The organism is Pantoea sp. SoEX (assembly GCF_009829945.1).
Taxonomy (GTDB): domain Bacteria; phylum Pseudomonadota; class Gammaproteobacteria; order Enterobacterales; family Enterobacteriaceae; genus Pantoea_C.
Genome location: NZ_SZZT01000001.1, coordinates 230,686 through 288,356, shown reverse-complemented (window position 1 = coordinate 288,356; position 57,671 = coordinate 230,686). Strand labels below are relative to the sequence as shown.

Genomic DNA, 57,671 nt, shown 5'->3' with positions numbered 1-57,671 from the left:
CCATAATTACGTCCATAATCAAAAGAGCCTAAAGGAAACTTAATACCTAAAAAACCTAAAGTTGCTTTGCTACCTGATTCTACAGTTCCTTCAGCTGCATCTAAAGGAACATCATATTGTAATTGTCCGTAACCAATAATTTTATCATTTAGTAATGTTTCACCTTTAAATCCAAAATCAGCTCGACTTTTATCTATTCCTGTACTATCTTCACCTTTCGGAAAATTAAAAATAAAATCATCAATACAGTAATCAAAAGAAGTATTATTTGAAGCATTTAAATCAAAATGATGTGATCCATTTATCTCACCATATAAATCTAATTTTGTATTGTTTTTATTATAAATTTCTACTGCGTTTGTTACACCATTAATCAAAATAGTCAGCATAGCTGCTATAAGAATTTTTTGCCTAACCATTATTTATTAGCCTCATTAGGGTCATTCAGCATAATTATTATTGTTATTTTTATTAATATCAATAATTTACTAAAATTAATAATTTTAATAATTAATTTTTCTGAAAGAATTTATCCCTCCTTATTTATCTTAATTAATTTTAATAAAAATGATTTATTATATAGTAATCACTTTGATTCTATACAAAAATCAAATTTCCAACTTATTTTTTTATTGCTATATCTTTTTAAAAATTTGCGTTACGTGATGTACGAGGAAATGGTACTACATCTCTAATATTTTGCACTCCAGTAATAAAAGAAATTAAACGTTCAAATCCTAATCCAAAACCAGAATGAGGAACAGTACCATAACGTCTAAGATCGCAATACCACCAATAATCTTCTTTATTTAATCCTGATTCTTTAAGACGCATATTTAATATTTCAATACGTTCTTCACGTTGTGATCCACCAATTAGTTCTCCAATTCCTGGTACTAAAATATCCATTGAAGCAACTGTTTTATTGTCCTCATTAAGACGCATGTAAAAAGCTTTTACTTCTTTTGGATAATTTTTTATTATTACCGGTATTTTAAAATATTCTTCTACCAAAAATCTCTCATGTTCAGAGGAAAGATCTATACCCCAATAAACTTTATTTTCAAATGATCTTTTAGATTTTATTAAAATATCAATAGATTCATTATAATTTATTTTTATAAAATCGATAGATGAAAATTTTTCTAAACGTTCTATGATTTTGCTATCAATTCGTTTAGCAAAAAATTCCATATCATCCTTACGCTCTTTAAGAATTATATCAAATATATATTTAAGCATTAATTCAGATAAGATAATAACATCTTCTAAAGATGCAAATGCATATTCAGGTTCTAGCATCCAAAATTCAGCTAAATGTCTACTAGTATTAGAATTTTCTGCTCTAAAAGTAGGACCAAAAGTATATATTTTTGATAATGCACTAGCATAAGCTTCAGCATTTAATTGTCCAGAAACAGTCAAAAATGTTTCTTTGCCAAAAAAGTCTTTATTAAAATCAACTTTACCTAGATCATTATAAGGTAGATTTTCTAAATCTAAAGTAGATACCCGAAACAGTTCACCAGCCCCTTCAGTATCAGATGAAGTAATAATTGGAGTTGGTATCCAAAAAAAACCATGATTGTCAAAAAAACGATGTAAATATTGAGCTAACGTATGTCTTATACGAGATATAGCACCTATTATGTTTGTTCTGGGACGTAAATGTGCCATTTCCCGTAAATGTTCCATACTATGGCTTTTTGCTGCCATGGGATAACTACTAGAATCTGTTACCCATCCAATTATTTCTAATTTAGTTACTTGAATTTCAAGATCCTGACAATAACCTGGAGAATTTATTATCATTCCAGTAACTATCACTGAACATCCTGTAGTTAAATTTAGTATTTTATTTTTATAATCATCTAAAGAATTGTTAACAACAACTTGCACACTGTTAAAACAGGAACCGTCATAAATAGAAATAAAAGAACAACCAATTTTTGAATCTCTTCTAGTACGTACCCAACCGCGTATAGTTACTATATCATTAACACTAACACGACCATGCAATATATCTGATGCAGATACCAATTTCATAAAAATATCTCTTTTTATTTATTTACAAACAAATTACTTTAATCTTTAAGTGTATTAAATCTTTAGTACATTATTTTTTTGAAAATAAATCATATATAAGTAACAAATTAGACTAAATAACAGAGTTAGACAAAATTTATTGTATCTTACCACAAAAAAACATAAAGTTTTTAATATTTAATTAAAATTAATAATGTTAATTAACTACCTTAAAGTATATTTTAATTTTATATATTATATAGTTTATATGCTTTAATATTTATATAATTTCTACTTTGTATTTTATATTACAATAATTTTATTGTTACATATTTAATGATTATATATATATTTAAGCTGCTATTAAAATATGGAAATAATTTTTTTACGAAGATTCAAATCTATAATAATTATTATAGATGATCTTAATAAAGATATTATAATATTTTTTAATAATTTTTGGTGAAATTATTATGTGTAAATAAATCATATTTTGTTAATTAATAATTTTGGAGACATTATGATTTATCATATTATAAAATCAATATTATTCAAATTTGATCCTGAATTGACACACAAATTTACAATTAAGCAATTTAGTATTATTAGTGGTACTTTACTGCAAAATATTTTTAAATTTAAAATATTATCACGTCCAGTTAATTGTATGGGAATTACTTTTAAAAATGCATTAGGTCTTGCAGCTGGCATGGATAAAAATGCAGAATGTATTGATCTATTTGGAGCTATGGGTTTTGGATTTATTGAAGTTGGCACTGTAACACCAATTGCTCAACTTGGTAATAAAAAACCTAGGTTATTCCGTTTAATAGAATCCGAAGGTATTATTAATAGAATGGGATTGAATAATTTAGGTGTAGACAATCTAGTTAACAATATAAAAAAATCCAATTTTGAAGGTATTATTGGCATAAATATTGGTAAAAATGAAAGTACACCAATTGAAAATAGTAAAGATGATTATCTTATTTGTATGGAAAAAGTTTATTGCTATGCTGACTATATTACTATTAATATTTCATCTCCTAATACACCTTTTTTAAGAATGTTACAATATGGAGAAGTTCTTGATGATCTTTTAGCTGCTATAAAAATAAAACAAAAAACATTAGAAAAATTTACTTTAAGATATGTTCCAGTAGTTATAAAAATTTCTCCTGACCTTTTAGAAGAAGAAATAGTTAAAATTGCAGATAGTTTGATTAAATATCAGATTGATGGTGTTATTGCAACTAATACTACTATTAATCGTTCCTTAGTTAAAGGATTGAAAAATTGTGAAGAAATTGGTGGACTAAGCGGACGTCCTTTGCAATCAAGTAGTAGTTTTGTTATAAAATGTTTAGCAAAAGAACTTAAAGGACGTATTCCAATTATTGGAGTGGGTGGTATCGATTCTTTAATTGCTGCTAGAGAAAAAATTAATCTTGGTACATCATTGATACAAATTTATTCTGGTCTTATCTATAAGGGACCAAAGTTAATTCAAGATATTGTTAATTATATTTAAAAATTGTTATGTTAATTATTTTAATAATTTTTAAATAAACTTACTTACAGGCTATAACTTTGTAAATTATAAGTAAATATCATTTTAGAGAAACAATAATCAGTTATTATATATTCATCAACGTAAGGAAATATCATGATATAAAAATACAATATCTTGATTTCTTATTTGACTACTATTAATATAGTATAAGATGCTTTTATTATAAATAATAGTTATAAAAAGTTATTTTTTGATTAATTAAAAAATTAATCTACTTTTTTATGCAAATATAGAAATTTAAGGTAACATAGATGTCAGCAAATAAAAATGTTGATTATATAATTTGTTCAAAATGTGATTTGCTTGTAGAATTATCTTCCTTATTGGATGGAAAACAAGCATCTTGTCCTCGTTGTTATTCTGTATTAATTTCAAATTGGCGTGAGCCACATAAAAGACATAACATTTATGCTTTATCTACACTTTTTTTGTTAGTTCTATCTAATATTTTTCCCTTTATAAATATTAATTTTGCTGGGATAAACAATCAAATTTTACTAAATCAAATTCCTAGTGCTATGGTAAATGATGGTTATACTATACTAGCCGCATTTTTCATACTAGTTGTACAATTTATTCCTATATGTTGCATTATTATAATTTTTTTATTAATTAATCCTATTAAGATACCTATTAAAATAAAATTATTATTAGGTAGAATATTATTTCAGCTTCACCAGTGGATGATGGTTGAAATTTTTATAGGAGCTATACTAATAAGTATAACAAAATTAACCAGCTACGGCATCATTAATTTACAACCCAGTTTCTGGCCTTTGTGCTTATTCTGTTTTTTACAAATAAGATTTTTTCAGTGTATTGATCGTCGATGGTTATGGCAATGTATAAAGCCTATGCCTAATTTAACTGTAAAGCCTATAATTGGTCAAAGCGGTTTAAGTCAAGGTTTACGTTCTTGCCCTTGTTGCAATGCAATTTTGCCATTAACGCAAAATAAGTGTACACGTTGCGGCATTATATCTGAAGCAAGATATAAGTACAGTTTACAATGCACAATAGCTTTATTGCTTACTGCATTAATATGTTATATTCCAGCTAATATTATGCCTGTTATGATTACAGAAATATTCGGTTTAGGATATCCATCTAGTATTATCGAAGGAATAATTTTATTATGGACAGATAGTTATTATTTTATTTCTATATTAATATTTATATTTAGTATTATAGTACCTTTATTAAAAATAGCATCAATTAGTTGGCTATGTTGGAATACAAAAATAAATAATAATAATACCAAAATAATGCATTTAGTTTATAAAATAGTTAAATTTATAGGTCGTTGGTCAATGATTGATGTATTCATAATATTAATTTTTTCTTCTTTATTAAGAATAGGCAAATTAATACAAATTTATCCTTCACCAGGATTAGTATTATTTGCACTAGTTGTAATTTTGACTATGATGGCTGAAATGAACTTTGATTCTAGGTTAATTTGGGATCGAATTAACACAAAATAGAGGAATTAATAAGTTAATGGAAATAAACTATAATTATGCCATACTTAGTAAGATAAAAAATTGGTCTCCAATATGGATCTTTCCTTTTGTTACCCTTTTTATTACTACATGGATTATGCTATATCAGTTATTTCACTTAGGACCTGAGGTAATATTAATTACTCAGGATGCTAAAGGACTGGAAGAAGAACGTACTGTTATTAAAAGTCACAATGTTACCGTAGGTTTAGTAAAAAAAATATCAATATCAAAAGACTTAAATAATGTACAAGTAAAAGTTAGACTAAAATCAGATATGAATTATCTTTTACATAAAGACACTATGTTTTGGATAGTAAGACCGCGTGTTAAAAAGGAAGGAATTAATGGCTTAACTAATTTATTATCAGGAACTTATATTGAATTATCTCCAGGTAATAATAATATTAAATTATCTCCAGATAATAATAAAGCTGCTAAAAGTTATAAACTTATGAATGAACCTCCTACTGTACTACCTGATGCTAAAGGAATCCGTATTCTATTAGAAAGTAAAAATTTTGAAAAATTATTTACAGGCGATCCAGTATTTTTTCGTAATTATCGTGTTGGAATAGTAGAAAATAGTACATTTAATATCAATAATCATAAAATGATATATCAATTATTTATTGAAGAGCCTTATGCTAACTTAGTAAATGATAAAATTTGTTTTTGGAAGAATAGTAGTATTAATGCAAATTTATCTACTTCAAGCATGAATATTGAAATTGGATCATTTAATAACCTGTTTAATAGTAGTGTAAATTTTGATGACAAAACTGGTTGTTTCTCCGGTAAATATATTAAAAACAAAAAATTATATTATCTATTTGATAATCAAGACAGTATGCAAGACATGCTGCATAAAAACCATGTAAATTATGTATTAGTTTTTTCTAGTTCTATTCGTGGTTTAAAAGTCGGTTCACCAGTAGAATTGCGTGGTATTAGAATTGGAACAGTATCACAAGTACCTTTTGTCAAAGCTATTAAGAAACAACAATTAAGTGATAATTACAATATTCCGATATTGATTCAGATTGAACCAAAACGTTTTATTAAAATTTTAGGTAAAAATTTTAATATAGACAAATATTTATGTAACAAAAAAAATATGCTTTATGCAATGATAAAAACTAACAATTTATTATCAGGTTCTACTTATATTGATTTAGATTTCCACGCTAATACATCTACAATCAGCAAGGATAAAACAATTTTAGGTTACAAAACAATTCCTACTATTAATAGTAATTTCAATAATATACAGGAAAAAATTTTATTATTAATTGATAAAATTAATAAATTGCCAATTAAAGAAATAGCGAAAGAATCTAGTATAACTTTAAAAAAAGGAGAAAAAACATTAGAAGATTTTAACAATATTATTAAAACAGCTAATAATATTTTAAAAAATCCTATGATATATAATCTTCCAAAAAATATTTGTAAAACTATAAATGATCTTAATATGAGTATTCAAAATCTGCAACCTGGATCGATTATGTATGATAGAATTATGATCAATATGCAAATATTGACAGAAGTATTAAGTGAACTTAACTCAATACTTAAAAATCTCAGTATTAATAGTAATGCTCTTATATATAAAGCTTCACCAGAACAAGATCCTCAACCAAAAAGGATAATCAAAAGGTGAAAAAATCATACATAATATTAATTACGATATTGCTTACTGCTTGTTGTAGTACTGCCGTAAAAAAAATTTATTACCGTTTGCCGTTAGAAACAAATGCAATAGTTGACAAAAAAAAATATCATTATAATGATAAATGTGCTATTTGGGTTCAACAAATTCTATTACCGGATCATTTAGCTGGTAATGGATTAGTTTATCAAACTAACGATGTAGAGTATATTATTACTAATAACAACTTATGGGCAAATCCTATTGTTCAGCAACTGAAAGAAACTATGATTTATAACTTAAATAAAAATCTCCCTGGGTGGTTTATATCTGATATCCCAATGTTAAAAAATAAAACAACAAACAAATTAAATGTAATACTGCATAAATTTCAAGGAAGATATGATGGTAAAGCTATTATTAGTGGTGAGTGGATATTAGAATATAAAAAATATTTTATTATGCATCATTTTAGCTTTATTGTACCACAAAAAAAAGATGGATATGATGGACTTATATCTACCTTATCATTAGGTTGGCATAAAGTATGCAACCAAATATCTGAAGAAATACTTAAACTGAAGTTATAATAATTATTAATTATTGTAAATTATATTTATCATTCCATCTTAATATTAACTAAGAAATTATTTAAACCATTTAAACCAACGATGTGAATTTAATTCTGAATTTGTATTTTGTTTATGAATTCGCTTTTTAATGAAATAATATAGACAATTTTGTTTATCTTCTTTATTTTTCCATAATTTTCCAGTTAATAAGTATATCGCTTCATTAACATGTTTCACTGTCCATATGTGAAAATTATCCTGCTTAACAGCTTTTATTAAATATTCACTAAGACCTAAATTACGTATATTTTGATCTGGTATGATTACACCTTGTTGTCCAGTAAGCCCTCTCCTATAGCAAATATCAAAAAAAGATTCAATTTTTTCATTTAATCCACCAACTGGCTGTATATTTCCTAACTGATCTATAGAACCAGTTACTGCTATTTGTTGATTAATAGGATGTTGAGATAACGAACTAATGATTGCACAAATGCCTGCCAGTGAGGAACTATCTCCATCAATTTCACAATAAGATTGCTCAAATACTAATGAAGCAATAAATGGTAGTTGTATTTCTAGTTCAGACATTAAATAAGATTGTATAATCATCGTGCTTTTTACATATATATTACTACCTAATTTAGAATTTCCTTCTATATCAATTAGTTCACTATGTCCAGGATATACTACACATGTAATTCTACACGGACAACCTATAACACGAGGATGGCTAGGATAATCAATAATTGATAACCCATTAATTTGTCCTATAACTTCACCTTGAGTATCAATTAGATTTCTTTTTAAGAGTATATCATCATTTATAATTTCTTGTAGATGGTTTTCTCGCCACAAACGTATTTGTGTAGCATTACATAATGCTTTATCATCTAATAAATTATCGGTTATTAAAAATGATTCTCTAATTTGACGAACTAACCATACTGGACATAAAGGTAATTTTTCTCTATCATTGGTAGCACGAATTCCTTCTTTTATAAGTTCTGGCCAAAAATTTTCTTCTGGTACTGGTAAACAAGCTTGTTCTGCTAAATAAACTACCCACCTACACCATGCTAACATATCATCTTCATTTGATATTTTTATGTTTTCTTCAAATTCGGTGTAGATTGCTATTTTATATAATTCAGAATCAATTGTTCTAAAATTATGTAATGAATCTGCATTACCACAGAGAATTAAGTTTAATTTTAATGGCATTACGGGAATTGATGTTGGTAGAGTATTTTTTTTGTTTTTAGGAACTAATTCGCTATATCCTTGTTCAATAAATTTTTTTAAATCAAACCAAATTTTTGGCTGAAGTACAATAGATTTTAAAGAAAGTATTAAGGTACCACCATTTGCCTGATGAATTAATCCAGGTTCAAGATGAATACGATTTTTATATACACATGCATATCCAAATAATATTTTTTTCTCCACCCAATCAGCAAAACAAACTTTACCTTCGCTAGTAAATGTATGTTGTAGATCTGAAGCAGGTTTTAAAATAACTGCATCATTAACAACTTGATAGTCCCCTCCAAATAATTCAGATGAAGGAATAATAAAGTTCTTGGATACTTGTGCAATTAACTTAAGATAATCGAGGTTTTCTTTACCATATATTAATAGAACGGGAAAACCTTGTTTTTGATGGTGTAAATGCGCAATTCCATTTATTAATCTAGGTTGTACTTTTTCTATAGGATCAATTAAATTTTCTTTAATTTTAGAAAAAGCAGACTTATATTGTAAAATATCTGGCTGCAAATCTTCCCATGTTATTTTTTTATATTTCAAAATATTAGCACTTTATATTAAGTTTCAAATTAACGGTTATTATGATTTATATAGCAAAATGTTGTTTTTATCATCAAATTTATTAATGATATAATTTAAAATACTATCCCCTTTCTATAAGCAAGAAGGGGATAGGTATCATTTTCAATATCATTACGATTTAAAATGATTAGTAATATTTTTTACGGAATTGATTTGAATTTCTACTCTACGATCTGGAGCTAAACATTCTATTAAGTCTTTGCGTTTTTCTATATTATCACATGTATTTTTGGTAATTGGATTAGATTTACCTAAATTATTTATAGAAATACTACTAGATGGAATTCCTTTCATAACTAAATAATTTACAACAGATTGAGCTCTTTTTTTAGAGAGTTTGTAATTATATTTTATAGAACCTATTCTATCTGTGAAACCTATAACTATGATATCATTTTTTTGATTAGAACATTTTAACTTATTATACAATGTATCTAGAGTTTCTTTACCTTCTTTTTTTAAAGCAAATTTATCAAAGTTAAATAAAACATCACTTTTTAGATTAAACACTTTAATACCATTATTAATTGATAAATTTTTACTGACAGGTATAGTTGTTGAATCATAAGGTTCTTGACCAAATTTATAAGATAAGCCAATAGTTAAAAAACCATTGCTAGGTTCTGAACCTACAATATTTTTATCACCTACTTTTTTAACAAATTGATAATCTAATCTTATTCCTATATCCTTATTTACAGCATATTCAATTCCAGCAGCTAAAAATGGAGAGATTCCTCCATCATTATCATGCATACGGTTATTATTCTGTTCTGTAAATTGTGTTGCTCGTGCATGCCATATTAAGCCTCCTAACCTAGTATATACATCTAATTTATTACTAATAATTGGATAACTTAATTTAGTACTTAGCTGTAAGTCATACGCTTTAAAATTACCAGAAACTTTCTTTCCTGAATATATTATATTCCCTAACGTATCTAAACCAAGTTCAGTGGCTAATCTTGGGGTTATTTGATAACCAAGAAATAAATTCTTAGCAAATGAATCTACAGAAGTAGAACCATCATTAGGAGCATAAGTATAATCATGTACATCAGTTTTATAATATCTAGACCATCCCATCTTGCTACCAACATACCAAGTATTTTGTTGGGGTGCTGCTTGTATTACAATTGAAAATCCAGTAAATAAAACTGCAATAGCAGCAGTAACCATCTTTTTCATTTTTTACCTCTTTCTTTTTCAAAATGAGAAATGAAGAAGTTAACTAAATTATATGATTTCAATTTAAAATATTAAAAATAACATTTTTGAGGTGTTTGATCAGTAAAAAATATTGTTGTAAATTACTTTTCTAGCTTATTTTAATCAACTAGCTTTATATAGAATTTTATGATATAATAAACAGTTATATAATTTAATGTTTTATTCATATTATAGCATAAATATATTTATAAATGCATAATTAGCTACAGATTTAATTTTTTGTTATATATTTAGATTTTAACTAATAATTAGAAAAATAATATATTAAGTATTTTCTTAGATAATAAATTTTTCTAAAGACACTGATTTGGTTTTGGAATACCTGCTATCCTAGTAGCTTGCTTTAAAATTCCTTTTGGAAATAGACGAAATAAATAAGCGCTACTATTTAGTTGTAATTTTTTATCTTGATGATCAGCAATATACTTAATCAACATACGCATTGTAGGAGAAATGTTATATTTTAAATAAAAAGAACGAATCAATCGTATCACATGCCAATGTTCTATGGACATAGAAATGTTTTCATATTTTGCGATTTTTATAGCAATATCTTCACTCCAATCATCAATATTCTTTAAATATCCATCAGAATTTAATTCAACAATTTTATCATCTAAAATCACAACCTATCCTTTTTTTAAAAAAATTATATTAAATTACACTAACATAAAAAAATTATATTAAATTACACTAACATAAAAAAATTAAAATATATATTTTATTATATACGATTTTCAATATTATGAAAATATCTCCTTTAAAGAGAAAAAATTTTTTATAATTTTAAATTAATATTTTTTAATAATTAATTAACTATCAATAAATAATTGATATATTTACTTTACATTATTAATAAAAGTATTTACAATAATTATCAATTTCATTTTATATAACATGGAGGAGTGGCCGAGTGGTTTAAGGCAACGGTCTTGAAAACCGTCGATAGGTAAAACTATCCGTGAGTTCGAATCTCTCCTCCTCCGTAAGTAATTTAGTTATTATGTTGTCATTAAAAAATTATAGTTACAAATACATGTATTTTTCTAATATGCCTAATATTCTAACAACATTTAGATTGTTTCTTGTTCCCTGTTTTATAGTATCTTTTTATGCACCGTTTATTTATTCATCCATTATAAGTTTACTAATTTTTTTACTCGCTGCTGTTACTGACTTCATGGATGGATTTTTAGCACGTCGTTGGAATAAAACTACAAATTTTGGTGAATTTTTAGACCCATTAGTAGATAAAGTAATGGTAGCAGTAGCTTTAGTTTTAGTATGTGAGTATTTTCATGTTTATTGGGTAACTATACCTAGTATAATAATAATATCAAGAGAAATAGTTATTTCAGCTTTACGTCAGTTAATTTTTAGTATCAAGGGAAATATTAACGTCAGTAAAACATTATGGATAAGCAAGACAAAAACTGCCATGCAAATGTTTTCTTTAACTGCACTTATATGGCATCCTAATGATATAGTAATAAACATAGGAATAATAGCATTATATATAGCGGTAATTTTAACATTGTGGTCAATGATATTATATATCAGGATATTCCAGTGTAATTTATCAAGAAATAATTATTTTCAATAGAACAAGAAATAAATAATTTTATTTCTTGTTCTATTGACTACTTATATTAAAGTAGTATTATGGTTGTTTATACAAACTAAAGATAACTGAATAAATTAATAAAATATTTAGTATATTTAAGGCGCGTTAGCAGAATGGCCATGCAGCGGACTGCAAATCCGCTAATCCCGGTTCGATTCCGGGACGCGCCTCCATTTCGCAGGCCCAGGTGGTGAAATTGGTATACACAAGGGACTTAAAATCCCTCGGCTTTATTGCTATGCGGGTTCAAGTCCCGCCCTGGGCACCAATTTTTCTTTATTACAGCACTTAATTACATAATTAATATTATATTTATTTTAAATATTTAATATAGTAATATTTTTTATTTTTAGTGGAAAATTTCATAATGTATTATGAATAAATAGATTACTATATTTATTTTTATATTTTATTTTCAATAATTATTTATTATCTAGTTTATCTTTTTTATTGATATTAGAAGATGCAAAGTTTTCTGTTAAATATATAAATTTATATTTATAACAATATTTTTCGTTGTTCTTTAAATTTGTTAACAGGATAATTTTTATAAGTTTAATTTGTAATTGTGAATAAAGATAAATATAAAATATAATTATATGTTTTATATATGAAAATTAGGACCATCAATATTATGGCAGTGCTTCACAATCGCATTTCAAATAAAGAACTAAGATTACGTCTATTTTCTGAAAATATCTCGCGTATAACCGTGTCTTTTTATAAGTACTTTTCTATTAATAACCCAAAAAATTTTCGAGATAAATTATATTATCATCTTAATACTTTAAAAGTATTTGGTCGCATTTATGTTTCTCATGAAGGAATTAATGCTCAAGTTAGTGTGCCTGATTTTCTATATAAAGAAATGAAGTTTTTTATATATAATTTAGATACTAGTTTAAATAATTTACATATGAATATATCTTTAGATAACAATTCTAAATCTTTTTGGGCTCTTCGTATTAAAGTGAGAGATCGTATTGTTTCTGACGGACTAAAAGATAATATTTTTAATATTAGTAAAGTTGGTACTTATGTAGAAGTAGAAGAAGTTAATGAAATGATAAATGATCCTGAAGTTACAATAGTTGATATACGTAATAGTTATGAATACGAAATTGGACATTTTGAAACAGCTATTAAAATACCTTACAATACTTTTCGTGAGCAATTACATAAAGTTATAGAAATTTTAAAAAATTATAAAAACGAAAAAATTGTTTTATATTGTACTGGGGGTATTAGATGTGAAAAAGCTAGTGCGTGGATGATATACAATGGATTCAAACAAGTTTATCAAATCAGAGGCGGAATTATTGAATATGTTAATTATGCTCGTAAAAAAAATTTACCAATCATGTTTAAAGGTAAAAATTTTGTTTTTGATCAACGTATGAGTGAAACAGTTTCTAAAGATATTTTATCATATTGTCATCAATGTAAAGAACCTAATGATTTTTACGTAAATTGTGCCAATGATAGTTGTCATAAGTTATTTATACAGTGTGCGTATTGTAGAACTAAATTTAGTAAATGTTGTAGTTTGAAGTGTCAAAATCATTTAATTAAATAATTTGCTCTAGCTTAAAAAATATTTAAATTATCATTAATATTAATTTTTAACAAACCAGTTTAAAGTTCTTCCTTCAAGGAAAGTCACTAAAGAATATGTAGAAGAATTAATAATGTTTTTTATTTTCCAAGGTCTTCGTATTAAAGTGATTTTATCTTCATTTATAGGTAAATTATAGAAACGTGGTCCATTTTCAGAACAAAAGGATTCAAAATATCTAATAGCATTTAACTCTTCAAATACAGTAGCATATATTGACAAAGCAGTAGGAGTATTAAATATTCCCGCACATCCACAACTACTTTCTTTTCTATAAGCAAAATGTGGAGCACTATCTGTACCTAAGAAAAACTTTGAACTACCATTAGAGATAGCTTTACGTAAGGCTGTTTGATGTATTTTACTTTTAATAATAGGAAAACAATAAAAGTGAGGTTTAATTCCATTTACTAGTAGATCATTTCTATTTAAAATCAAATGGTGAGGTGTAATTGTAGCTCCAACTTTATCATCAGAAGACTCTACGTATTCTACAGCTTCTTTGGTGGATATGTGTTCCATAATTATTTTTAGTTCTGGAAATTTATTGCGTAAAGGATGTATTATGTCTTCTATAAAACGTGCTTCTCTATCAAATATATCAATATTAATATCAGTTACTTCACAATGCATTGATAGAGGCATTTGTATTTTTTGAAGACGTTCTAATACTTTATTAATATTTTTTATATTATTAATACCATAAAAAGAATTTGTTGTAGAAAATGCAGGGTATATTTTAACAGCGGTGAATATACCAGAATTAAAACCTTCTTCTATTTCATTAGGATTTGAGTATTCAGTTAAATAGCATGTCATTAAGGGTGTAAATATATGACCTTGTGGTATATTTGATAAAATAAAATTACGATAGTGTGTTGCAGATTTTATATCTATTATTGGTGAAATTAAATTTGGCATTACTATAGCACGGTTATATATGGAACTACTATAAGGCAAGACTAACTTTAGTAAGTTGCCATCACGTAAATGTAAATGCCAATCGTCTGGACGTCTTATAACAATTTTATCTAGCTGTTTAACCATTATTATTCATTCTCTATTGTTATAATTTTTAATGTTAAATATAAAATATTTTCAATATATCACGAAAGTATATTAACATATTGAAACGATATATCAAAATTATTTATTATATGCAATTGATAAATATATAATTTAAATTGATTATAATATCATTAATTTATATTTTAGTTAATAATATGTGTTATCTTTTAATAAAATAATTTTCTTACTGTATGTATAGTAAGCTATTTTATGAAAGTATATGGCTTTTAGGATTATTGAAATATGAATTTATTGAAATCTTTAACTACAGTTAGTTTTTTAACATTAATATCTCGAATATTAGGTTTTATAAGAGATTTGATTATTGCACAATATTTTGGTGCTGGAATGTTTACAGATGCTTTTTTTATGGCTTTTAAATTACCTAATCTTTTAAGACGTATATTTGCTGAAGGTGCTTTTTCTCAAGCTTTTATACCAGTTTTTATAGAACAAATAAAAAAAACAAAGATAGATAATAAAAACATAAATAATGAAAATATAAAATTATTTATATCATATATATTTGGTTTACTAATAATAGTAATAACATGTATTATAATTTTTGGTCTTATAATAGCTCCTAAATTAACTTTAATAGTAGCTCCCGGATTCATCAGAAATACTTATTTATTTAATGTTTCCACTCATTTATTACGTATTATGCTACCTTATATTTTATTAATTTCTTTAGCATCTTTAGTAGGCGTCATATTAAATACTTATGATTATTTTTTAATTCCTGCCTGTACTCCTATCCTATTTAATATTACTATCATATTATTTATATTATTTTTTCATAGTTATTTCAATCCACATATCCTGGTATTAGGTTGGGGTGTAATTGTTGGTGGAGTAATGCAAATTTGTATTCAATTGCATTGTTTATGGAAAATTAATTTATTAGTTTTCCCAAAATTTATTTTTAATAACCCTGCTGTTTTATTAGTAATAAGAAGGATGGGACCTGCGGTTATTGGAATGTCGGTTAGTCAAATTTCTTCAATAATTAATAATATTTTTACTTCATTTTTAACTTTTGGATCTTTATCTTGGTTATATTTTTCTAATAGATTAGTAGAATTTCCTATTGGAGTATTAAGTGTAGCATTAAGTACAATTATTTTGCCTTCACTATCAAAAAGTTTGAATGATAACAATTATGATGAGTATTCACGTTTAATAAACTGGGGTTTAAAAATATGTTTTTTACTCTCTATTCCTAGCACTATAGGTTTAATAATTTTATCTAAACCAATAGTTATTACATTATTTGAATATGGTAAATTTACTCATTATGATACTATCATGACCCAATATGCTTTAATTACATATTCTATCGGTTTAATTGGGTTAATGAGTGTAAAGGTTTTAGTTATTGGTTTTTATGCTAGTAATGATATGAAGACCCCAGTTAAAATTGCTTTTATTACCTTAATTGTAACACAAATAATTAATTTATTATTTTTCCATTCACTAAAACATATTTGTTTAGCTTTATCTATCAGTATATCTGGAATTTTAAACGCATATTTACTTTTCTATAAATTAGTTAAAAAACAAATTTTTAAATTAGATCAAGAATGGTTGAAATATTTAGTACAAATTATAATAGCAACATCAGTAATGGCAATAGTTTTGCTGATTATACTAAAATACATAAATAAATGGGAAGAGGTAATAATGATAGAACGTATATTAAGATTATCATTTATTTGTGGAATAGGAATATTTGTTTATTCATTAGCATTAAAAATTTTTGGTTTCAAAATAAAAGATTTTTCTTATCAGTTTAATAAAAATATTTTAATTAAGTAAAATAACACAATGAATTTTTAAAAATACTATATAAAATTATTTAAACACAATCGTTTTAATTATTAAATTGTGTTTAAAAATGGGTATTTGATTTATTGATGTTTAGTGGCTGGAACTGTAACTTTATGAGTTGCACTGTGACCTCCTGCTGAACCTTTCCCATGAAATCTAAATCTAGGTCTCACCCAATTACTAAGACGAATTGGATCAGGTTGCCAAACAGGAATTGGAACTTTAGTCATTGGCGCTGAAGCAAAATATTTCCAACGTTTTCTTTTTTTTGAAATTGCTTTTACTGAAATATTACTTTTATTAGTATATGTTAATGAATTATTTTCTATAGTATTACGATTCATTTTAAGAGAAGTTACTATAGAAAAAGATGAGTTAATAAAATTATTTATTTTCTTATTCTTTTCATTATTTGGTTTACTTTTTATGTCAGACAATTTTTTTAATGTATTAGAATCACTTTGTATCTTTTTATGTGATAAATATTTATTAGATTTATAATTCCACTCTTTTTTAGATATTTTTGTTACATAAAATTCACTAGTAGTATAATTTGTAACAAATCTTTCACTATCATCAGATGATGATTTTATTTCATTAGAACGTAATTTAATAGGAATTAAAGAATTATCTATATTCTGAAATTCAGAAAAATTATTATTCTTATTTACATAATTTATTGGATACTTTATATTGTGTGAATTTTTAATTGAATTTATATTACTATCAAGGTTATTATTTTTTAAATTATTTTCAATAGTATTGTATGAAATTTTATTGTTTTTTCTTTGTTTGTTAACTGGTGGTAATATCTGTAATTCCTTATCTTTAACTTCTAATATTGTCTGTTTAACGCTAAAATCAATTTGATTAATTTCTTTTTTATAATATTTTCTTTGTTTAATATTATTAATTATATCTTTAGAAGACCTATCATAATTTTTAGTTTGATTAACAACATTTTCTTTTATTAATGAAGATGTTTCATTAATAAACAATTTTTTTAAGTTGAGTATCATTCGACTAAAAAAATTGTTATTTATTAATTCATATCCATTTATTAATGATTTTATCTTTGATTTAACTGTTGATTGATTTGACATCTTTTCTATAGATGATATTGATGAATTATTATATATAGGAAAATTTTTTAAACTATATTGGTCTAAACGATAGCTAGGAACATCATTTTCTTTATTTGATTTAAATATAGGTGTTTCATTAAATTTAGCTAAGTGATATCTTAATATTTTGGTTTCCTCCCCTTTTTTTACTCGCAAAATAGAATAATTTGGATTTTTTAACCTAAGACTAGGAATTATAGATATTTTAACTCCATTTTGACGTTTCTCAATAGCATTAACTGCATTTCTTTTTTCATTTAGTAAATATGAAGCTACTTGTACCGGAACTATAGCATGTACTTCTTTAGTATGATACTTGCCGGCTTCTTCTTCAATTAGTCGTAAAATAGATAAAGAAAGTGACTCATTATCACGAATTATTCCAGTACCATTACAGTGTGGACATGAATAGTGACTAGATTCTCCTAATGAGGGACTTAATCTTTGCCTAGACATCTCTAATAACCCAAAGCACGAAATATTACCAATTTGTACACGTGCTCGATCTTTACCTGTTTCTTCTCGTAAACGGTATTCTACTATCTGTTGATTGCCAATAGCAATCATATCAATAAAATCAATGACAATTAAACCACCTAAATCTCGTAAACGAATCTGTCTGGCAATTTCTTCAGCTGCTTCAAGATTAGTACTTAAAGCAGTAGTTTCAATATCTGTACCTTTAATAGAACGTGCGGAATTAATATCAATTGCAGTTAATGCTTCAGTAGTGTCGATAATAATAGATCCACCTGAAGGTAAAGAAACTTTACGCTGGAAAGCTGATTCTATTTGTGATTCAATCTGATAATAACTAAATAATGGAATATAACTATTATAATATTTAACTTTACTGATAAAATCTGATCTACCCATATTATTAATATGTTTTCGTGCTGAATTTAAAACTGTTAGATTATCAATTAATATTTCACTTATATCGTGACGTAAATAATCACGAAAAGCTCTCACTATAGCATTACTTTCTTGATAAATTAAAAATGGTGCTTTTTTATTATCTGATATTTTTTTAATTGTAAGCCAGTGCTTAATACGAGCACTTAGATCCCATTGTAATAATTCTGCTGATTTACCTAAACCTGCTGTACGAATTATTATACCCATACCTTCAGGAATTTCCAGTGATGACAGAATTTCTTTTATCTCAAGTCGATCATCTCCTTCGATACGACGGGAAATACCAGCAGTGCGGGGATTATTAGGCATTAAAACTAAATAACATCCCGCTAAAGATATAAAAGTTGTTAAAGCAGCTCCTTTAGTACCTCTTTCTTCTTTTGCAACTTGAACTATTAATTCTTGACCTTCTTGTAATATATTTTTATTATTGTTATAATTATCTATGCATTGGTATTTTTGAAAATATTCATGCGAGATTTCCTTTATGGGAAGGAAACCATGGCGTTTAGCTCCATAATCAATAAATACAGCTTCTAGGCTAGGTTCAATACGTGTAATTTTACCTTTGTAAATATTAGCTTTTTTTTGTTCATATCTGGAATTTTCAATATCCAGATCATAAAGATGTTGACCATCAACTAAAGCAATACGTAACTCTTCCTCTTGAGTTGCGTTAATTAACATTCTTTTCATCTTGAATTGCTCGTTATTTCGTAAATAATTATATCCAGCACATAATTATATCCAGCACATAGTTAATTGTTACAAATTAGTATCTATATTCATTAGAGCATTTAACCATACATTCTTCGTTTAAATTAAATTATTATTTGTTATTTATTCTTAAATTTAATTAAAACATTATAATGTACTATTTTGTTTTGCTTGGAAATATATAACTAATATTCAATTAACAATTATTTTATGTGCTAAATATAGTGTTTAGGTCAACATAAATGACCATAAATTGTAAAAAAAATAATAAATAATGATAAGCAATTTATCTTAGTCTTATATTGTGCTGTATCTTTATTAAACAATACAAAAATAACGATTTTTAAAATTTTTATTGTTGTTAATTAAATTGGATTTAGTATAATATAAAATTAATATAAATCTAAAAATATTATAAATTGATTTATTAATATAACTGGATGTTTTTAATAAAAAATTACAAATAAAATACTGTTATTTAATAAAAAAATTTTACAAATTATTAATACAATTTTTTTTATTAAAAAACTAATAAGATGAAAAACAAGCATTCTGATATAAATACAATCATAATAACTAATAGAAATTTAAATCAAAGAATTGATAATTTTTTAAACTCAAAATTTAAAAAAATTCCTAAAAGTTTTATATACAAAATTCTGAGAAAAGGAAAAATAAAAGTAAATAAAAAACGTGTTAAACCTTTATATAAATTGAAAATAAATGATGAAATAAGCATAATATCTTCTTATTTATATAATGAACATAAAACAATATCCAATATAAAAAAAAATAAAGTAGCTTTTTTAAATAAATTAATCTTATATGAAGATGATTACATAATAGTAATTAACAAACCATCAGGAGTAGCTGTACATGGAGGTAGTGGATTAAGTTTTGGTGTCATAGAAGGCTTAAGATCATTACGTTCTAATTGTTCTTTTTTAGAATTAGTGCATAGATTAGATAGAAGTACATCTGGGTTATTATTGATCGCTAAAAAACGTTCTGCATTAAAGTGTTTACACGAACAGTTGCGTAATAGATTTATAAAAAAAGATTATTTAGCATTAGTACATGGAATTTGGCCATCAAATTTAAAAATAATAAATGCTCCTCTAAAAAAACAAATATCTTTATATAGCAGTAGTAGATCAATGGTATATGTTGATATTAATGGAAAACCTTCAGAAACATATTTTCAAGTAAAAGAATATTTTAGATCTACTACATTATTGAAAGTTCGTCCAATTACAGGTCATACACATCAAATTCGTGTTCATGCTATGCATGCTGGTTATCCTATTTTATTTGATGGACGTTACGGAAAAAATTCATTGGACAATCAAATAGATTTAGGATTAAATAGATTATTTCTTCATGCTCATGCCCTAACATTCCTTCACCCAAAAACAGGTGTAATGACTTATCTAGAAGCACCATTAGACACAATACTTATAAAATGTTTAACTAATCTAAGTTTAAATAAAATCAAAATATAAATAAGTCCAATACATTACATTTGAGATTTTTTATATCAAATAAATATTTAAAATTATTGATTTATAATCATTTAATATAAAATAATCTTTTCTAATTTTTTATTATTTGTTAGAATTACTACTTTAAATAATTTTTATTTTTAATAAAATTAAATTTTGATATATTTTGAAATAATTATATATTATATATAAAGATAAAAGATAGTAGTTAAACTAACCTATATAATTACATTTTTATTTGTTTTTTTAATATCAATATTACTGCAATTATAGGAGTATTATGTTATGGCAGTTCAAAAAAACAAACCTAGTCGTTCTAAAAGAGGCATGCGTCGTTCCCATGATTTTTTAAGAACTAAAACTATATCAGTAGATAAAAAATCAGGTGAAACTCACTTGCGTCACCACATCACTTTAGATGGATACTATAGAGGCTTTAAGTTTATATCAAATTAATTTATTTTAGTCAATTAATATACAATATAAAGTTGGTTTTTGTCATATTTTATTTTAAAAAATTTAATTTAACTTATTGCTTATTAAAATTAACAAATTAGTAGTTACAAAGATAGTTAATGTCAAGCGTTTTTATTTTAACTATAATATATTAATATCTATAATATGCTAAAATTATTTAGTTACTTAGGATTAGAATAATTTAAGATAAAATATTATTTTTATTAATTTAAATTAGTAAAATAATGGTCTTTTAATTAAAAGTATATAGAAATTACTATAAAAAAATAATAAATCAATTGGTTTTTTTGAGGTAAAATAAATATAAAAAAATAACGAAATTAATTAAATCAAACAAATATTTAAGATATTGTAGTACGTTTGATTAGGAGCAATGAATTTACGATGTTCACCAGAATTATTGGCACGGGTAGTTATTTACCTTTAAATATTCGTACAAATGCTGATTTGAATAAGATGGTAGATACATCAGATGAATGGATTATTTCTAGAACTGGAATAAAGGAACGACATATTTCTAAACCCGAGGAAGATGTGGCAAGTATGGGGTTTAATGCTGCAAAAAATGCTTTAAAAATGGCAAACATAAAATATAATCAAATTGAATTAATTATTATAGCAACTACGTCATCCAGTCACGCTTTCCCGAGTTCTGCATGTATGATTCAAAAAATGTTAGAGATAAGAGATTGTACTGCATTCGATCTAGCGGCAGCTTGTACTGGTTTTATTTATGCTTTAAGCGTAGCAGATCAATTCATAAAAAGTGGTAAGATAAAATATGCATTAGTCATTGGTTCTGATACGTTAACTCGAACAGTTAATCCTAATGATCGTAATAGTATTGTTTTATTTGGAGACGGTGCAGGTGCAGTTGTTTTAGCAAATAGTAATCAACCTGGAATTATCTCTACCCATTTACATTCTAATGCGCATTACGCATATCTATTAACTTTACCTTATCAATATAGCGGTATTCATAATAAACAACCAGTTTACTTAAAGATGTCAGGAAATGAAGTTTTTAAAATTGCAATAGAGGAACTAACTTATACTGTACAGGAAACATTGAAATATAATAATTTAAATATAGATATGATAGATTGGTTTATACCACATCAAGCCAATATACGTATTATTCTTGCTATTACAAAAAAACTTGGGATAAACATAAAGAAAGTAGTTATTACAATAGATCGTCATGGTAACACATCTGCAGCTTCAATACCACTGGCACTTGATGAAATAGTGCGTGATGGTCGTGTTAAATCTGGACATATGATTTTACTCAAAGCCTTCGGCGGCGGATTCACCTCGGGTTCGGCCTTGATGCGTTTTTAAGCAGCATAAAGGAGTTAAAGATGACTCAACTAGCTTTTATTTTTCCAGGTCAAGGATCGCAGTATGTTGGGATGCTAAGTGATTTTATAGAAAAATATTCCATAGCTAGACAAACGTTTCAAGAAGCATCAAATATTTTAGGTTATGATTTGTTAAGATTAGTTAACCAAGGACCATATGAGCATTTAAATTGTACTTGGAAAACACAACCAGCTATTTTAACATCTTCTATAGCTATATATCGTATATGGAAACAAGAAGGCGGTAAAAAACCTATACTAATGGCAGGACATAGTTTAGGTGAGTATTCTGCTTTGGTTTGTGCTGGTGTTATAAAATTTACTGATGCCATTCAATTAGTTGAATTTCGTGGTAAAATAATGCAAGAATTGGTTAAAACAAGAATAGGTGCAATGCATGCTATTATAGGTTTAGATGAAATAACTATTAAAAGAATATGTAAAGAAAATAAAAAGAATCAGGTTGTTTCAATAGCAAACTTTAATTCACAAGATCAATTTGTAATTGCAGGTGATAAGGAAGCTGTCTGTCGTACTAGTATTGCATGTAAATTATTAGGAGCATATGTTAAACCTTTGATGGTTAGTGTACCATCTCATTGTATATTAATGAGATCTGCTGCAAAAAAACTAGAAATTAGACTGCAAGAAATAAAATTTGCTAAACCTTCTATATCAATAATTAATAACGTTGATGTTAAAATAGAATATAATGAATATGCTATTCGTAAAGCTTTAATTCGTCAAATGTATAGTGCAGTTCGTTGGTTAGAGATAATTAAATTTATCACTAAAACAGCGGGTATAACAAGATTATTAGAATTTGGTCCAGGTAAAATATTAAGTCAATTGAATAAACGTATTTCAAAAAACCTGAACTCTATAGCCATAAATGATACTAGTTCATTAGTGATTGCATTGAATAAAAATAAATAATAGGTATAAAATGAATTTAAAAGATAAAATTGCATTAGTGACTGGGGCTAGTAGAGGTATTGGTCTTGCAATTGCAGAAAAGTTATCATTTATTGGAACTTATGTTATTGGAACTTCAACAAGTCAAAAGGGAGTTTCAATCATTAATACTTATTTAAAAAATCAAGGTAAAGGTATAATACTAAATGTTAATGATTCAGAATGTATTTCTAGTGTTTTAGAAGAAATAAAATCTGAATATGGTCATATTGATATTTTAGTTAATAATGCAGGTATAACTAGAGATAATTTATTGATACGTATGAGTAATAACGATTGGCAAGATGTTTTAGATACAAATCTTACTTCCGTGTTTAGAATTTCTAAAGCGGTTATACCTTTCATGATAAAAAGACGTATTGGACGCATTATCACTATTAGTTCTATTTCCGGAACTTATGGAAATATCGGTCAAACAAATTATGCAGCATCTAAAGCGGGATTAATTGGATTTAGCAAATCTTTAGCACTTGAAATTGCTTCACGTGGAATTACTGTTAATATAGTATCACCTGGATTTATTGAAACTGATATGACACGAATATTAAATAAAGATCAACGTGCTAACATTTTAGCAAAAATATCTATGAAACGTTTAGGTCAACCTAAAGAAGTAGCTAATGTGGTTGCATTTTTAGCTTCTGAAGAAGCATCATATATAACTGGTGAAATAATTAATGTTAATGGTGGTATGTATATGGTTTAACTTTTTTATAAAAATTATTCGATTCTAAAACCACAAAATTGTGATTTCATTGACCTATATTTTGTTGCATCTTTTTCAATATTTTATAAACTATGAAAATTATCGCATAAGCGAGTTTTGACAGGAAATCAAATAGTATGAGTGATATCGAACAACGAGTTAAGAAAATCATCAGTGAACAACTAGGTGTAAAAGAAGATGAAGTCACTAATTCTGCATCTTTTGTAGATGACCTAGGTGCTGATTCTCTTGATACCGTTGAGCTGGTAATGGCTTTAGAAGAAGAATTTGACACTGAAATTCCAGATGAAGAAGCTGAAAAAATCACTACCGTTCAGGCAGCGATAGATTATATTAATGACCATAAAAGCTAGTATAAGATAATAATTAATATATCCAGATAGTATTATTATACTATCTGGATTTTTAATTAACAAACATTAATATAATTATGTTGTTTAATTTGATATTTTTAGATTAAATATTGATAAATTATCAATATTTTAATAATATAATAAGCGTATTTTTATTTGCTGAACTTAAACTTAAATAAGTATTATATTTAAAAAATAAAATTTATATAAAAAACAAAAGAGATAAAACATAATAATTTTAAATATTATGTTTATCATTAAATAAAACTAATAATTAATAGAACATTATATATTTTTCTAATTTAATATTATAAAAAATGAAAAATAAATTTATTACTGTTGAAGGGTTAGAAAGCGCTGGAAAAACTACTGCATGTAGTATTATAGTCAAAATATTACATGAATATGGTATAAATGATAAAAATATTGTTCTTACTAGAGAACCTGGTGGTACCGTTATAGCAGAAAAATTACGTAATATAATTAAAAATAATAATAATGAAGAACATATATCATATAAAACAGAACTATTGATCATATATGCAGCTAGAGTACAATTAGTAGAAAATGTTATTAGACCAGCATTAAGTTTAGGAAAATGGGTAATAAGTGATCGTTATGATCTTTCCTCTCAAGCTTATCAAGGAGGAGGTAGAAAACTAGGAATAAACATGATTAATAAACTACATTATATGATGTTAGGTACATTCTGTCCAGATATCACATTTTATTTAGATATAACTCCTGATGTTTGTTTAAAACGGTTACAAAAAAAAGGTAAGTTAGATCGCATTGAACAAGAATCACTAGCTTTTTTTGAACGAACTCGTAATTATTATCTCAAAATAATAAAAAACGATGATAATATCGTATTTATTGATGCAAGTCAACCTAAGGATAAAATTAGTATAATTTTAAAAAATTTTTTAATTGATTGGTTAAAAAAACAATAAAAATGGAATGGTATCCGTGGCTTAATAAACCTTATTATAAAATTATTAATCAATATCGAGAAGGTTTTAGTCATCCTGTATTATTGATTCAAGGAAATCAAGGTATAGGTAAAGATTCTCTTTTATGGAAATTAAGTTATTGGCTTTTGTGTAAGATGCCTGTTAATTTAGATTTTTGTGGCAGTTGTAATAGCTGTCGTCTAATGAAAGTCAACACTCATCCAGATTATTACCTTTTTAATGCAAAAAATGCAAGCATAGACATGGTTAGAAATTTAATATCTAACTTATATACATGTTCCCATACATCAAATAGAAAAGTTACATGTATACTTGATGTTGATCATTTGACAAAATATTCGAGTAATGCTTTATTGAAAATAATTGAAGAACCACCATCTAACAGTTTGTTTTTTTTAAGTACTCAAAATTTTTCAACAGTACCTTTAACAATACGTAGTCGTTGTGTAATGTTTCGTTTGTTTCCTCCAAGTGAAGAAGATAGTATATTGTGGATAAAACAAAAATGTCTTCAGAAAGATGAATCAATCATTGTATCTTCTTTACGTCTAAGTAATGGCATGCCAACTAAAGCACTGAATCTTATTACAACTAGTTTGCTTCTTAGAAAAAAATTATATGATACTTTATGTTTTTCACTTAAACAAGATATTTTACAATTATTGCCTATTATTTGTGAAAATGAAATGATATGTATTGATTGGCTAATAAGTTTAATATTAGACGCCATGAAACTACAAAACAATATAACAGAACAGTTAATAAATATAGATCGTAAAGATGTTATTTCTTTATTGGCTAATTCTTTTTCTTTTGATACATTAAATAATAGCATGTATCATTGGATTAAATGTAGAAATACATTAATAAATGTAACAGAAGTTAATAAAGAATTATTGTTAATAAATTCATTATTAATTTGGGTAGAAAATAGTATATCAGGTTAAAATATTATTTAGAAAATTTTAAATTTGAGAAAGAAATATATGTTTATTGTTGATTCGCATTGTCATCTTAATTTACTAGATTATAAAAAAAATCATTGTAATCTTGATGATGTCATAGCAAAAGCATTTGCACGTGATGTAAAATTTATGTTAGCAGTAGCAACCGATTTATCAGATTTTCATAATATGAAAAAATTGGTTGGACAACATAAAAATATTGCACTATCTTGTGGTATACACCCTCTTAATAAACCAGAACTATATAATGTTGATGATATATATTCTCTAGTTATAGATGATCCTAAAGTAATTGCATTAGGAGAAACAGGATTAGATTATCATTACAATGAATATAACAAAATAAACCAACAGACCTCTTTTCGTAATCATATCCGTTTAGGAATAGCTTTAAACAAACCAATCATAGTACATATGAGAAATGCTTTTATAGATACTTTAAATATTTTAAAAGAAGAAAAAAGCGAAATTTGTGGTGGTGTATTACATTGTTTTAGTGAAAATCAACTAGCTGCAAGTAAGTTATTAGATTTAGGGTTTTATATTTCTTTTTCAGGTATAGTGACATTCAATAAAAATAAAAATTTTGATAATATCATTCGTTATGTTCCACTAGATAGAATTTTAGTTGAAACTGATTCACCATATCTTTCTCCTGTACCACATCGTGGTCAAGAAAATCAACCTGCTTACACAAGAGATGTTGCTGAATATATCTCCATTATAAAAAATATAGATATAGAAGAACTTTCAGAAACAACTACTAATAATTTTAAAACATTATTTCATGTTAATGTTAATTAATCAATTTAATTAATAATTTAAACTTATAACAATTCATTCATAATTTAACCTTAATGATCTATAAAAAATAGATTTATATTGATAGATTTATTAGGAGTTCCACAATATGTTAAAAAATGCTTTTGCTAATTTACAAAAAGTGGGTAAATCACTTATGTTACCCATATCAGTATTACCAATTGCAGGCATTTTATTAGGATTAGGATCAGCTAATTTTAGCTTGCTACCTGATACAATGTCACATGTAATGGCAGAAGCTGGTGAATCTGTATTTTCTAATATGCCATTAATTTTTGCAATAGGTATTTCACTAGGTTTTACTAATAATGATGGGGTATCAGCTTTAGCAGCAGTGATATCCTATAGTATAATGATTAAGACCATGATGACTATATCATCATTAATGTTATGTGATACAGTTAAGAATATTGAAATAAAACATCTTGTTGATACGGGTATTTTAGGAGGTATTATTATAGGTTTTTTAGTATCTTATATGTTTAATAAATTTTATCGTATCAAGTTACCAGAGTATTTGGGTTTTTTTGCTGGCAAAAGATTTGTACCAATTATATCTGGTCTATCAGCAATTATTGTTGGTATTTTTCTAGCCGTTATTTGGCCTCCTATAGGATTTTTAATTGGGAATTTTTCAGAATGGGCAGCTTACCAAAATCCAATGATAGCTTTTAGTATTTATGGGTTCATCGAGCGTATTTTAATGCCGTTAGGTTTACATCACATTTGGAATGTCCCTTTTCAAATGCAAATTGGTGAATTTATTACTACATCTGGTCAGATATTTCACGGTGATATTCCAAGATATATGGCTGGAGATCCTACTGCAGGTAAATTGTCAGGAGGATTTCTTTTTAAAATGTATGGATTACCAGCAGCAGCACTTGCAATTTGGCATACATCTAATTCTAAAAATCGTTCTAGAATAGGTGGTATAATGGCTACAGCAATGCTAACTTCTTTTTTAACAGGTATTACTGAGCCTATCGAATTTTCTTTTATGTTTGTTAGTCCTATTCTATATTTTATACATTCAATTTTAGCTGGTTTAGCATTTCCTATTTGTATTTTACTTGATATGAGAAACGGAATTAGTTTTTCACATGGATTAATAGACTTTATTATTTTAAGTGGTCACGGAAATAAAATTTGGTTATTTCCAGCTATTGGAATTTTATATTCTTTAGTCTATTATACTCTGTTTTGTTTGCTGATTGTTAAATTTAACTTAAAAACTCCTGGACGTGAACAATCAATTAAAAATACATTATCTTTAACAACTCATGAAATAGCACAAAAGTTAATAATAGCTTTTGGTGGTAAAGAAAATATTACAAATCTTGATGCTTGTATTACTCGTCTTAGGGTAAAAGTAGTTGATATAAAAAAAGTTAACAGAGAACAACTAGAAGATCTTGGTGCGCAAGGAATAGTTATTTCTGGATCAGGTATACAAGTGATTTTTGGGACTAAATCTGGTAATATTAAAACTGATATGGATGATTATATTAAACTATGTCATCATGAAATATGATTTCAGTTATTATTTCAATAATATAATCAATTTTTTTGTTATTTATAATATATTAATATTTTAATTTAATATCAATTAATTCAGGAACAATATATGGCCCAAGAAACTATTTTTAGTAAAATTATTAATCGTGAAATTGAATCTGATATCTTATATCAAGATGTATTAGTAACAGCTTTTCGTGATATTTTACCTAAAGCACCTATTCATGTATTAATTGTACCTAATATATTAATTCAAAATGTAAATCAAGTTAAACAAGAACATGAAATGATATTAGGTAGAATGTTTATAGTCGCAGCGAGAATTGCAAAACAAGAAAAAATTGATAAAAAAGGATATCGTCTAATCATAAACTGTAATGAACATGGAGGACAAGAAGTTCATCATATCCATATGCACCTTTTAGGCGGGAAAAAATTGGGTCCTATATTATAGGTTATATTATTTATTTGTTAAACTGATAAAAAATTTTTTTATCCATTCTATACGATATTTCTGGTCTTCTATTATAATATCATTACAATATAGTCGCAATTTTTTATTTTCTGTTAGTTTCCATTTAGTGGGTTCTTTTTGAATTAAATTGACTAGCTTTACAGGATCAATGTTGTTTTTTGGAGAAAAATCAAAATATCCTCCTTTATAACCAATTTTTATTTTGCATATACCCAACTCACGAGCTTGAAGACGTAATAATGCTATATCAAACAAATTGTTTGTTGCATTAGGCAATAAACCAAAATTACCAATCATTTCATTTTTTAATTTTTGTATATCATATTTATTTTTAGCACTAGCAATTTTTTTATATAATGATAAACGTAAGTTAACATTTTCTATGAAATATTCTGGAATAAGAGATGGAATTTGAAGTTCTATTTCAATATTATTATATAATAAATTGTCTAATAATTGAGGTTGTTCAAAATTTTTCAAATCTTTAATAGCATTTTCTAATAATTCCATATAAAGTGAAAAACCTAGCATTTCTATTTGTCCACTTTGTTTTTCTCCTAATAATTCACCTGCACCTCTAATTTCTAAATCACTATTAGCCAATGTAAAACCAGCACCAAGTTCTTTAAAAGAAGAAATGACATCAAATCTTTTTACTGCTTTGTTAGTAATAATTTCTTGATTTGGAGTTAATAACCAAGCGTATGCTTGATGATGTGAACGACCAACTCTTCCTCGCAATTGATGTAATTCTGCTAAACCAAAAGTGTCAGCACGTTCGATAATAATTGTATTAGCGTTAGGGATATCAATGCCAGTTTCAATTATAGTAGTACATACCAATACATTAAAATGTTGATGATAAAAATCGTTCATTACTCTTTCTAGATCTTGTTCTTTCATTTTTCCATGAGCGATAGTTATACAAGCTTCTGGAACTAATTTGCTTATATAATGAGCAGTTTTTTCAATATCATTAACTTTATTGTGTAAATAATATACTTGACCGCCTCTTTTAATTTCACGCAAAATGGTTTCTCTTATTATAGAATTACTAAATTCGCTTATAAAAGTCTTAATAGGTAAACGATGTTCTGGAGGAGTATGAATAATAGAAACATCACGCATGCCAGTAATTGCCATATGTAATGTCCGTGGAATCGGAGTAGCAGTTAATGTCAGTATGTCAATATTATTGTATATAGCTTTAATAAGCTCTTTTTGATAGACTCCAAAACGATGTTCTTCATCAATAATTAATAAACCTAAATTTTTCCATTTAATATTTTTATTTAATAGTTTATGAGTACCTATTACAATATTGACTTTTCCTTCTTTTGTTTTTTCTAGTAGATGTTTTTGCTGTTTAATATTTCTAAAATTAGATAACATATCAATATGGACAGACCAGTGTCTAAATCTACTTTTAAAATTTTCATAATGTTGCTGAGCTAAAAGATTAGTTGGAACAAGAATAGCAACTTGTTTATTATTTTCAATTGCAATAAATGCTGCATGCATGGCTACTTCTGTTTTACCAAAACCTACATCACCACATACTAATCTATCCATTGCTATAGGCAGAGACATATCATTTAATATTTCATTTATAGCTTTCTGTTGGTCTACTGTAACATTATATGGAAAATGGTTGCAGAATGATTTGTATCTATTTTTATTATATTTGAAAGCATAACCAATTTTCGATTTACGTTGACAATAAATATCTAAAAGTTCTGCTGCAACATCGCGAATTTTTTCTATAGCCTTTTGTCGAGATTTTTGCCAAACATCACTTCCTAATTTATGAATCGGTACTTTATCATCAGAATGACTTGTATAGTAACTAACTAAATGAAGCGAAGAAACTGGAACATATAGTTTAGTGTTATCAGCATAGGATAGAATTAGATATTCAGAGTTAATACCATTTGTTTCAATAGTTATTAAACCCATATAACGTCCGATACCATGCTCTATATGAACTACTGGTTGACCATAACGTATTTCCTCTACATTAAAAATAATTTTATTAAAATTACTACATTTTTTTATATTTGGATAACAATCGTTAAAATTATCTTGAACTATATCATTATCACAAATTAAAGCTCTATTGTTATTAGTATCTATAAATCCATTACTGATGTTAATAATCATTAAATTTAATTTTTGATTTACTGATTCATTAAAATTATCTATCAAAACTGGTTTTAAATTTAAATGTTCAAATAAATTGTAAAATTTTTTCTGTTGTATCTTATTTTGAACGCAAAATATTACATTACCATTAAATTGATTAATAAATTTATCTAAATTTTTGAGAGAAAATCTATTTAATTCTCTTAAATTTAATAAAGGAAGTGGTATATAACCTAAATTAATATTGGTTGGTTTTTGTGGTAATTTTTTATCTGTTACTTTTATTTGAGGCCAATGATTTAATTGTTGTATCATGTCACGAGGTGTAATCCATAAATGACTAGGGTTTAATAATGCACTAGAACTACTACTGATATTTTTGTAATACCGGTTTATATTTTCCCAAAAATCTATAGCTATATCTTCTATGTTATTATGATTAATAATTGTAGTGTTTGATGGAAGATAACTAAATATAGTTGATAATGGTTGATCGAAAAATAGAGGATACCAATATTCAATACCAGCAGGTATAATTCCTATATTCATATTTTTATTTATGTAATATTCTTCATGAGTAGAAATATCAAAAAAATTTTTCCATCTCTTACAAAATAGCTCTATTGAAACTTTATCAACAGGAAATTCATGAGTAGGCAATAAATGAATTTTTATTACTTTATTAACAAATTTTTGGTTATGTAAATTGATATTACTAATGTTATTTACAATATTTTTAATCAAATTTATAGAATAAATTTGATTATATCCAATAGGGAATAAATCAAAAAAAACATCTTTTTTGATTCTATATTCACCTTGCTCTACTATTTGATTAACATATCTATAACCAATTTTTTCTAATTTATTTTTAAAATAATCTTTGGATAATTTTTGTCCTTCCTTTATTAGCAAACTATTACTAGAAATATAAGGACATGGACAAATACGTTGCATTAATGTTTTTACCGATAATATTAATATTCCATGTTTTATATTTAATAATTGAGAAAGTATAAAGATTCTATTTGATATGTTTTTTTTATTAGGAGATGATCTTGTATAAGGTGCTATTTCCCAATCAGGAAAATAATAAACAGGACTTTTAGTAAATTGTTTTATTTCATTAAAAAGTTGAGTAGCAGTTTTTTTATCTGATGTAATTATTAATATAAAACCAAAATAATTTTCTATTATATTAGCATACTCTATTGCATATGAAGTACCAACTAATTCACCAAAATTGTAAATTTCTCCAGCTTTTTTAGGTAGAAGATAATTATTTTTTTTAAACATAAAAATTCAAAATTTTCCATTTTTTATCTAATGTATTATGATCTAAAATTTAGAACACGAATACATAAATCGTTATTACAAATATTATTAATAATTAATTATTTTAAATAAATTTGCATCATCTTTATCTAAAATTTTAGGAAAAATATCGTATTTTTATTACATAGTGAAATAATACATTAAAGTAATCTTTCTAAAAAAACACATGGATATTCTGTAATTCAAAACTACATATATTATTTTTTATACAGAAATAATATCTAAATTTTATAATGGTCAATGCATATTTATTTTTTGTAACTAATAATAAATATAAATAATGAAAACAAATTAATTTAATTAATAATTAGGTATCTTCCTAATGATTAGCTTTAAGTTTTTGAAATAAAGTTTCGTACTCTCTACTGGCATTTCCTACATCATTTTGCCATTCACCGTTTTTTAAAAGTTCATCAGAAGGATATAACAATTTATCATTAATCATTTGTTTAGGTAAAAATTTTTTTGCTTCTCTATTTGCTGTCGGATATCCAATTGCAATAGCAACTTTAGCAGCTATTTCTGGGCGAAGTAAAAAATTTATAAGTTTTAAAGCACCTTGTTTATTTTTTGCATTTACTGGAATTGCAAGATTATCCATCCAAAATATTCCACCTTCTTTAGGCCAAATTGTTTTTAACGGAGCACCTGATTTACGAGCTACATAAGCAGAACCGTTCCAAACCATGCCTAGTAATACATCACCTTCCATATAAGTATTTCCAGGATTATCAGAATTAAATGTTATTACATTTGGCATTAGTTTTTTCAATTCACTATATGCAGCATTAATTTCTTTTAAATTTCTAGTATTTCCTGATAAACCAAGTTTAAGTAGTGCTATTTGAAATACTTCACGAGCATCGTCTATTAATAATAAACTTTTTTTATATTGAGGTTTCCATAGATCAGACCAGCTAGTTATAGTTTTTGGATCAATTTCAGCAGAATTTACTCCTATAATTGTAGCACCCCAAATATATGGAATAGAATAATTATTATTAGGATCAAATGGTTTATTTAATAACTTTTTATCTAAGTTTTTAAAATTAGTTAATTTACCTTTATCAATTTTTTGTAACATTCCTTCTTTGCGCATTTTAGCTATAAAATAACTTGACGGAACTATCAAATCATATGATCCGCTTTTCCAAGTTTTTAGTTTAGAATACATCAGTTCATTCGATTCATAAGTTGAATAGATAACTTTAATACCTGTTTCTTTAGTAAATTGCTCTAACAATCCTGATGGGACATATTCAGTCCAATTATAAAAATATAATGTATTATTAACATCTGCTTTAGCAAAATTTAACACTAAAACTAATAAACCAATGAATAATTTAATACAATAATTCATTATTACTCCTCCTTTATTTTATTTTCTTAAGAAGTAAAAACTGACTACAAACAACTAATAATAAGGATATTAATACTAAAATCACTGTAATTGCATTTACTTCAGGAGAAACCCCAACTTTAACCATAGAATAAATTTTTAAAGGCAAAATTTCAAAGTTAGGACTTGAAACAAAAGATGATACTATAACGTCATCTATAGATAAAGTAAAACTAAGCAACCATCCTGCAGCTACTGCTGGAATTGCTAATGGTAAAATTATTTTATTTAAAATAGTAATTTCATTTGCACCTAAATCTTTTGCAGCTTCGAACATCCGCATGTCAAAATCTTTTAACCATGAATAAATAGTTACCACTACGAAAGGAAGACAAAAAGTAATATGAGCAATCAGTAAAGACCAAAAACCTAAAGGTATTCCTAATAGAATAAATAATGCTAACAGTGAAATTGCCATCACTATATCTGGTGACATCATTACTGTAAATAACATACTATTAACAAATTGTTTTCCATGAAAATTATATCGATATAATGATATAGCAGTTAAAGAACCTATAATAGTAGCTATACTAGCAGAACAAAATCCTATAATTAATGAATTCTGAGAAGCTTGAATTAAACTATCATTATTTATTAAAATTCTATACCAATATGTACTGAATCCTTGCCAATGAATACCTAATTTAGATATGTTAAATGAATTAATAATTAAAATTAATATAGGAATATACAGCCAACCATAAATGATAGAAATAAAACTACCACGTAAATAAGGTCCAATCATTATTAATAATCACCTTAACCTTTTAATAAACGCATAGTACGCCAATAAATGAACAACATTATCCACATTAAAAATGTTAATACAATACTTATAGAAGCACCAAATGGCCAATCTCTAATATTAAGAAATTGATTTTTTATTATATTTCCTATAAGTAGATTTTTTGCACCTCCCATTAAATCAGAAACATAAAACATACCCATAGCTGGAATCATTACTAATAAACATCCAGCAATAATTCCAGGCATACTAAGAGGTAAAATAACATAAAAAAATGTTTGTATCTTATTAGCTCCTAGATCGTAAGCAACTTCTAAGCAAGTTTTATCTAATTTTTCTAAATTAGAATAAATTGGTAAAATCATAAAAGGTAATAGAATATATACTAATCCCAATATTACTGCCTGTGGTTTATATATAATATGAAATGGTTTATTAATTAAACCAATCCATATTAAAAAATTATTTAACCAACCTCTAGTACTTAATAAAATTTTCAAACAATAAATTCTAACTAATGAATTAGTCCAAAATGGTACTATTAATAAAAATAACATTAATGTTTTTATGTTTTTAGGTAATTTAGTTAAACACCAAGCAAAGGGATACCCTAGTAATAAACAAGATACGGTTGCTACCAATGCTATATTTAAAGAATGTAATAAAACTTTTATATATAGAGGATCCAATAATCTTACATAATTTTCAAATGTAAATGTTAACTTTATTAAATTGTTGTCATCTTGCGTCAAAAAACTAGTGATAATAATCATTAAATTTGGTAAAAACACAAATGTAATTAACCATACTACTATTAACAAAATGACTATTTTTTGAAATTTATTGTTCATCAACTTCATATGGTAAAACTACCTCCCAACTTTTTACCCAATTTACAGCCATTTTTTGATCTAAAATATGATCAACATCTGGATCATCTTCATTAAAAAATTCACTTACAGTTATTAATTTACCGTTCTCTAGTTCTATAGTAGATTCTAGTGTCATACCTTTATAATTTAATTCTCGTACGTAACCAATTAATCCATCTATATTATTATCGTATAATTCTTTAACTCTTAAATCTTCTGGACGTAACATTACATGTAGCTTATCACCTACTTTAACAGGAAAAGGACAATAAATATCACATTCGTAACCTTCAATGGATGCGCGAATATATGAATTTTTATAATTTTTTATTACTGTTGTATCGAAAACATTAATTTCCCCAATAAAACGCGCTACAAATAAATTTTTTGGTTTTTCATATATTTCACGTGGAGTCCCATCTTGTTCAATTTTTCCATTACGCATTACTACAATGCGATCAGACATTACTAGAGCTTCTTCTTGATCATGAGTAACGAAAATAAAAGTAATACCGAGTTTACGTTGTAGTGCTTTAAGTTCATTTTGCATTTGTTTACGTAATTTATAATCTAATGCTGATAAAGGTTCATCTAATAATAAGACTTTTGGACGATTTATTACTGCTCTAGCAATAGCTACACGTTGTTGTTGTCCTCCAGACAGCTGATGTGGGTGTCGTTGACTAAAGTGTTCTAGTTGTACCATTGCTAATGCATCTTTAACTCGTATATTAATTTCATTAGAAGTAGTTTTTTGCATTCGTAAACCAAATGCTACATTTTCAAATACGGACATATGTGGAAAAAGAGCATAGCTTTGAAATACTGTATTGACGTGTCTCTTTTCGGCTGATGTATCAGTGATATTATTATCATTAAGTAAAATATAACCTTTATTAGCTATTTCTAATCCGGCAATTAAACGTAAAATAGTAGTTTTGCCACAACCTGAGGGACCAAGGATAGTGAGAAACTCACCGTTATAAATGTTTAAACTGAAATTGTCAATAATTAATTTATTATCAAAAGATTTACTAATATCAGATAGCTTAACTAAAGATTTTTTTGTATTTTCGATCATTTCAGTCTCATTATATTCAAAATTATAAATTAGATATTTTTTAAAACATTTATCATATTAGAAATATATTATATTAATAATCACAATAACTTAGAAATAGTTGTTGTTATTATTTAATAAATATATAATATGTTTCATATTATTGTTATTTATAATAACTAATTGATTTTTAAATTATTATAGTGAATTAGTTAATTAAAATTATTTATTAATTAATGTACTAATAATTAAATAGATATATTAATACTTAATAATGAGTTTTTAATTAAATATATAAGTAATATTATTTGTATTAATAATTAAACAATAATATTTTCATATAACTATCACTAGTTATCATAATAACTATAAAATATTCAACATATTATTTTAATGTCTATAATTTATTTACAGAACAGTAAAATAAGATATTATTTAAAATCATTTTAATTATAATAAATTTGGTATTCGTTGCTATTGTTTTACAATAGAACCAAAAAGGAACAATATATTAATCACAAATATCTATTTTAAAATTAATTTTGTTTTTTATATATCATTAATAATTAATATATTAAATATACATAAGACAGCATACTAGTTTAATCTGCTAATAAATTATCAACTAATTTGCCAGCATATCCAATATAATTACTGGGTGTTAGCTGTTTTAATCGTATTTTTTCTTTTTCTGGTATATCTAGTTCATTTATAAAATCGTATATGTTTAATGCAGTAATATAATTTCCACGTGTTAGATTTTTTAGTTTTTCATATGGTTTATTAATACCATATCGGCGCATTATAGTTTGAATGGGTTCAGCTAATATAGACCAGTTATTATTCAATTCAGTAATTATAGGATGTTTATTTATTTCTAATTTAGCAATTCCTTTCAATGCTGATTTATAAGCTAAAATAGAATAACCCATACTACTTCCTATATTCCGTAATACAGTAGAATCTGTAAGATCTCTTTGCCAACGAGATATAGGCAATTTGTTTGCTAAATGTTGCATCATAGCATTAGATATTCCTAAATTACCTTCAGAATTTTCTAAGTCAATTGGATTTATTTTATGAGGCATAGTAGAAGAACCAATTTCTTTATTTTTAATTTTTTGCTTAAAATAATTTAATGATATATAACCCCAAATGTCACGATTAAAATCTATTAATATATTATTGAATAGGATTATACAATTAAGTAATTCAGCTATGTAATCATGTGGTTCAATTTGAGTAGTATAAGGATTCCATTTTATATCAAAAGAAGTTACAAATTCTTTAGTTAGTTTAAGCCAATTTACTTCAGGATATGAGAAAACATGAGCATTATAATTTCCAACAGCACCATTCATCTTACCTAAGATTTCAATCTTATCTAATTTTTTTAATTGACGCTGCATACGAAATACAGTATTTGCCATTTCCTTACCTATTGTAGAAGGAGTAGCAGGTTGTCCATGTGTTCTAGATATTACAGTAATATCTCTATATTTTTTTGCTAAAATTTTTATTTCTTTAATCAATTTTTTCCAATAAGGTATTATTATATCATGACGAGCTTTCTTTAAAAGAATAGCATAAGATAAATTATTGATATCTTCAGAAGTACAAGCAAAATGGACAAATTCAGAAATTTTATATAATGATGGAAATTTTGCTATTTTTTCTTTTATAAAGTACTCCACAGCTTTCACATCATGGTTAATATCTCTTTCAATTGACTTAATGCGATTTGCATCATCTATATTAAAATTATTAATAATTTTATTAAGAAAATCTTTCGTTTCCTTACAAAACAATGGAACTTCTTGAATTTCTGTAGTATCAGAAAGTTTTTGTAACCAATGTATTTCAATTTTTACACGATATTGCAATAAATTATATTCAGTAAATATATTACGCAATTCACTCAATTCATCTCTATAACGACCATCTATAGGTGATATATTTGTTAATCCAGTTAATAACATTTTAAAATTCCTTAATTATTTCTCTGTTAATTTTTATGATTTATTAAAATAGTTATGTTAATAAATAATTAACATGTAATTTCTTTAGACTTTAGAGAATAAATAAATCATACATTACATAAATAAGTTTTTTAATATATTTAATCAAATAATATGTTATAATAGAGGTAATCTCTCTTGAATTATACCACCGCCAAGACAAATTTGATTTTGATAAAATACAGCTGATTGACCCGGTGTAACAGCTATTACAGGAGTTTTAAATATTACTTTTATGCAATTATTAGTATACGGTGTGATTATACAAGCAATATCTGGTTGTTGATGTCTGATTTTCACACTACAATTTAAAATATTATTAATTACCGTATCATTTATCCAATGTAAATTAGAAGCTATTAAGCCAATGGAAGATAAACTGGGGTTGTTATTACCTTGAGCTACTATTAAACGGTTACTAAAAATTTCTTTATCAACAACATACCATGGATTATTATGATATTTTTTTAATCCACCAATACCTAAACCTTTACGTTGTCCTAATGTGTAATATATTACTCCTTTATGTTTACCAATTTTTTGACCATTAACGCTTACTATATCACCTTCTTTATATGGTAAATAATTTTTTAAAAATTCAGTGAATTTTCTTTTTCCTATAAAACAAATTCCCATCGAATCTTTTTTTAATGCATTAATAAAATTAAGTTTTTTTGCAATATTTCGCACTTGTGTTTTTTTTATTTCACCAAGTGGAAAAATAACTTTATTAAGTTGTTTCTGATTTAATGTATAGAGGAAATAACTTTGATCTTTAGTAAGATCTACTGCACGTAATAAATATTTACAACTAGAGTTATTACAATGAGTACGAACATAATGACCAGTAGAAATAAAATCAGCTCCAAGTTCTTCAGTAGCAAATTTAAGAAACAATTTAAATTTTATTTCTTTATTACAAATAATATCAGGGTTAGGAGTATATCCCATTTTATATCCGTTAAGAAATGGTTCAAAAACGTTATTCCAATATTCTTCAGCAAAACTAATTTTATGTAAATTAATACCAATTTTATCACAAACCGATTGAGCATCTGATAAATCATTTATGGAGTTACATCCTTCTCCATCATCATCTTCCCAGTTTTTCATAAATAATCCTTCAACATGGTAGTTTTGATTTCTTAATAACCAAGCAGATACAGAAGAATCAACGCCTCCAGACATTCCAACAATAACTTTTTTTTTATTTATAATCATCTGATATTTAATTGTTATATTTTTTTAAAAAATGCGTAACTATATGACTATTAATTATTTTGGAATAATCATTGTAATAAATATTTTTAATCATATATAATTATGTTAATCTATTATAATACAAACATTTTTATTATTAAAGATTTTAGTCATTAAAGTTTATAAAATTATTTTTATGAAAATTTTTTCTCTATTGTACCATTATGAATGGATTACATGCATTTTAATTGATATTTTTTAATATTTCATTATAAATGATATATGAATATACTTTAAATAAATAATTTTTGTAACATTAAATTTTAAATGAAAAAATTCTATTTTAGAGACAAATTTAATTAAAGATCTTATTATAATGTATAAAATATGCAACTTAATATGTTTATGTTGCCAATTTATAAGATATCATTTTATGAACTTGGAGAATCTAATATAATGGAATACAAAGTAATCATTCCTATAAAAGGTACAAAAATAACTATAAAAAATGGAAAATTAATTGTTCCAGATAATCCGATTATTCCATATATAGAAGGTGATGGTATTGGTGTTGACATAACACCTGTGATGATTAAAGTAGTTAATGCAGCTGTAAAGAAAGCTTATGGAGAAAAAAGAAAAATTCATTGGATGGAAGTTTATTGCGGTGAAAAAGCAACAAAATATTATAGAAATGAAATATATTTACCAACAGAAACATTAAATTTGATTAAAAATCACCATGTTGCTATCAAGGGACCTCTTACAACTCCTATAGGGAAAGGTATTAGTTCTCTAAATGTTGCTTTACGCCAAAAATTGGATTTATATGCTTGTTTACGTCCAATACGCTATTTTAAAAATACTCCTAGTCCAGTAAAATATCCAGAAAATGTTAATGTAGTGATTTTCAGAGAAAATTCAGAAGATATATATACTGGTATTGAATGGCAAGCTGATTCCGATCAAGCTAATAAAATAATTAAATTTTTAATAGATGAGATGAATGTGAAAGAAAAAATTCGTTTCTCTCAACATTGCGGTATAGGGATTAAATTATGTTCACTAGAAGGTACTGAGCGTTTAATAAGATCTGCAATTAAATATACTATTGATAATGATGCCAGTTCTCTCACATTAGTTCATAAAGGTAATATCATGAAATTTACTGAAGGAGCTTTTAGAAATTGGGCATATCATTTATTAAAAAAAGAATTTTGCGCTGAACTTTTAGACAATGGTTGCTGGATGAAAATAAAAAATCCTAAAACAGGAAAAATTATAGTAATAAAAGATATACTTGCTGACGCTTTTTTGCAACAAATTTTACTAAAACCAGTAGAATTCAACGTAATAGCATGCATGAATTTGAATGGTGACTATATTTCTGATGCTCTTGCAGCTCAAATAGGAGGAATTGGAATGTCTCCAGGAGCAAATGTAGGAAATGATTGTACAATATTCGAACCAACTCATGGTACTGCACCTAAATATGCAGGTTATGATAACGTTAATCCTAGTTCTATAATTTTATCTGCTGAAATGATGTTGCGTTATTTAGAATGGAAAGAAGCAGCTAACTTTATTATCAAAGGTATACAACGTACTCTTAATGAAAGAACTGTTACTTACGATCTTAAGAAATTAGCAAATGATTATAAATTATTAAAATGTTCTGAATTCGGTAACGCTATTATTCAAAATATGTAATTAATTATCACTGTTTACTATTTAATAAATATTTTTAGTTATTTCAATTTATATGTAACTGAATTGAAATAACTAAAAAATATTCTCAAAAATTTATTACTTTAATGTCTTATTTTATATATCTATATAATAATACATAGCATGATATTTTATTAATTATCTATCAAAGTACTCATACTAACTAAATATTAAATAGAAATTTAACAATATCTCCATCTTGAATGATATAATTCTTACCTTCTGATCTCATCTTACCAGCAAGTTTTGCACCTTGTTCCCCTTTATGTAATATATAATCATGAAAAGCAATAGTTTGTGCACAAATAAAACCTTTTTGAAAATCGCTATGAATTTTGCCTGCAGCTTGAGGTGCATTAGTTCCAACAGGTATAGTCCAAGCATGTACTTCTTTTATACTAGCAGTAAAATAAGTATGTAATTTTAGCAATGAATAACCCGCACGAATCACGCGATTTAAGCAAAGTTCTTCATTAAATATAAACTTATTTCGGTTTTTAATATCTTGTTTGATAAGATCATATTCAGTTAATGCACATAAAGGAATCACTACAGAATTTTCCTTGTTAGCAATTTCATATAACTGACCTAATAGAGAGTTATTTTGTGAGTTTTGTGTTTTTACATTTGCAATATACATTGTTGGTTTTATTGATAAAAAATTTAAATAATTGATTAAATTTTTTTCTTCAATAGTTAAATATAATGTACGTAACAATTGTGAATCTAAAAGATGAAACAAGCATTTTTCTAATATACCTAATTCTTTATTAATATTTTGATCATTTATATCTGTTTTCTTCCTTAATCTTTTAATAGTGTTTTCACACATAACCAAATCAGCTAAAATTAGTTCACTATTAATGATATTAACATCTGTTTTGGGATCAACTTTTCCTGTAACATGAATAATTTTTTCATCTTTAAAACAACGTACTACATGACATATAGCATCAGATGTTTTAATATTATTCAGGAATAAATTTCCCAATCCTTCACCTTTAGAAGCACCTTTTACTAGTCCTGCAATATCAACAAATTCCATAGTTGTCGGTACTAACTTTTTTGAATTAAGAATTTTTACTAATTGATATAATCTTAAATCTGGTACAGAAACAACCCCTATATTAGGTTTAATTGTGCAAAATGGAAAGTTTGCTACTTTTATATTTTGACCGGCAAGTGCATTAAAGATAGTAGATTTACCTACGTTAGGTAGTCCTACTATACCACATTTAAATCCCAAATTTTAATATTCCTTTTATTTATAATACTTTATTTTATTTTAAATGAATTAAGTCTATTTAATGCATGAACATATCCAATTTTAAATAAAATTTCTGTACAAATTACTGCTTCATGAAGAGCAAGATTAATTAGTTCTTTTTCGTCATTATCAGGCTTACTAAGTACAAATTGATTGACTTTATCACGATTACCAGGATGACCTATTCCAATCCTTAATCTATAGAAATTTTTATTATTTCTAAGTTTGCCAATAATATCTTTTAAACCATTATGTCCACCATGACCACCTCCCTGTTTAAATTTTATTATTCCAGGGGGTAAATCTAGATCATCATGGGCTATTAAAATTTCTTCAGGAAATATATTATAAAAATTTGATACATTTTTTACTGACATACCACTTAAATTTATAAACGTATTTGGTAATAATATGTAAATATTATTATTATTAATTCTTAAACTTGATATTGATCCAAAAAAATTAATATTTTTTTTTATATTAATTTTATATTTTTTAACTAATAAATTTATATACCAAGCTCCTGCATTATGTCTTGTAAGATAGTATTTCGCTCCGGGATTTAAAAGACCAACTATCAACTTAATTTTATTCATGATCAATTATTTTACCTTCGGTAATACTAAAATTTTTAAGTTATATTGCATCAATCAAAATAAGCAATTATTATTTTTAAGATTAATTTAATATTTAAATTTACTTATAAATATTTAAAATATTAATGTTCAAACATAGCAGATATAGATTCATTGTTGTTAATGCGTCTAATCGCTTCAGCTAACATTCCAGATAAAGTTAACAGTCTAACTTTTGTTAAAGATTTTATTTTTGGGCACAAAGGAATTGTATCACAAACTATTACTTTATCTATAGCGGAATTTTGTAAATTTTTATATGCAATACCTGAAAAAACAGGATGTGTAGCATATGAGAAAACCCTTTTCGCTCCACGTTCCTTTAGTGCTTCTGCTGCTTTGCATAACGTGCTACCTGTATCAATCATATCATCAATTAACACACAATCTCTATCGGCAACTTCACCAATAACATGCATAACTTGGGCTATATTGTAATGGGGTCGACGTTTATCAATAATAGCCATATCAGTATCATTTAATAATTTGGCTATAGCACGAGCACGTATTACACCACCAATATCAGGGGAAACAACTATAGGATTTACTAATACCATATTTAACATATCTTCTAATAAAATTGGACTACCAAATACATTATCAACAGGAATATCAAAAAAACCTTGTATTTGTTCTGCATGTAAATCAACAGTTAAAATACGATCAACTCCTACATTAGAAAGAAAATCTGCTATTAGTTTAGCAGTAATAGGAACTCTTGCAGAACGTACACGTCTATCTTGTCGAGCATAACCAAAGTATGGGATTACAGCAGTAATTCTACTAGCAGAAGCTCTACGAAGTGCATCTACCATTACAAAAAGTTCCATTAAATTATCATTAGTTGGATAACATGTAGATTGAATAATAAAAATATCACCTCCTCGCACATTTTCATTTATTTCAACACTTATTTCTCCATCACTAAATCTACCAACAGTAACATTACCTAAATTAGTGTATAAACGGTTAGCAATAAGTTTTGCTAATTCTGGATTAGCATTACCAGTAAATAATTTCATGTCTGACATAATATAAGATCCTTAACAATTTTCTTAATTGAAACATGTCATAATATACTTACGAGATTGTTAATTTAATAAATTATTCATTATAAATAAACGACGCAGAGGGGATATATTAGTACTTTTAGCCACAAATGCCGTAGCATAGTTAGGAATAAAATCCATTACTTGATAGGCATTTTCTTTATTATCAAATTCAGAAAAAACACAAGATCCTGTTCCAGTCAATCTGGTAGGTGCATATTTTGAGAGTAAATGTATTATCTCATCAACTTTAGCAAAATTACTTCTAATTACATTCTCAAAATCGTTTGTAAATGGCAATCTTAAAAGTTCTTGTAGACTGTAATACTTTGTATTTCTTTTTAAGTTTTGGTATTGAAAAACATCAGCAGTGTTAATATTTATGTTAGGATACGTAACCAAATACCATTTTTCTTGAAGATTAATAGGATGTATTTTTTCACCTATTCCTTCGGCAAAAGCGGAAAACCCATAAATAAATATAGGAACATCAGCTCCCAATTGCAAACCAATTTTTGCTAATTCATCTACTGTAAATTTAGTTTTCCATAAATAATTAAGTGCTGTTAAAACAGTAGCAGCATTAGATGACCCTCCACCTAATCCAGCTCCTATGGGTAATTTTTTTTTTATATTAATAATTGCACCTAAATTTAAAGATGATATTTTTTTTTTGCTGCTACCTTTAATATATTTGCAGCTTTTATAATCAAATTGTTTTCTTTAGGTATATTGTTAAAATTTGTAGTTAAATAGATTAACCCACTATTATTTAATTTTATTTCAAGCAAATCACTATAATTTAGAAATTGAAAAATAGTCTGTAAATTATGATAACCATCTGATCTGCGGTTATTTATATGAAGAAAAAGATTTAATTTTGCTGGAGATGGCCAAATATTTATCATTTAAATTATATTTTAAATATTACTTAGTATTATAATAATATCAATTGAATTAAAAATCAAAATTGTAACTTTTTTACTATAAATTTTAACAATGATGATAATTAATGACTATTATTACTGATTAACAATTGTATTTATCTATTATATTTTGTAATATTCTAAAATGGAATAACTATATAATGGATATTGATTCAGTAAATTTCTAAAAAATATATAATAATAAATGAGTTACTCGGTTAATAAAATTAACATATCATATTTTAATTTGTAAACTTATTATATTAATGTAATTATTATCATTATTAAACTATAATATATTTGATTATTAAATGGTGAATATTATATAAATAATATCAATATATTAAATAGTTAATATCATCAAAAATATTATTTACTCTAATCTGAATATTTTTGGTAAAACGTAAGCAATTGATTAATCACACTTAACAGAAAGAAATAATTTGGTATTAAACTTCGTAAGATTTTTATTTGATGTTTATATGTCTTGTTTTCCTTATATAATATATTGTGAAATATTTCTTAATATAACAATTTTAAAATTGAAAACTATCCTAACTTAATTGAACCTTTAAATACTGATGACATTACTTGTTCTTGGAGTAAATCATAAAACTGCTCCTTTTAGTCTACGTGAACGTTTATCATTTGGGCCTGAAATAATACAAGATGCCCTAGATAGTTTATTATCTTTATCTATGATACAAAGTGCTATATTATTATCAACATGTAATAGAATAGAAATATATGTTAGCGTAGATCAAGAAGATAGTTCAAAAGAATATCTAATAAAATGGTTGTGCCAATACCATAAATTAAATAAAGAAGAATTACATGGTATATATTACTATAGAGATAGAGAAACAATCAGTCATTTAATTCGTGTGGCTAGTGGTTTAGATTCTATGATATTAGGAGAATCTCAAATATTCAATCAAGTTAAAGAAGCATTTGCTACTTCACAAAAAAATAACTTGGTAAATAGTGAAATCCATCAAATGTTTCAAAAAACTTTTCATGCAGTAAAACGTATTAGATCTGAAACTGATATCGGATCAAATCCTGTTTCTGTAGCATTTGCTGCATGTACTTTAACTCGTCAAATATTTAAATCTTTATCTGAAATAACGGTATTATTAATAGGAGCAGGAAAAACTATTAACTTAATAGCTTATTATTTAAGTAAGTATAAAATAAAAAAAATAATTATTTCTAACCGTACTAAATCACGTGCTAAATTATTAGCATCACAAGTTAATGCAGAAGTGATAGATCAGAGTAAATTGATTAATCATTTATATAAAGCTGATTTAATAATATCCTCTACTTCTAGCAGATTTCCTTTAATAACTAAAGTTATGATAGAACAAGCAATAAAAATGAGATGTAATAAAGAAATGTTTATAATTGATATAGCAGTTCCTCCAGATATTGAATTAAAAGCAAATAATTTACCTCATGCTTATCTTTATAGAGTAGATGATCTAAAAGAAATCATAGATAATAATCTATTAAGCAGAAAAGTTACGATAACAAAAGCTGAAAATATAGTAATACAGGAAAGTAATAAATTTATGCTATGGTTAAAATCACAAAAAGCATCTTATAGTATTCGCAAATATCGTGAACAGGTTGAAGATATTCGTGTTGAAATGGAAAAAAAAGCATTACATGCATTGCAACAAGGTGCTGATCCTCAAAAAGTTATGCAAAAACTAATATATAAACTAACCAATCGTTTAATTCATGCTCCTACAAAATCTCTTCAACAAGCAGCTCGCAATGGAGATAAAAAACGTTTGAAAATTTTATGTGATAGTTTAGGTTTAAATTAACTTATTTTATAATACATTTTGCCAAAAATGGGATAATAAATGAAAACTTCTATTATCACTAAGTTAAAAGAACTTCAAAATCGTCAAGAAGAGCTAGAAGTTTTACTAAGTGATCCTAATATATTTGTAAATCAAAAACTTTTAGGTAATCTATCACGTGAATATTCTAAAATTACTTCTATTACTGAATGTTTTAGAGAATGGCAAAATATTTATGAAAATATAGAAAATTTAAAAAATTTATCTAAAGACTTTGAATTACAAGATATAGTTCAAAATGAATTACAAGAATCATACAAAATAATTGCAATACTAGAACAAAAATTACAATTGTTATTAATACCCCAAGATCCTGATGATGAACGTAATTGTTTTATAGAAATACGTGCTGCAACTGGAGGAGATGAAGCTGCAATTTTTGCTGGAGAGTTATCTCGCATGTATATTCGTTATGCTGAAATTTGTAATTGGAATTCAGAGATTATTAGTGCCAATGATAGTGAATATGGTGGATATAAAGAAATAATTATTCGTATAAATAGCATCAATGCTTATGGAAAATTAAAATTTGAATCAGGAGGTCATAGAGTTCAACGAATTCCCAATACTGAATCACAAGGAAGAGTTCATACATCAACTTGTACTGTAGCAGTAATTCCTGAAATTACAGAAGAATCAATATTACAAATCAATAATTGTGATTTAAAAATTGACACTTTTCGTTCATCTGGAGCCGGAGGTCAACATGTTAACACTACTGATTCAGCAATTCGTATTACTCATTTACCAACAGGAATTTCAGTTGAATGTCAACATGAACGTTCGCAACATAAAAATAAAGCTAGAGCTTTATCCATATTATCATCTCGTATTCAAGCTATGAAAAAAGCAAAACAACAAGCTGTAGAAGCAAATATGCGACGTAACCTTTTAGGAACAGGAGATCGTTCAGATCGTATTAGAACATATAATTTTCCACAAGGAAGAGTTACTGATCATAGAATTAATTTAACAATTTATCGTTTAGATGAAATATTAAATGGAAAATTAGAACCATTAATTAATCCTATAATTCAAGAATATAAAGCTGATCAACTAATAACTATTTCAGAAAAAAATTGATGAATGTTCATGATTGGCTAAAAAAAGCTAAAAAAACTTTATATAATAGTGACACTCCAGAACTTGACGTTCAAACAATATTAAGTTTTGTTATAGAAAAATCACGCACTTGGATATTTGCTTTTAATGAAACGATTATTACAGAAAAACAACTAGTATATTTAGATAAACTGTTAATGAGACGTTTGAAAGGAGAACCATTAGCTTATTTAATAGGGGAATGTGAATTCTGGTCTCTTACCTTAAAAGTTATACCTGATACCATGATTCCACGACCTGATACAGAAATTATAGTTTTAGAATCATTGAATTATCTGTCAAATTCATCAGATTTAAAAGTACTTGATCTTGGAACAGGAACAGGAGCTATTGCATTAGCGATAGCAAGTGAATTACCAAAATGTAATATTTTCGGAGTTGATTATATTGATACCGTAGTTAAAAATGCACAATATAATGCTAAAAAACTAAATATTCACAATGCTACTTTTTTTTTAAGTCACTGGTTTAATAATATACCATCTAATAAATTTAATTTGATTGTAAGCAATCCACCATATATTGAATCAGATAGTATCTATCTGAATTATAGAGATATAAGATTTGAGCCTATAAGTGCCTTAGTATCAAATGAAAATGGTTTAGCTGACTTAAAAATTATAATTAAAAATTCCTTAGATTGGTTAAAAAAAGAAAGCTGGCTTTTGTTAGAACATGGATGGAAACAAAGTGAATCAGTACGTTATATTATGAGTAAATATGGTTATAAAAATATCAATACAATAAAGGATTACGGAGGCAATCCACGTGTTACATTAGGTATGTCACCAAAATAAAACATATTAATTAATTGCTATATAAAATTTATTAAATTTAAATAAATGTTATAATATTATATGAAAATATATTTATTAAATACATGATATATAGATACATAATATGTTTAATTTATTTTAGAATCTAACAGATTTATGTTTTTAATATAAAATGTTCAATAAAATTTAATTAAAAACTTATAGTAGGAATATTAAACTTTGGTCAAAAAATTAGATTTTAGTCAAATGATGTTATGTGAAGCAGTTATTGATGTTATGGTAAATATTCGTTCTGATTTTCCATTATCTTTTGTACAAAATCAATTACTATTATTAGTTAATAAAGCAAAAGATCACATAGAAGAAGAGCAGAATTTAGAATTAAAACTTAAAAAATTATTTGAACTTTTTTATAACAAATGGGGATTTGGAGGAGCTAAAGGTCCTTATAACCTATCTGATGTATTATGGTTAGATAAAGTGTTAAAAACAAAGCAAGGTACTGCAATTTCTTTAAGTGTAATTTTAATTCATATAGCTAGTGAATTAAAATTAACTTTAATGCCAATTATCTTTCCTACTCAATTAATTCTACGTGTAGATTGGAACGATAGTTATGATTGGTTAATAGATCCTTTTACTGGAGACACATTAAATATTTCTGTTCTAGAATCATGGTTAAAAGGTAATATTGACTTGAATGCTAAATTACATGAAGATGATCTTGATGAAGCTACAAATATTAGTGTGATATATAAGATGCTTACTACACTAAAAGTTGCTTTAATGGAAGAAAAAAAAATGGAGTTAGCTCTCAATGTTAATAAGATTTTATTGCTTATTAATCCTAATGATCCTTACGAAATTAGAGATCGCGGCTTGATTTATACTCAATTAGATTGCGAACATATTGCAATTAATGATTTAATTTATTTTGTTGAACATTGTCCAGAAGATTTAATTAGCGAAATGATAAAATTTCAGATAAATATAATCAAACAAAAAAAAATCATTTTACATTAAATTTTTATAAAATATAAAAAATATTCAACATAAGTTTATTTAGAAAAACATAAAAATATTATTTAATTTATTATTAATAATTAAATAAAAAAATCGTTAAAATATAAATATGTTGTGATTTATGAAAATATATCTAAAAACCATATTATTAAATGATTATGTTATGATTACTTGTTTATTTAAAATAATCATAACATAAACTAAACTATCTTTTAATTTTATCAATGTTTTAAAAAATAACACAATCTTTAATAAGATAATTGATTGCAAATCATAACTAATTGTATGTTTACAATAATGAATTTATAATAAATTTTAATTTAATGATTATGTATTATCAAAATAATTTTTTTATTTATTGTATTTTTCAATTAAATAGTGGAGAAAATAGTTATGTTAAGGAAATTTTTACGCAAAGATTTCGATAAATGGATGATACCAGTCTATAATCCTGCTAAATTTATCCCTATTCGTGGTGAAGGTTCAACTATTTGGGATCAAAATGGTAAAGATTATATAGATTTTACAGGTGGAATTGCTGTTAATGTACTAGGTCATGCCCATCCTTTATTAAAAGAAGCTTTGGAAAAACAACTAGATAATTTATGGCATATTGGTAACGGTTATACAAATGAGCCAATTTTAAAATTAGCAAGAAAACTAATTGACTCAACTTTTGCAGACAGAGTGTTCTTTTGTAATTCTGGTGCAGAAGCAAACGAAACTGCATTAAAATTAGCTAGAAAAGTGGCTAAAGATAAATTTGGCAAACATAAAAACAATATATTATCGTTTAAAAATTCTTTTCACGGTCGCACTTTATTTACAGTTGCTACAGGAGGAAAATCTGAGTACTCAAAACATTTTGGACCACTACCCAAAAAAATTAAACACGCATTATTTAATGATATTAATTCTGTTTCTAAATTAATAAATGAAAATACTTGTGCTGTCATTATAGAACCAATTCAAGGAGAAGGTGGTGTTATTCCAGCAGATATTTCTTTTTTAAAAGAATTAAGAAATTTATGTGATAAATATCGTGTTATACTAATTTTTGATGAAGTACAAACTGGAATAGGACGTACAGGATTGCTATATGCATACATGCATTACGGAGTAATACCAGATATTTTAACAAGTGCTAAAGGTTTAGGTGGTGGTTTTCCAATAGGAGCAGTGTTAGCTAAAAAAGAACTAGCATTAATGATGACTGTCGGTACTCATGGCAATACTTATGGAGGAAACCCATTAGCAGGTGCAGTAGCAAGTGAAGTATTAGAATTAATTAAAAAAGATAAAATTATTGATGGTGTAAAAGAACGTCACATGTGGATTAATTCACATTTAAACAAAATAAATAATGGTTTACATATATTTAAAGAAATAAGAGGAGTAGGATTACTTATTGGTGCAGTTTTAGATGAAAAATTGGCCGGTCAAGCAAATAAAATTAATATTTTAGCTTCTGAATGTGGAGTAATGGTTTTAGTTGCTGGAAATAATGTGATTCGGTTCACTCCAGCATTAAATATTAGTAAAAAAGAAATTGATATTGGGATGGAAAGATTTGCAAAAGCATGTAAGCTTATCAGTAAATAACAACTAAATCATATTTTACACATATAAGATATTTTAAATAAAATTAAGTTATTATAATTTTATTTTAAAAACTAATATTTCAATTTATTATTTTGGTTCAGTTAAGCAATTATTGATTTGAAATCATCAAAAATATTAATAGGTAAATGACGTTTATGCTTAGTTTTTAAGTATAGTTTTTCTATAATAGCAGTATATTTTATGTCTATATGTTTCCCTTCTAAATAATCGTCTATCATATTATAGCTCACTCCTAGAACCAATTCATCTTCTTTAGATGGATAATTATCTTCTAAATCAGCTGTAGGTTTCTTTAAATATAGATGTTTTGGACAGTGCATATTTTTCAATATTTTTTTGATCTGACGTTTATTTAATTGAAACAATGGATTAATATCTGTACCAGAATCTCCATATTTAGTAAAAAAACCAGTAACCGCTTCTGCTGCATGACCAGTACCAACTACAATTCCGTTGTTAATACCTGCTATACTATACTGAACTTTCATTCTTTCTCTTGCTTTTTCATTACCTTTTAAAAAATCCGATAAAAAAATACCAGCATCTTTTAAAGATTGTTCACTAGCTAATACTGCATTTTTAATATTAACTGATATATGACTATCTGGCTGTATAAAAGACAAAGCATCTTGACAATCTTGCTCATCAATTTGATTACCATATGGTAGCCTTAAAGCGATAAATTTATAGTCATTTCTACCTGTATAATTTCTTAATTCAGAAATAGCTAATTGACATAATTTGCCTGCAAGAGTTGAATCTTGTCCTCCGCTAATACCAAGAACTAATGATCTAATTTTTTTATGATGTAATAAATAATTTTTTAAAAAATTAATGATTTTACAAATTTCTTCTTTTGTATTAATAGCTGATCTAACACCTAGAGTTTTTATTATTTTATTTTGTAATGACATCTAAATTTTTCCTTAACATTTTTTAAAATAGTAATTGTATGACTAAATTGATTTTAAAAATGACATGTTAATATATAATATTAACTGCTATAGGTTTATAACTTTTTATTCTTGAAATAATTATTATAATTAAATTTATCTCGTAATTATATTGTATAAATTAAAAAATATTAATAGTTAATGGTGTAATAAACTTAAGCAACATAGGCATGAAAACTGGAAATAATATTAAAAGACCAACTAAAGTAAAACATATTTTTTGCTCTATTTTTTTATTTTTTTTAATATTTATTAAAGGTAGACTAAAACGTTTACGATATGGCCAAAATAAAGGTACTCCAGCAGGAGTAAGTACATCAGCAAGAATATGACTACAGTATCCAATTATCATACCCTGAAATACATCATCTGGTATTTTGATATTATCTAAGAAAATAATTTTAAAAATTGATAAAACTATTAACGCTAATAAACTGTGTGTAAATCCTCTATGACCAAAAGTAAAAAACATAGGTTTAGAAATCCAACGTAATCTTTGTCCAATTAAAGAATGAGGATGATCAATATCAGGTATAAGACAGGTAATCAAAACAGAAGGAATTAAATGCCACCAATCTGATTGTCTAATTATTTCAGTCAGCTCAAAACGCTTAGCAAAAATAGCACAAGCTACAGCAAAAAAAATATGTCCATTAGTTGTCATGATTTATACTTAAATTTTAAAAATATTGTTACATTTCATTGTAAAAATATAAATAAAAAATTTAATTAGCAATTAAAGTAAAAAAACATTAGTTGCAATTCTAACAAAACAATTTATTATTCTATATTCTTAAATATTTAAATGTGAAATTGTTAGCTGTGTAATATTTTCAAGTTTTATATTTGATAAACACCACCTAGGATCATTTTTATATTCAATAGCAGGAATTACAATTGAATGCATGCGAGCTGCTTTAGTGGCAATCATTCCATTAATGGAATCTTCTATAGCAATACATTTCTGAGGATCAATATTAAGTTTAATTGCTGCATCTAGATAAATTTGTGGATGAGGTTTACTATAAGGTAAAAAATCGCCAGATATGATTACATCAAAATAATGATTCAAATTAAATATTTCCAATACCATTTGCAACATGCATAAAGGAGAAGCTGAAGTAAGTCCAACTTTCAAATTACATTCTTTACACAATTTTAGTGCAGACTCTACTCCTGGAAATAAAGGTTTTTTATATTTAATTAACGCCATTGCACGAGTTATAATGAGATTCATGATATCTTGCTGACTTGGTTTGTTAATGTTTAGTGGTAATAGTTTATACCACATATTTACTGTTTGATCTATACGTAAGCCTACTGAATCTGGATGTTTTGAATAATTATAAGGCAATTTTATATTTAACTCAGATATAACTTCATTTTGAGCTTGGCTCCATAGTGGTTCAGAATCTATAATAATTCCGTCCATATCAAAAAAAACTGCTAAAGTATGCATGAAAGATTCCGTTGTGATATTTAAATCATCTTATCCTAAATATAAATGGTATATTTTTACATAGTTATTAAAATAATATCATGATTATTTTAAACTATAAAATTTATTATTTGTTAAATCAATAAATTGAGCTTAATAATATAATGATGATTGATAAAATATTGAATTTATTTTACAATGATTGATTATATTTTCTCTTTATATTAATAATCATAATATTATTATTTTAAATTTAAAACAAAAAATTATTAAAGTGTATAATTAAAATTACAAGTAAGATATTTTAGCTAACAACTAGCTTAAAATTTGCAGCACTTTGTTTTCTTATCATGTTACATTTTACATATTACTTACAATAATATAAAACCGAATATTATTAAATTTTATTTGTAATTTAAATTAATAGTTAATGTTTAATATAAATTACAAATTGTTAACTATATAAAGATAAAAAATTTTTAATATTTAGTACAAAATAAATTATATTGATGATTATTTAAAATAAGTGAATAGTTTAATTATTACAATCCTTAAATAAAACGTTTTACAATGGATTTTTGTGATATTTATAAGTAAAATATAATGTATGTTTTACTTCATTTAAGTTTTAATTATCATCAAATTTTTATATACTTATATAGTTATGATATCAAGGATATAAAATGCCTTTAATTACTTTTTCTGATGGTAGTAAACGTCATTACGATAGTACAGTTAGTATTATGGATATTGCTTTAAGCATAGATAATACCTTAGCAAAATTTTGTATAGCAGGTAAAGTAAATCTTAAATTAGTTGATTGTTCTTATCTTATAAATCATGATGCATTAGTAGATATTATTACTACAAAAGATGATTTAGGTTTAGAGATCATTCGTAAATCATGTGTACAGTTATTAGGTTATGCTATAAAAACGTTATGGCCTGAAGCGAAGATGGCAACTAGCAAAGTAATTAGCAATGATTTTTATTATGATATTGATGTTAATCATAATTTAAATCATAAAGATATAGATCTTATAGAAAAACGCATGCATGAGCTAATTGATACTAATTATAAAATAGTGAGTAAAAAATTTCCTTACCAGGAAGCGCATAATTTATTTTCCAATAAAAATGAAACATATAAAATATTAATTCTTGATGAATATTTAAATCATGAAAAATATATTAATACATATACACACGGAACTTATATAGATATATGTAAAGGTCCACAAGTACCTAACATTAGTTTTTGCCGTTATTTCAAATTACAAAAAGTTTCAGGAGCTTACTGGAAAGGAAATAAAAATAATAAAATGTTGCAAAGAATTTATGGCACTTCTTGGGCAAATAAAAAACAATTATCTTATTATATCCAGAAATTAACAGAAACAGCTAAACGTGATCATCGTAAAATTGGCAAACAACTCGATTTATACCATATTCAAAAAGAAGCTCCTGGTATGATTTTTTGGCATCATAATGGATGGGTTATTTTTAATGAACTAACAATATTTATTTCTAGTAAGTTAAGAGAGTATAAATACGAAGAAGTTAAAAGTCCTCTAATTATGAATCGTAAAATATGGGAAAAAACGGGACATTGGGAAAACTACAAACAATTAATGTTTATGGTAAATTCTGAAAATAATGAATATTGTATTAAGCCTATGAATTGCCCGGGTCACTTACAGATTTTTAATCAAGGAGTAAAATCTTATCGTGATTTGCCAATGCGTATGGCAGAATTTGGTAGTTGTCACAGAAATGAACATTCAGGTGCATTGCATGGGTTAATGCGTGTTTGTAATTTCACTCAAGATGATGCTCATATTTTTTGTACAGAAGAACAATTAAAGGAAGAGATTAATAAATGCATAAATATGGTTTATGATACTTATTATATTTTTGGTTTTAAAAAAATAGTTGTTCATCTAGCTACTAGACCTCAACAACGCATAGGAGCAAATGAAATTTGGGATCATGCTGAAAAAAATTTAGAATCTGTTTTAAAAGAAAACGATATTAAATTTCTGATAAAACATGGTGAAGGTGCTTTTTATGGTCCTAAAATCGAATTCACTTTATTTGACTGTCTTAATCGCGCTTGGCAATGTGGTACAATTCAATTAGACTTTTCTCTACCTCAACGTCTTAATGCAACTTATATAGATAAAAATAATAATCGTCGCTTTCCTGTAATGATTCATCGAGCTATTCTAGGATCAATAGAACGTTTTATAGGGATATTAATTGAGGAATATTCAGGTTTTTTTCCTACTTGGCTGGCACCTATACAGGTTGTGATAACAAGTATTACTGATAAATATGTAAAATTCGTCGAAAATGTAACATCTAAGTTATATAATGAAGGATTTCGAGTTATATCTGATATAAGAAACAAGAAATTAGCGTTTAAAATTCGTGAACATACAATACATCGTATTCCTTACATAGTAATATGTGGAAATGAAGAAATTGAACAAAACAAGATATCTGTGCGTACATGTTTTGGTCAAGATCTCGGATTAATAGATATTGATATTTTCATTAGAAAATTAAAGAAAGAAATTGATACAAGAAGCGTTAAACAATTGGAGGGATAAGGTATTAAAGGCTCAAAGAAAACACAGTTGATTCGCTCAGATCGTATTAATAAAGAAATTAATGCACCTGAAGTGCGTTTAACAGGATTTGATGGTGAACAGATTGGTGTTATTAGTCTGCAAGAAGCATTAAGAAAAGCTGAAGAACAAGGAGCAGATTTAGTTGAGATTAGTCCTAATGCTGAACCACCAGTTTGCCGTATTATGAATTATGGAAAATTTGTTTATGAAAAAAGCAAATATTCTAAAGAACAGAGGAAAAAACAAAAAATTGTTCAAATTAAAGAAGTGAAATTTCGTCCCGGAACTGATGAAGGAGATTATCAAGTAAAATTAAAAAATTTGATTCGTTTTTTAGAAGAAGGCAATAAAACAAAGGTTACTCTTCGTTTTCGTGGTCGTGAAATGGCTCACCAACAAAT

At 25.9% G+C, this 57,671-nt stretch carries 46 protein-coding genes, 3 tRNA genes and 1 pseudogene (2 of these 50 only partly in view); 29 read left to right on the top strand and 21 right to left on the bottom strand.

The genetic code is table 11. The features are described from left to right. Positions 1–419: the start of a porin gene (locus tag FD726_RS01230; RefSeq protein ID WP_159989759.1), read on the bottom strand. The gene continues 913 nt to the left of window position 1, outside the view; only the first 419 of its 1,332 coding nucleotides appear in the window; it begins with the start codon at positions 417–419; its stop codon lies off the left edge, out of view. A gap of 226 nt (positions 420–645) precedes the next feature. Beyond that, positions 646–2,046 carry an asparagine--tRNA ligase gene (asnS, locus tag FD726_RS01225; protein ID WP_159989758.1) on the bottom strand — a complete coding sequence of 467 codons (1,401 nt, stop codon included), beginning with the start codon at positions 2,044–2,046 and terminating at the stop codon, positions 646–648. Between the two features lie 499 nt (positions 2,047–2,545). Here asnS and pyrD point away from each other — a divergent pair, with 499 nt between their 5' ends. The 4 genes from pyrD (at position 2,546) to pqiC (ending at position 7,341) form a co-directional block, all read left to right on the top strand. After that, complete coding sequence (gene pyrD / locus FD726_RS01220) at positions 2,546–3,556, top strand: quinone-dependent dihydroorotate dehydrogenase (RefSeq protein WP_159989757.1); 1,011 nt, start codon at positions 2,546–2,548, stop codon at positions 3,554–3,556. A gap of 293 nt (positions 3,557–3,849) precedes the next feature. Further along, positions 3,850–5,082, top strand: a complete 1,233-nt coding sequence (locus FD726_RS01215) for a PqiA/YebS family transporter subunit (RefSeq protein ID WP_159989756.1) — start codon at positions 3,850–3,852, stop codon at positions 5,080–5,082. A 16-nt stretch (positions 5,083–5,098) separates the two neighbouring features. Next, positions 5,099–6,763 carry an intermembrane transport protein PqiB gene (gene pqiB, locus FD726_RS01210; RefSeq protein ID WP_159989755.1) on the top strand — a complete coding sequence of 555 codons (1,665 nt, stop codon included), beginning with the start codon at positions 5,099–5,101 and terminating at the stop codon, positions 6,761–6,763. Then, positions 6,760–7,341, top strand: coding sequence for a membrane integrity-associated transporter subunit PqiC (pqiC, locus tag FD726_RS01205; RefSeq protein ID WP_159989754.1), 582 nt, complete (start codon positions 6,760–6,762; stop codon positions 7,339–7,341). Before pqiB ends, pqiC begins: the two co-directional genes overlap by 4 nt. A 57-nt stretch (positions 7,342–7,398) precedes the next feature. Here the strand turns inward: pqiC and FD726_RS01200 are convergent, their stop codons facing one another. The 3 genes from FD726_RS01200 to FD726_RS01190 form a co-directional block, all read right to left on the bottom strand. Beyond that, a complete protein-coding gene (locus tag FD726_RS01200; RefSeq protein WP_159989753.1) occupies positions 7,399–9,132 on the bottom strand; it encodes an AAA family ATPase in 1,734 nt (577 codons plus the stop codon). A 153-nt stretch (positions 9,133–9,285) separates the two neighbouring features. Continuing rightward, on the bottom strand, positions 9,286–10,362 hold the full coding sequence (gene ompA / locus FD726_RS01195) for a porin OmpA (RefSeq protein ID WP_159989752.1): 1,077 nt from the start codon (positions 10,360–10,362) through the stop codon (positions 9,286–9,288). Positions 10,363–10,697: 335 nt separating this feature from the next. Continuing rightward, complete coding sequence (locus tag FD726_RS01190) at positions 10,698–11,030, bottom strand: TusE/DsrC/DsvC family sulfur relay protein (protein ID WP_159989751.1); 333 nt, start codon at positions 11,028–11,030, stop codon at positions 10,698–10,700. 273 nt (positions 11,031–11,303) lie between these two features. Here FD726_RS01190 and FD726_RS01185 point away from each other — a divergent pair. The 5 genes from FD726_RS01185 to trhO all read left to right on the top strand — a co-directional run bounded on the left by FD726_RS01185 (position 11,304) and on the right by trhO (position 13,604). Continuing rightward, a tRNA-Ser gene (locus tag FD726_RS01185) sits at positions 11,304–11,390 on the top strand. Between the two features lie 65 nt (positions 11,391–11,455). After that, on the top strand, positions 11,456–12,007 hold the full coding sequence (pgsA, locus tag FD726_RS01180; protein ID WP_370514797.1) for a CDP-diacylglycerol--glycerol-3-phosphate 3-phosphatidyltransferase: 552 nt from the start codon (positions 11,456–11,458) through the stop codon (positions 12,005–12,007). 120 nt (positions 12,008–12,127) lie between these two features. Then, positions 12,128–12,201 (top strand) — tRNA-Cys (locus tag FD726_RS01175). Positions 12,202–12,209: 8 nt separating this feature from the next. Beyond that, positions 12,210–12,296: transfer RNA gene (locus FD726_RS01170), tRNA-Leu, on the top strand. Between the two features lie 366 nt (positions 12,297–12,662). After that, the gene (trhO, locus tag FD726_RS01165; protein WP_159989749.1) at positions 12,663–13,604 is read left to right on the top strand and encodes an oxygen-dependent tRNA uridine(34) hydroxylase TrhO; all 942 of its coding nucleotides are present in this window, start codon (positions 12,663–12,665) and stop codon (positions 13,602–13,604) included. Positions 13,605–13,643: 39 nt separating this feature from the next. Here trhO and pyrC read toward each other — a convergent pair whose 3' ends face one another. Further along, positions 13,644–14,690, bottom strand: coding sequence for a dihydroorotase (gene pyrC, locus FD726_RS01160; protein WP_159989748.1), 1,047 nt, complete (start codon positions 14,688–14,690; stop codon positions 13,644–13,646). A gap of 264 nt (positions 14,691–14,954) precedes the next feature. On the opposite strand from pyrC, the gene murJ reads away from it, so the two are divergent. After that, complete coding sequence (gene murJ / locus FD726_RS01155; RefSeq protein WP_159989747.1) at positions 14,955–16,529, top strand: murein biosynthesis integral membrane protein MurJ; 1,575 nt, start codon at positions 14,955–14,957, stop codon at positions 16,527–16,529. Between the two features lie 92 nt (positions 16,530–16,621). Here murJ and rne read toward each other — a convergent pair whose 3' ends face one another. Beyond that, positions 16,622–19,279, bottom strand: a complete 2,658-nt coding sequence (rne, locus tag FD726_RS01150) for a ribonuclease E (RefSeq protein ID WP_159989746.1) — start codon at positions 19,277–19,279, stop codon at positions 16,622–16,624. 557 nt (positions 19,280–19,836) lie between these two features. Between rne and rluC the strand changes: the two genes are divergently transcribed. From rluC to FD726_RS01095, 11 genes are all read left to right on the top strand, one after another. Then, positions 19,837–20,802: a 23S rRNA pseudouridine(955/2504/2580) synthase RluC gene (gene rluC / locus FD726_RS01145; protein WP_159989745.1), complete on the top strand. Its 966-nt coding sequence runs from the start codon at positions 19,837–19,839 to the stop codon at positions 20,800–20,802. Between the two features lie 285 nt (positions 20,803–21,087). Next, positions 21,088–21,258, top strand: coding sequence for a 50S ribosomal protein L32 (gene rpmF, locus FD726_RS01140; protein ID WP_159989744.1), 171 nt, complete (start codon positions 21,088–21,090; stop codon positions 21,256–21,258). A 405-nt stretch (positions 21,259–21,663) separates the two neighbouring features. After that, positions 21,664–22,620 carry a beta-ketoacyl-ACP synthase III gene (locus tag FD726_RS01135; protein ID WP_159989743.1) on the top strand — a complete coding sequence of 319 codons (957 nt, stop codon included), beginning with the start codon at positions 21,664–21,666 and terminating at the stop codon, positions 22,618–22,620. 20 nt (positions 22,621–22,640) lie between these two features. Continuing rightward, complete coding sequence (gene fabD, locus FD726_RS01130; RefSeq protein ID WP_159989742.1) at positions 22,641–23,576, top strand: ACP S-malonyltransferase; 936 nt, start codon at positions 22,641–22,643, stop codon at positions 23,574–23,576. A gap of 10 nt (positions 23,577–23,586) precedes the next feature. Further along, entirely contained in the window at positions 23,587–24,321 is a 735-nt protein-coding gene (fabG, locus tag FD726_RS01125; RefSeq protein WP_159989741.1) for a 3-oxoacyl-ACP reductase FabG, read from the top strand. 137 nt (positions 24,322–24,458) lie between these two features. Next, on the top strand, positions 24,459–24,695 hold the full coding sequence (gene acpP, locus FD726_RS01120) for an acyl carrier protein (RefSeq protein WP_136132200.1): 237 nt from the start codon (positions 24,459–24,461) through the stop codon (positions 24,693–24,695). Positions 24,696–25,012: 317 nt separating this feature from the next. Beyond that, positions 25,013–25,648 (top strand): dTMP kinase, encoded by a 636-nt coding sequence (tmk, locus tag FD726_RS01115; RefSeq protein WP_159989740.1) that lies wholly within the window; start codon positions 25,013–25,015, stop codon positions 25,646–25,648. A 2-nt stretch (positions 25,649–25,650) separates the two neighbouring features. Continuing rightward, a complete protein-coding gene (locus tag FD726_RS01110; protein WP_159989739.1) occupies positions 25,651–26,616 on the top strand; it encodes a DNA polymerase III subunit delta' C-terminal domain-containing protein in 966 nt (321 codons plus the stop codon). A gap of 39 nt (positions 26,617–26,655) precedes the next feature. Continuing rightward, positions 26,656–27,438, top strand: a complete 783-nt coding sequence (locus tag FD726_RS01105; RefSeq protein WP_159989738.1) for a YchF/TatD family DNA exonuclease — start codon at positions 26,656–26,658, stop codon at positions 27,436–27,438. A gap of 106 nt (positions 27,439–27,544) precedes the next feature. After that, a complete protein-coding gene (gene ptsG, locus FD726_RS01100; protein WP_159989737.1) occupies positions 27,545–28,990 on the top strand; it encodes a PTS glucose transporter subunit IIBC in 1,446 nt (481 codons plus the stop codon). Between the two features lie 93 nt (positions 28,991–29,083). Next, complete coding sequence (locus FD726_RS01095; protein WP_159989736.1) at positions 29,084–29,428, top strand: HIT domain-containing protein; 345 nt, start codon at positions 29,084–29,086, stop codon at positions 29,426–29,428. A gap of 6 nt (positions 29,429–29,434) precedes the next feature. Here the strand turns inward: FD726_RS01095 and mfd are convergent, their stop codons facing one another. The 7 genes from mfd to mnmA form a co-directional block, all read right to left on the bottom strand. Next, positions 29,435–32,887 carry a transcription-repair coupling factor gene (gene mfd, locus FD726_RS01090; protein WP_159989735.1) on the bottom strand — a complete coding sequence of 1,151 codons (3,453 nt, stop codon included), beginning with the start codon at positions 32,885–32,887 and terminating at the stop codon, positions 29,435–29,437. A 358-nt stretch (positions 32,888–33,245) separates the two neighbouring features. After that, positions 33,246–34,286, bottom strand: coding sequence for a spermidine/putrescine ABC transporter substrate-binding protein PotD (potD, locus tag FD726_RS01085; protein WP_159989734.1), 1,041 nt, complete (start codon positions 34,284–34,286; stop codon positions 33,246–33,248). A 13-nt stretch (positions 34,287–34,299) separates the two neighbouring features. After that, positions 34,300–35,073 carry a spermidine/putrescine ABC transporter permease PotC gene (gene potC / locus FD726_RS01080; protein ID WP_159989733.1) on the bottom strand — a complete coding sequence of 258 codons (774 nt, stop codon included), beginning with the start codon at positions 35,071–35,073 and terminating at the stop codon, positions 34,300–34,302. A gap of 14 nt (positions 35,074–35,087) precedes the next feature. Beyond that, positions 35,088–35,933, bottom strand: a complete 846-nt coding sequence (gene potB, locus FD726_RS01075) for a spermidine/putrescine ABC transporter permease PotB (protein ID WP_204162667.1) — start codon at positions 35,931–35,933, stop codon at positions 35,088–35,090. Beyond that, the gene (gene potA / locus FD726_RS01070) at positions 35,914–37,026 is read right to left on the bottom strand and encodes a spermidine/putrescine ABC transporter ATP-binding protein PotA (RefSeq protein ID WP_159989732.1); all 1,113 of its coding nucleotides are present in this window, start codon (positions 37,024–37,026) and stop codon (positions 35,914–35,916) included. The genes potB and potA overlap by 20 nt, the downstream gene beginning before the upstream one ends. 581 nt (positions 37,027–37,607) lie before the next feature. Further along, entirely contained in the window at positions 37,608–38,984 is a 1,377-nt protein-coding gene (purB, locus tag FD726_RS01065; protein ID WP_159989731.1) for an adenylosuccinate lyase, read from the bottom strand. 156 nt (positions 38,985–39,140) lie between these two features. Continuing rightward, the gene (mnmA, locus tag FD726_RS01060; RefSeq protein WP_159989730.1) at positions 39,141–40,244 is read right to left on the bottom strand and encodes a tRNA 2-thiouridine(34) synthase MnmA; all 1,104 of its coding nucleotides are present in this window, start codon (positions 40,242–40,244) and stop codon (positions 39,141–39,143) included. Positions 40,245–40,679: 435 nt separating this feature from the next. Between mnmA and icd the strand changes: the two genes are divergently transcribed. Next, entirely contained in the window at positions 40,680–41,933 is a 1,254-nt protein-coding gene (icd, locus tag FD726_RS01055) for an NADP-dependent isocitrate dehydrogenase (RefSeq protein WP_159989823.1), read from the top strand. Between the two features lie 181 nt (positions 41,934–42,114). Here the strand turns inward: icd and ychF are convergent, their stop codons facing one another. The 4 genes and pseudogenes from ychF to ispE all read right to left on the bottom strand — a co-directional run bounded on the left by ychF (position 42,115) and on the right by ispE (position 45,810). After that, a complete protein-coding gene (gene ychF / locus FD726_RS01050; protein ID WP_159989729.1) occupies positions 42,115–43,197 on the bottom strand; it encodes a redox-regulated ATPase YchF in 1,083 nt (360 codons plus the stop codon). A gap of 29 nt (positions 43,198–43,226) precedes the next feature. Then, positions 43,227–43,814 (bottom strand): aminoacyl-tRNA hydrolase, encoded by a 588-nt coding sequence (gene pth / locus FD726_RS01045; protein WP_159989728.1) that lies wholly within the window; start codon positions 43,812–43,814, stop codon positions 43,227–43,229. Between the two features lie 122 nt (positions 43,815–43,936). Next, the gene (locus FD726_RS01040; protein ID WP_159989727.1) at positions 43,937–44,884 is read right to left on the bottom strand and encodes a ribose-phosphate pyrophosphokinase; all 948 of its coding nucleotides are present in this window, start codon (positions 44,882–44,884) and stop codon (positions 43,937–43,939) included. Between the two features lie 60 nt (positions 44,885–44,944). Continuing rightward, positions 44,945–45,810 (bottom strand): annotated as a pseudogene (gene ispE, locus FD726_RS01035) (4-(cytidine 5'-diphospho)-2-C-methyl-D-erythritol kinase). 599 nt (positions 45,811–46,409) lie between these two features. Here ispE and hemA point away from each other — a divergent pair. The 5 genes from hemA (at position 46,410) to FD726_RS01010 (ending at position 52,225) form a co-directional block, all read left to right on the top strand. Beyond that, the gene (gene hemA, locus FD726_RS01030) at positions 46,410–47,663 is read left to right on the top strand and encodes a glutamyl-tRNA reductase (protein WP_159989726.1); all 1,254 of its coding nucleotides are present in this window, start codon (positions 46,410–46,412) and stop codon (positions 47,661–47,663) included. A gap of 39 nt (positions 47,664–47,702) precedes the next feature. Beyond that, the gene (prfA, locus tag FD726_RS01025; RefSeq protein WP_159989725.1) at positions 47,703–48,785 is read left to right on the top strand and encodes a peptide chain release factor 1; all 1,083 of its coding nucleotides are present in this window, start codon (positions 47,703–47,705) and stop codon (positions 48,783–48,785) included. After that, positions 48,785–49,621 carry a peptide chain release factor N(5)-glutamine methyltransferase gene (prmC, locus tag FD726_RS01020; protein WP_159989724.1) on the top strand — a complete coding sequence of 279 codons (837 nt, stop codon included), beginning with the start codon at positions 48,785–48,787 and terminating at the stop codon, positions 49,619–49,621. The genes prfA and prmC overlap by 1 nt, the downstream gene beginning before the upstream one ends. A 198-nt stretch (positions 49,622–49,819) precedes the next feature. Next, complete coding sequence (gene sirB1, locus FD726_RS01015; RefSeq protein WP_255454558.1) at positions 49,820–50,623, top strand: invasion regulator SirB1; 804 nt, start codon at positions 49,820–49,822, stop codon at positions 50,621–50,623. A gap of 393 nt (positions 50,624–51,016) precedes the next feature. Next, entirely contained in the window at positions 51,017–52,225 is a 1,209-nt protein-coding gene (locus FD726_RS01010) for a bifunctional succinylornithine transaminase/acetylornithine transaminase (RefSeq protein ID WP_159989723.1), read from the top strand. A 101-nt stretch (positions 52,226–52,326) separates the two neighbouring features. Here the strand turns inward: FD726_RS01010 and nadE are convergent, their stop codons facing one another. From nadE to hxpB, 3 genes are all read right to left on the bottom strand, one after another. Then, on the bottom strand, positions 52,327–53,160 hold the full coding sequence (nadE, locus tag FD726_RS01005; protein ID WP_159989722.1) for an ammonia-dependent NAD(+) synthetase: 834 nt from the start codon (positions 53,158–53,160) through the stop codon (positions 52,327–52,329). Positions 53,161–53,320: 160 nt separating this feature from the next. Continuing rightward, positions 53,321–53,863 carry a metal-dependent hydrolase gene (locus FD726_RS01000; protein WP_159989721.1) on the bottom strand — a complete coding sequence of 181 codons (543 nt, stop codon included), beginning with the start codon at positions 53,861–53,863 and terminating at the stop codon, positions 53,321–53,323. Between the two features lie 129 nt (positions 53,864–53,992). Further along, positions 53,993–54,658 carry a hexitol phosphatase HxpB gene (gene hxpB, locus FD726_RS00995; RefSeq protein ID WP_159989720.1) on the bottom strand — a complete coding sequence of 222 codons (666 nt, stop codon included), beginning with the start codon at positions 54,656–54,658 and terminating at the stop codon, positions 53,993–53,995. A 662-nt stretch (positions 54,659–55,320) separates the two neighbouring features. Between hxpB and thrS the strand changes: the two genes are divergently transcribed. Both thrS and infC read left to right on the top strand, forming a co-directional pair. Next, positions 55,321–57,249, top strand: a complete 1,929-nt coding sequence (thrS, locus tag FD726_RS00990; protein ID WP_159989719.1) for a threonine--tRNA ligase — start codon at positions 55,321–55,323, stop codon at positions 57,247–57,249. A 3-nt stretch (positions 57,250–57,252) separates the two neighbouring features. After that, positions 57,253–57,671, top strand: partial view of a translation initiation factor IF-3 gene (gene infC / locus FD726_RS00985; RefSeq protein ID WP_159989821.1) — the 5' portion only. It continues 130 nt past the right edge of the window; 419 of the gene's 549 nt are visible here — the first part of the coding sequence; the start codon lies at positions 57,253–57,255; its stop codon lies beyond the right edge, outside the window.

Bases quoted from the DNA above. Each gene is read 5' to 3' on its own strand.
- pyrD (WP_159989757.1), top strand. From the start codon at position 2,546: ATGATTTATCATATTATAAAATCAATATTATTCAAATTTGATCCTGAA.
- FD726_RS01110 (WP_159989739.1), top strand. From the start codon at position 25,651: ATGGAATGGTATCCGTGGCTTAATAAACCTTATTATAAAATTATTAAT.
- FD726_RS01095 (WP_159989736.1), top strand. From the start codon at position 29,084: ATGGCCCAAGAAACTATTTTTAGTAAAATTATTAATCGTGAAATTGAA.
- FD726_RS01010 (WP_159989723.1), top strand. From the start codon at position 51,017: ATGTTAAGGAAATTTTTACGCAAAGATTTCGATAAATGGATGATACCA.
- tmk (WP_159989740.1), top strand. From the start codon at position 25,013: ATGAAAAATAAATTTATTACTGTTGAAGGGTTAGAAAGCGCTGGAAAA.
- fabD (WP_159989742.1), top strand. From the start codon at position 22,641: ATGACTCAACTAGCTTTTATTTTTCCAGGTCAAGGATCGCAGTATGTT.
- ptsG (WP_159989737.1), top strand. From the start codon at position 27,545: ATGTTAAAAAATGCTTTTGCTAATTTACAAAAAGTGGGTAAATCACTT.
- hxpB (WP_159989720.1), bottom strand. From the start codon at position 54,658: ATGCATACTTTAGCAGTTTTTTTTGATATGGACGGAATTATTATAGAT.
- trhO (WP_159989749.1), top strand. From the start codon at position 12,663: ATGGCAGTGCTTCACAATCGCATTTCAAATAAAGAACTAAGATTACGT.
- potA (WP_159989732.1), bottom strand. From the start codon at position 37,026: ATGATCGAAAATACAAAAAAATCTTTAGTTAAGCTATCTGATATTAGT.
- rne (WP_159989746.1), bottom strand. From the start codon at position 19,279: ATGAAAAGAATGTTAATTAACGCAACTCAAGAGGAAGAGTTACGTATT.
- nadE (WP_159989722.1), bottom strand. From the start codon at position 53,160: ATGTCATTACAAAATAAAATAATAAAAACTCTAGGTGTTAGATCAGCT.
- pth (WP_159989728.1), bottom strand. From the start codon at position 43,814: ATGAATAAAATTAAGTTGATAGTTGGTCTTTTAAATCCCGGAGCGAAA.
- pqiB (WP_159989755.1), top strand. From the start codon at position 5,099: ATGGAAATAAACTATAATTATGCCATACTTAGTAAGATAAAAAATTGG.
- icd (WP_159989823.1), top strand. From the start codon at position 40,680: ATGGAATACAAAGTAATCATTCCTATAAAAGGTACAAAAATAACTATA.
- FD726_RS01215 (WP_159989756.1), top strand. From the start codon at position 3,850: ATGTCAGCAAATAAAAATGTTGATTATATAATTTGTTCAAAATGTGAT.
- FD726_RS01040 (WP_159989727.1), bottom strand. From the start codon at position 44,884: ATGTCAGACATGAAATTATTTACTGGTAATGCTAATCCAGAATTAGCA.
- mfd (WP_159989735.1), bottom strand. From the start codon at position 32,887: ATGTTTAAAAAAAATAATTATCTTCTACCTAAAAAAGCTGGAGAAATT.
- fabG (WP_159989741.1), top strand. From the start codon at position 23,587: ATGAATTTAAAAGATAAAATTGCATTAGTGACTGGGGCTAGTAGAGGT.
- asnS (WP_159989758.1), bottom strand. From the start codon at position 2,046: ATGAAATTGGTATCTGCATCAGATATATTGCATGGTCGTGTTAGTGTT.
- FD726_RS01000 (WP_159989721.1), bottom strand. From the start codon at position 53,863: ATGACAACTAATGGACATATTTTTTTTGCTGTAGCTTGTGCTATTTTT.
- thrS (WP_159989719.1), top strand. From the start codon at position 55,321: ATGCCTTTAATTACTTTTTCTGATGGTAGTAAACGTCATTACGATAGT.
- acpP (WP_136132200.1), top strand. From the start codon at position 24,459: ATGAGTGATATCGAACAACGAGTTAAGAAAATCATCAGTGAACAACTA.
- prfA (WP_159989725.1), top strand. From the start codon at position 47,703: ATGAAAACTTCTATTATCACTAAGTTAAAAGAACTTCAAAATCGTCAA.
- pgsA (WP_370514797.1), top strand. From the start codon at position 11,456: ATGCCTAATATTCTAACAACATTTAGATTGTTTCTTGTTCCCTGTTTT.
- rluC (WP_159989745.1), top strand. From the start codon at position 19,837: ATGAAAAACAAGCATTCTGATATAAATACAATCATAATAACTAATAGA.
- pyrC (WP_159989748.1), bottom strand. From the start codon at position 14,690: ATGGTTAAACAGCTAGATAAAATTGTTATAAGACGTCCAGACGATTGG.
- hemA (WP_159989726.1), top strand. From the start codon at position 46,410: ATGACATTACTTGTTCTTGGAGTAAATCATAAAACTGCTCCTTTTAGT.
- FD726_RS01135 (WP_159989743.1), top strand. From the start codon at position 21,664: ATGTTCACCAGAATTATTGGCACGGGTAGTTATTTACCTTTAAATATT.
- rpmF (WP_159989744.1), top strand. From the start codon at position 21,088: ATGGCAGTTCAAAAAAACAAACCTAGTCGTTCTAAAAGAGGCATGCGT.
- murJ (WP_159989747.1), top strand. From the start codon at position 14,955: ATGAATTTATTGAAATCTTTAACTACAGTTAGTTTTTTAACATTAATA.
- potD (WP_159989734.1), bottom strand. From the start codon at position 34,286: ATGAATTATTGTATTAAATTATTCATTGGTTTATTAGTTTTAGTGTTA.
- ompA (WP_159989752.1), bottom strand. From the start codon at position 10,362: ATGAAAAAGATGGTTACTGCTGCTATTGCAGTTTTATTTACTGGATTT.
- purB (WP_159989731.1), bottom strand. From the start codon at position 38,984: ATGTTATTAACTGGATTAACAAATATATCACCTATAGATGGTCGTTAT.
- potB (WP_204162667.1), bottom strand. From the start codon at position 35,933: ATGAAGTTGATGAACAATAAATTTCAAAAAATAGTCATTTTGTTAATA.
- FD726_RS01105 (WP_159989738.1), top strand. From the start codon at position 26,656: ATGTTTATTGTTGATTCGCATTGTCATCTTAATTTACTAGATTATAAA.
- mnmA (WP_159989730.1), bottom strand. From the start codon at position 40,244: ATGATTATAAATAAAAAAAAAGTTATTGTTGGAATGTCTGGAGGCGTT.
- prmC (WP_159989724.1), top strand. From the start codon at position 48,785: ATGAATGTTCATGATTGGCTAAAAAAAGCTAAAAAAACTTTATATAAT.
- potC (WP_159989733.1), bottom strand. From the start codon at position 35,073: ATGATTGGACCTTATTTACGTGGTAGTTTTATTTCTATCATTTATGGT.